General features: G+C 68.9%; 34 protein-coding genes and 3 pseudogenes (1 of these 37 running past the window's edge). 14 read left to right on the forward strand and 23 right to left on the reverse strand.

What is annotated here, in order from left to right:
• The 9 genes in view from ACYVO6_RS10915 to solA are tightly spaced (at most 47 nt apart) and all read right to left on the reverse strand, a layout consistent with a single transcriptional unit that may run on beyond the window.
• Window positions 1–778 carry the 5' portion of an aldehyde dehydrogenase family protein gene (locus ACYVO6_RS10915; protein ID WP_461059825.1) on the reverse strand. Its footprint begins 683 nt before the window's first position, so only the first 778 of its 1461 coding nucleotides appear in the window; it begins with the start codon at window positions 776–778; the stop codon falls past the left edge of the window.
• Window positions 775–1728 (reverse strand): succinylglutamate desuccinylase/aspartoacylase family protein, encoded by a 954-nt coding sequence (locus tag ACYVO6_RS10920; protein ID WP_461059827.1) that lies wholly within the window; start codon window positions 1726–1728, stop codon window positions 775–777. Before ACYVO6_RS10920 ends, ACYVO6_RS10915 begins: the two co-directional genes overlap by 4 nt.
• A 22-nt stretch (window positions 1729–1750) precedes the next feature.
• Window positions 1751–3142 (reverse strand): aminotransferase class III-fold pyridoxal phosphate-dependent enzyme, encoded by a 1392-nt coding sequence (locus ACYVO6_RS10925; protein ID WP_461059829.1) that lies wholly within the window; start codon window positions 3140–3142, stop codon window positions 1751–1753.
• The gene (locus ACYVO6_RS10930; protein ID WP_461059831.1) at window positions 3139–4008 is read right to left on the reverse strand and encodes an ABC transporter permease; all 870 of its coding nucleotides are present in this window, start codon (window positions 4006–4008) and stop codon (window positions 3139–3141) included. The genes ACYVO6_RS10925 and ACYVO6_RS10930 overlap by 4 nt, the downstream gene beginning before the upstream one ends.
• Window positions 4005–4934 (reverse strand): ABC transporter permease, encoded by a 930-nt coding sequence (locus ACYVO6_RS10935; protein ID WP_461059833.1) that lies wholly within the window; start codon window positions 4932–4934, stop codon window positions 4005–4007. The genes ACYVO6_RS10930 and ACYVO6_RS10935 overlap by 4 nt, the downstream gene beginning before the upstream one ends.
• Entirely contained in the window at window positions 4931–6070 is a 1140-nt protein-coding gene (locus ACYVO6_RS10940) for an ABC transporter ATP-binding protein (protein WP_461059835.1), read from the reverse strand. Before ACYVO6_RS10940 ends, ACYVO6_RS10935 begins: the two co-directional genes overlap by 4 nt.
• Window positions 6063–7169: an ABC transporter substrate-binding protein gene (locus ACYVO6_RS10945; protein ID WP_461059837.1), complete on the reverse strand. Its 1107-nt coding sequence runs from the start codon at window positions 7167–7169 to the stop codon at window positions 6063–6065. Before ACYVO6_RS10945 ends, ACYVO6_RS10940 begins: the two co-directional genes overlap by 8 nt.
• 47 nt (window positions 7170–7216) lie before the next feature.
• A complete protein-coding gene (locus tag ACYVO6_RS10950) occupies window positions 7217–8263 on the reverse strand; it encodes a succinylglutamate desuccinylase/aspartoacylase family protein (RefSeq protein WP_461059839.1) in 1047 nt (348 codons plus the stop codon).
• Window positions 8264–8268: 5 nt separating this feature from the next.
• The gene (solA, locus tag ACYVO6_RS10955) at window positions 8269–9402 is read right to left on the reverse strand and encodes an N-methyl-L-tryptophan oxidase (protein ID WP_461059841.1); all 1134 of its coding nucleotides are present in this window, start codon (window positions 9400–9402) and stop codon (window positions 8269–8271) included.
• A 258-nt stretch (window positions 9403–9660) separates the two neighbouring features.
• Here solA and ACYVO6_RS10960 point away from each other — a divergent pair, with 258 nt between their 5' ends.
• Window positions 9661–10407: an IclR family transcriptional regulator gene (locus tag ACYVO6_RS10960; RefSeq protein WP_461059843.1), complete on the forward strand. Its 747-nt coding sequence runs from the start codon at window positions 9661–9663 to the stop codon at window positions 10405–10407.
• 52 nt (window positions 10408–10459) lie between these two features.
• Here ACYVO6_RS10960 and ACYVO6_RS10965 read toward each other — a convergent pair whose 3' ends face one another.
• Window positions 10460–11650 (reverse strand): aminotransferase class V-fold PLP-dependent enzyme, encoded by a 1191-nt coding sequence (locus ACYVO6_RS10965; RefSeq protein ID WP_461059845.1) that lies wholly within the window; start codon window positions 11648–11650, stop codon window positions 10460–10462.
• 199 nt (window positions 11651–11849) lie between these two features.
• Here ACYVO6_RS10965 and ACYVO6_RS10970 point away from each other — a divergent pair, with 199 nt between their 5' ends.
• Window positions 11850–12593: an IclR family transcriptional regulator gene (locus ACYVO6_RS10970; protein ID WP_461059847.1), complete on the forward strand. Its 744-nt coding sequence runs from the start codon at window positions 11850–11852 to the stop codon at window positions 12591–12593.
• Here ACYVO6_RS10970 and ACYVO6_RS10975 read toward each other — a convergent pair.
• The 6 genes and pseudogenes from ACYVO6_RS10975 to ACYVO6_RS11000 form a co-directional block, all read right to left on the reverse strand.
• Window positions 12571–14118 (reverse strand): tyrosine-type recombinase/integrase, encoded by a 1548-nt coding sequence (locus tag ACYVO6_RS10975; RefSeq protein WP_461059849.1) that lies wholly within the window; start codon window positions 14116–14118, stop codon window positions 12571–12573. The genes ACYVO6_RS10970 and ACYVO6_RS10975 overlap by 23 nt on opposite strands.
• 510 nt (window positions 14119–14628) lie before the next feature.
• Window positions 14629–14700: pseudogene (locus ACYVO6_RS10980) on the reverse strand (helix-turn-helix domain-containing protein); the annotation flags it as partial.
• Window positions 14701–14726: 26 nt separating this feature from the next.
• Window positions 14727–14879: a hypothetical protein gene (locus tag ACYVO6_RS10985; RefSeq protein WP_165342416.1), complete on the reverse strand. Its 153-nt coding sequence runs from the start codon at window positions 14877–14879 to the stop codon at window positions 14727–14729.
• Window positions 14880–14966: 87 nt separating this feature from the next.
• A complete protein-coding gene (gene glpK / locus ACYVO6_RS10990; RefSeq protein WP_461059851.1) occupies window positions 14967–16481 on the reverse strand; it encodes a glycerol kinase GlpK in 1515 nt (504 codons plus the stop codon).
• A gap of 11 nt (window positions 16482–16492) precedes the next feature.
• Window positions 16493–17326: an MIP/aquaporin family protein gene (locus ACYVO6_RS10995; protein ID WP_461059853.1), complete on the reverse strand. Its 834-nt coding sequence runs from the start codon at window positions 17324–17326 to the stop codon at window positions 16493–16495.
• A 99-nt stretch (window positions 17327–17425) separates the two neighbouring features.
• A complete protein-coding gene (locus ACYVO6_RS11000) occupies window positions 17426–17605 on the reverse strand; it encodes a hypothetical protein (protein ID WP_461059855.1) in 180 nt (59 codons plus the stop codon).
• A 144-nt stretch (window positions 17606–17749) separates the two neighbouring features.
• On the opposite strand from ACYVO6_RS11000, the gene ACYVO6_RS11005 reads away from it, so the two are divergent.
• Together ACYVO6_RS11005 and ACYVO6_RS11010 are read left to right on the forward strand one after the other, a co-directional pair.
• Window positions 17750–18889: a glutathione-independent formaldehyde dehydrogenase gene (locus tag ACYVO6_RS11005; protein WP_461059857.1), complete on the forward strand. Its 1140-nt coding sequence runs from the start codon at window positions 17750–17752 to the stop codon at window positions 18887–18889.
• Between the two features lie 739 nt (window positions 18890–19628).
• On the forward strand, window positions 19629–19820 hold the full coding sequence (locus tag ACYVO6_RS11010) for a dihydrofolate reductase family protein (RefSeq protein ID WP_461059858.1): 192 nt from the start codon (window positions 19629–19631) through the stop codon (window positions 19818–19820).
• A 63-nt stretch (window positions 19821–19883) separates the two neighbouring features.
• Here ACYVO6_RS11010 and ACYVO6_RS11015 read toward each other — a convergent pair whose 3' ends face one another.
• From ACYVO6_RS11015 to ACYVO6_RS11035, 5 genes and pseudogenes are all read right to left on the reverse strand, one after another.
• A complete protein-coding gene (locus ACYVO6_RS11015) occupies window positions 19884–20030 on the reverse strand; it encodes a hypothetical protein (protein ID WP_461059860.1) in 147 nt (48 codons plus the stop codon).
• Window positions 20031–20061: 31 nt separating this feature from the next.
• Window positions 20062–20223 (reverse strand): annotated as a pseudogene (locus ACYVO6_RS11020) (peptidoglycan-binding protein); the annotation flags it as partial.
• 316 nt (window positions 20224–20539) lie between these two features.
• Window positions 20540–22003: a flavin-containing monooxygenase gene (locus tag ACYVO6_RS11025; protein WP_461059862.1), complete on the reverse strand. Its 1464-nt coding sequence runs from the start codon at window positions 22001–22003 to the stop codon at window positions 20540–20542.
• Window positions 22004–22455: 452 nt separating this feature from the next.
• On the reverse strand, window positions 22456–23565 hold the full coding sequence (locus tag ACYVO6_RS11030) for a LacI family DNA-binding transcriptional regulator (protein ID WP_461059864.1): 1110 nt from the start codon (window positions 23563–23565) through the stop codon (window positions 22456–22458).
• 143 nt (window positions 23566–23708) lie between these two features.
• The gene (locus ACYVO6_RS11035; protein ID WP_461059866.1) at window positions 23709–24722 is read right to left on the reverse strand and encodes a hydroxyacid dehydrogenase; all 1014 of its coding nucleotides are present in this window, start codon (window positions 24720–24722) and stop codon (window positions 23709–23711) included.
• Window positions 24723–25091: 369 nt separating this feature from the next.
• On the opposite strand from ACYVO6_RS11035, the gene ACYVO6_RS11040 reads away from it, so the two are divergent.
• The 7 genes from ACYVO6_RS11040 to ACYVO6_RS11070 all read left to right on the forward strand — a co-directional run bounded on the left by ACYVO6_RS11040 (window position 25092) and on the right by ACYVO6_RS11070 (window position 35512).
• Entirely contained in the window at window positions 25092–26420 is a 1329-nt protein-coding gene (locus ACYVO6_RS11040; RefSeq protein WP_461059868.1) for an ABC transporter substrate-binding protein, read from the forward strand.
• 45 nt (window positions 26421–26465) lie between these two features.
• Window positions 26466–27416 carry a carbohydrate ABC transporter permease gene (locus ACYVO6_RS11045; protein WP_461059870.1) on the forward strand — a complete coding sequence of 317 codons (951 nt, stop codon included), beginning with the start codon at window positions 26466–26468 and terminating at the stop codon, window positions 27414–27416.
• On the forward strand, window positions 27413–28279 hold the full coding sequence (locus ACYVO6_RS11050; protein WP_461059872.1) for a carbohydrate ABC transporter permease: 867 nt from the start codon (window positions 27413–27415) through the stop codon (window positions 28277–28279). The genes ACYVO6_RS11045 and ACYVO6_RS11050 overlap by 4 nt, the downstream gene beginning before the upstream one ends.
• A 13-nt stretch (window positions 28280–28292) precedes the next feature.
• The gene (locus tag ACYVO6_RS11055; protein ID WP_461059874.1) at window positions 28293–31718 is read left to right on the forward strand and encodes a Tat pathway signal sequence domain protein; all 3426 of its coding nucleotides are present in this window, start codon (window positions 28293–28295) and stop codon (window positions 31716–31718) included.
• Between the two features lie 164 nt (window positions 31719–31882).
• Window positions 31883–33070: an alginate lyase family protein gene (locus tag ACYVO6_RS11060; protein WP_461059876.1), complete on the forward strand. Its 1188-nt coding sequence runs from the start codon at window positions 31883–31885 to the stop codon at window positions 33068–33070.
• Window positions 33071–33092: 22 nt separating this feature from the next.
• Window positions 33093–34706 carry a glycoside hydrolase family 43 protein gene (locus ACYVO6_RS11065; protein WP_461059878.1) on the forward strand — a complete coding sequence of 538 codons (1614 nt, stop codon included), beginning with the start codon at window positions 33093–33095 and terminating at the stop codon, window positions 34704–34706.
• Window positions 34703–35512: an alpha/beta fold hydrolase gene (locus ACYVO6_RS11070; protein ID WP_461059880.1), complete on the forward strand. Its 810-nt coding sequence runs from the start codon at window positions 34703–34705 to the stop codon at window positions 35510–35512. The genes ACYVO6_RS11065 and ACYVO6_RS11070 overlap by 4 nt, the downstream gene beginning before the upstream one ends.
• 222 nt (window positions 35513–35734) lie before the next feature.
• Here ACYVO6_RS11070 and ACYVO6_RS11075 read toward each other — a convergent pair whose 3' ends face one another.
• Window positions 35735–36790 carry a LacI family DNA-binding transcriptional regulator gene (locus ACYVO6_RS11075; protein ID WP_461059882.1) on the reverse strand — a complete coding sequence of 352 codons (1056 nt, stop codon included), beginning with the start codon at window positions 36788–36790 and terminating at the stop codon, window positions 35735–35737.
• Between the two features lie 183 nt (window positions 36791–36973).
• Between ACYVO6_RS11075 and ACYVO6_RS11080 the strand changes: the two genes are divergently transcribed.
• The 3 genes and pseudogenes from ACYVO6_RS11080 to ACYVO6_RS11090 all read left to right on the forward strand — a co-directional run bounded on the left by ACYVO6_RS11080 (window position 36974) and on the right by ACYVO6_RS11090 (window position 42033).
• Window positions 36974–38011 (forward strand): pectate lyase family protein, encoded by a 1038-nt coding sequence (locus tag ACYVO6_RS11080; protein WP_461059884.1) that lies wholly within the window; start codon window positions 36974–36976, stop codon window positions 38009–38011.
• 127 nt (window positions 38012–38138) lie between these two features.
• Window positions 38139–38987: pseudogene (locus tag ACYVO6_RS11085) on the forward strand (ISAzo13 family transposase); the annotation flags it as partial.
• A 49-nt stretch (window positions 38988–39036) separates the two neighbouring features.
• Window positions 39037–42033, forward strand: coding sequence for a DNRLRE domain-containing protein (locus ACYVO6_RS11090; RefSeq protein WP_461059886.1), 2997 nt, complete (start codon window positions 39037–39039; stop codon window positions 42031–42033).
• Window positions 42034–42083: 50 nt separating this feature from the next.
• On the opposite strand, the gene ACYVO6_RS11095 is transcribed toward ACYVO6_RS11090, so the two are convergent.
• Complete coding sequence (locus tag ACYVO6_RS11095) at window positions 42084–42533, reverse strand: hypothetical protein (RefSeq protein WP_461059888.1); 450 nt, start codon at window positions 42531–42533, stop codon at window positions 42084–42086.
• Window positions 42534–42753: the final 220 nt, after the last annotated feature.

Below are 42753 nucleotides of genomic sequence, written 5' to 3' on the forward strand. Positions count from 1 at the left end.
CGACCGGCGACTTGCCGCCCAGCTCCGTGACCGAAGGCACCACGTTGGCGGCGGCCGCCTGGGCGACCTTGATGCCGGTCGGCACCGAGCCCGTGAAGGTGACCTGGTCGATGTCCGGGTGGCCGGCCAGGGCCGCGCCGGTCTCCCCGTCGCCGGGAACGACGTTCAGCACGCCCGGCGGCAGCCCGCACTCCAGGGCGATGCGGCCGATCTCCAGCGGGGTGAGCGGCGCCTCCGGGGAGGGCTTGAGCACCACCGTGCAGCCCGCGGCCAGCGCCGGGGCGGAACCCCGGGCGGTGTTCTGCAGCGGGTAGTTGAACGGGATGATCTGGCCGGAGACGCCGATCGGCTCGCGGACGGTGTAGTCGATCAGGCCGGGGCCGAGGGGGATCGTCGTGCCGCCGAGCTTGTCGGCGACGCCCGCGTAGAACTCGAAGTAGCGGGCGGCGGCCTCGACATCTGCCTTCGCCTGGCGCAGCGGCTTGCCCACGTCCTGGCTCTCCAGGCGGGCCAACCGCTCGCCCTGGTAGCGGATCGCCTCCGCGATGCGGTAGAGCACCCGCCCCCGGTCGGCGGCACGCATCCGCGCCCACTCGGGCGCCGTGAAGGCCGCCCTGGCCGCGGCCACCGCCTGGTCCACGTCCGCCTTGCCGGCCAGCGTCACGTGGGCGATGGCCGTGCCGTTCGACGGGTCCAGGGCCGTGAAACTGCGGCCGTCGGCGGCGGGGACCTCCTTGCCGTCGATCAGCAGCTGCGTCAGGGGCAGTTCGCCGGTCATGGCTGGATCTCCCCCTGCACCTCACCGAAGATGACGACCTCGTCGCCCGGACGGACCGTACGGATCCGGCGCACCCAGAGCACGATGCCGTCCTGCGGGGCGCTGACCTCCTCCAGCGTGTTGCCGTAGTGGTCGACGATGGTGGCGATCAGGTCGCCTTCCTTGCAGGTCTCCCCCGGCTCGGCGTGACCGACGAAGAAGCCGCCGGCGTCGGAGCGGGCGAAGGTGCCGGAGACGGTCGTGTAGGTGTCCCGCAGCTCCGCCGCGCCGTCGATCATGCCGAGTTGCCGCATGATGTTGCGGATCGAGTGCATGTGAAGGGCGACGTTCTGCTCGCGGTAGGTGCCGCCGCCGACCTCGATCGTGACGGCGGGCTTGCCCGCCGCGAGGGTGGGGTGGCGGACCGTGCCGCCCCACTTGCCGCCCTTCCAGACCAGCTCGTGCCCGGCAGCCAGGGCCAGGTCCGTCGCCAGTTCCTCGTAGCCCCCCTGGAGGATCACCAGCGGGGCGATCTCACCGAAGGTGCCGCCGGTGTGCAGGTCGACCAGGGCGTCGATGGCGGGGACGACCTGCTCGACGAAGGTGGCGGCCAGGCGCAGGGAGTACGAGCCGTCCGCGTCGCCCGGGAAGATCCGGTTGAGGTTCAGGTAGTCCAGGCCGCTCGTGCGGGCCGCCGCCTCGAAGGCCGGGGTGTTCATGCAGGGGATACCGACGAAGGTGCCGCGCAGGGTGGCCGGGTCGATCTCGGCGAGGACGCGGCGGACGGCCTCCTGGCCGTCGTACTCGTCGCCGTGCACGCCCGCGTCCACGCAGAGCACAGGGCCGTCCTGGGCACCGTTGACGACGACGAGCGGAATGCCGAGCTCCACGCCGTAGCTGCTGGTGCCGACCGGGATGAGGCCCTGGGCGCGCTCGCCGGGGGCGACGGTCAGCTGACCGATGGAGTACATGTCGTTCCTTTCAAAGCAGGGGTTACAGACGGGCGGACGCCTCGTCGAGGGTGTCCGCGAGGATGTCGGCGATACGGTCGAGGAGTTGGCGGTCGCTGATCAGCGGGGGCGCGATCTGCACCAGCGGGGCGGAACGGTTGTAGACGCGGGCCAGGAGTCCGGCCTCGCGCAGCCTGCGCGGGATCAGGTCGACGATCAGGTCGGCACGGGCGGTGTCGCTGAAGCCGCCGCCGTCGAGGTCGCCGACGAGTTCGCAGGCGTAGAAGAACCCGGCGCCGCGTACGTCACCGACGATCGGCAGCGCGCCCAGGGACGCCATGCGGTCGGCGAGATGGCCCTGCTGATCCCGCACGTTCTCCAGGATCCGGTCGCGCTCCATGATCTCCAGGCTGCGCAGGGCGATGGCCGCGCTCAGCGGGTGCCCGGCGAAGGTGTAGCCGTGGTTGAGGACCACGCCGGGCCGGTTGATGACGTCAACTACGCTATTGCTGACCAGAGTTGCTCCCATGGGGGCGTAGCCGGCGGTGATGCCCTTGGCGACGGTGACGATGTCCGGGCGGGCGCCGTAGCAGTCGCCGCCGAACCACTCCCCCAGCCTGCCGAAGGCGGTGATGACCTCGTCGGCGACGAGCAGGAAGCCGTACCGGTCGGCCAGGGCGCGCAGGCCGGGCCAGTAGCCCTGGGGCGGGGTGATGCAGCCGCCGCGGTTCTGCACCGGCTCGGCGATGAGCATGGCGATCGTCTCCGGGCCCTCGGCCAGGATCGCGGCCTCCAGCTCGGCGAGCAGCCGGGCGGTGAACGTCTCATCGTCGATGTACTCGGGGGCGAGACCGAAGCGGTTGGTGTTGGACACGAACCGGGTCTCGATCGCCCCGGGGCCGTACGGCTCACGCAGCCCGGGGTCGTCGGTGAACGACAGGGCGCCGATGGTCAGTCCGTGGTAGGCGCCGCGGCGGGAGATCGCCTTGGTTCGGCCCGCCTCGCCGCGCAGCGCGTGGTAGCGGCGGGCGATCTTCCAGGCGGTCTCGACGGCTTCGGCGCCACCGCCGGAGAAGAAGGTGTGCTCGATGTCGACGGGGGCGATACGGGACAGCCGTTCGGCGAGTTCGATGGCCGCGGGGTGCGCGGAGGTGGACCACAGCGGGCTGAAGCACAGGTCGCGCAGCTGATTGCCCGCCGCCTCGGCGAACTCGGGGGCGTAGGAGTAGCCGAGCTGGCAGCAGTACAGGCCGGAGAGGCCGTCGATGTAGCGGTTGCCGTCCGCGTCGTCGACGTAGGGGCCCTCGCCACGCCGTACGACGAAGAGGTTCTCGCCGTCCTGGCCCAGCGAGCCGTTGGGGGTCATGTTGAGCAGGAGGTGTCTGGCCGCGGTGGCGGACAGTTCCCCTGCGGGGGTGCGGGTGCTGGTGGTCATGATGCGGTCTCACTTCCGGCGGACAGGCCCACCGCGGGATCCGTGGGCAGCAGGCCGCCCTGCTTGCCGGAGCCGCTGAGCCGGCGGACCACACCGACCAGTGCGAGGGCCACGACGGCGACCGCGATGAGGATCGCGCTGACGGCGGTCACCGACGGGTCGACGTTGTACTGGAGGACGTTGAACACCTCGACCGGCAGGGTCACGGTGTCCACGGAGGACAGGAACTGGGAGATGAAGAACTCGTCGAAGCTGGTGATGAAGGAGAAGATCGCGGCGGCGACCACCCCGGGCATGGCCAGCGGGAAGGTGATGCGCCGGGCGACGGTCAGCCGGCTCGCGCCCATGCTGGCCGCCGCGTCCTCCAGGCGTTCGTCGATGCCTTTCAGCGTGGCCATGAGGATCATCACGGCGACCGGTGAGGCGAGCACGGTGTGGCCCAGCGCGATGGCGATCGGGCTGCCGAGCATCGCGGCCGGTTCGAAGAGCAGGAACAGGCCCAGCGCGATGACGACTTGGGGGATCACCAGCGGGGCGAGGACCAGTCCGTAGACCGCCGTGCGCAGCGGCAGGTTGCTGCGGACGAGCGCCGTGGCGGCCGTCATGCCCAGGATGAGGGAGAAGACGGTGGTCATGGAGGCGACCAGGGCGCTCACGGAGAGCGCGGCCGGCCACTTGCTGCCGTCGGCGAAGAGCTGCTCGTACCAGCCGAGCGTCCAGGCGTCGGGCGGGAAGGAGCCGAAGGCGTCGGCGCCGAAGGAGGTGACGACGATGACGACGATCGGCAGGGCGAGGAACAGCAGGATCAGGGTGGAGAGGACGGTCAGCGTGATCCGTCCGGTGAGAGTGGAGCGCAGCCCGATCATGACGTACCCCGATTCCGCGCCTTTTCGCTGACGGCCTTGGCCAGCCGCAGGAGCAGCAGTCCGGCGAAGGTGAGCAGCAGCAGGATGATGCCGAGCGCCGCGGCGCTGTTCCACTGGTTCTGCTTCATGACCTGCTCGTCGATGAGCGAGGCGACCATGGTCTGCTTCTCGCCGCCCATGAGGGCGGGGGTGAGGTAGTAGCCGAGGCAGAGGATGAAGCACAGGATTCCGGCGTTGACCAGGCCGGGGGCCACCAGGGGGAGGTAGACCCTTCGGAAGATCGTGATCCGTCCGGCGCCCATGCTGGCCGCGGCGGCGAGCAGCCGCCGGTCGATGCCGCGCATCACCGCGTACAGCAGCAGCACGGTGTACGGCAGCATCACGGCGGTGGTGCCGATGACGACCCCGATCTCGTTGTAGAGCATCTGGAAGGGGGCGCCCGGGAAGTGAAGGTCCGTCAGGGCGTTGTTCACCACGCCGTTGTCACCGAGCAGGATGATCCAGCCGTAGGTGCGCACAAGGGCGCTGATGAAGTGCGGCACGACCACGACCAGCATCACCAGGCCCGCCCACAGGGGCTTGAGCCGGGAGATCGCGGAGGCCAGCGCGAAGCCGATGACCAGGGCGAGCGCGGAGGTCTCGAGGGAGATGCGCAGGGTGGTGAGCAGGATCTCCAGGTTGGCGCCGCGGAAGGCGTCGGCGTACCAGTGGAGGGTGAAGCCGCCGTCCTCGCCCTCGAGGCTCAGCATCAGGGTGCTGAAGATCGGATAGACGAAGAGGATCAGGAGGTAGACGACGACGGGTGTGGCGTTGAGCAGTCCGAAGCGGGTGCGCCGGTCGGACAGCGAAACGCGCTTCGGTCGCTTCTTCTGGGGCACGGGAGCGGTGGGGCTCGGTGCCGGAGCCAGCACGGCCACGGTTCTCACCCCCCGTGTTCCGCGTCGGCGAAGACGCTGACGTTGGCGGGATCGGCGGTCAGGCCGACGCTCTCGCCGAGTGCGGGGGCGCGTCCGGCGGGCAGCTCGAGTCGTACGAGGTCGGTGTCCGCGCCGCCTTCAGCGCGGACCGTGACGCGTACGAGCGTGCCGACGTAGGTGACCGTCTCGACGGTCCCGCTGCAGAACCCGTCGCTGGGCGTACACAGGGCGAGCCGGCCGGGCTGGACCGCCGCACGGACCCGTGCACCGTCCGGAACTGACTGCGCGCGGGCTGTGAGCAGGCCGCCACTGTCGAGTCGTACGAGGGTGTGGTCCGCCGTCTGCTCCTCCAGACGGCCCGGGAGGAAGTTGGCGGCGCCGAGAAAGTCGGCGACGAACGGGGTGCAGGGGCGCTCGAAGAGCTCCTGCGGGGTGTCGAACTGGTCGATCAGCCCGTCCCGCATCACCGCGATCCGGTCGGAGAGGACAAGGGCCTCTTCCTGATCGTGCGTCACATAGATGACGGTCAGGCCGAGTTCCTGCTGGATGCGCTTGATCTCGGTCTGGAGCTGGTCGCGCAGCTTCTTGTCCAGGGCGCCGAGCGGTTCGTCCATCAGGATCACCGGTGGCCGGTAGACCAGGGCCCGGCACAGCGCGACCCGCTGCTGCTGACCGCCGGACAGCTCGCGCGGGCGGCGCCGGGCCATGCCGGACAGCCCGGCCATCTCCAGGGTCTCGCCGACCCGGCGGCGCAGCTCCGTCTTCGGCACACCGCGCAGTTGCAGCGGGAAGGCGACGTTCTCCCAGACCGTCATGTGCGGGAAGAGCAGGTACTGCTGGAAGACGAAGCCGAGGCCGCGCTTCTGCGGGGCGAGGCGGGTCACGTCCTTGCCGCCGACGACGATGCTGCCGGAGTCGGGCTCGGTGAACCCGGCGATCATCATCAGGGTGGTGGTCTTGCCGGAGCCGGAGGACCCCAGGAAGGTGACGAACTCCCCCGCCGCGATCTCCATGGAGACCTCGTCGACGGCGGTGACGCCGCTGTACGTCTTGCGAAGCCGGCTCACCGACAGGGGTTTTCCGGAACCGGTCAGGCTCGCCGGGGAGGCGAGGGGAAGCTCGGTCATGACGTCCGTCTCAGGCATGCGTCCACTCCTGCCAGCGCTTGGACACGGCGTCCTGGTTCTCGATCCACCACGCGACGTCCAGGTCGAAACCGGACTCCAGGTGCTCGGGAGAGCTGGCCAGGTTCGCGGCCGTGGCCTCCGAGAGCTTCTTGTAGGCGGCGGGCACGACCGGAGCCATGGGGTAGGTCTCGGCGTACGCGGCCTGCACCTCGGGCCGCATGGCGAAGTCGACGAGCTGGTAGGCGGCGTCGAGGTTCGCGGAGCCCTTGGGGATGGCGAAGCCGTTGCTCTGCCGACGCGCGCCGTTCCACTGGTACGCCATCGGCGAGCCACCCTTGATCAGGTCATCGAGGCGGCCGTGCCAGACACTGGTGGCGACGACCTCCTTGCGGCCGAGGAGTACGCCGGGCAGCGCGCCGGTGTCCCAGTACTTCCGGATGGATCCCTTGATCTCGTCGAGGGCCTTGAAGGCGCGGTCGACGTCGAGGGGGTACAGCTTGTCCAGCGGTACGCCGTCGGCGAGGAGAGCGAACTCCAGCTCCGGCAGGTCGGCGTCGAGGGCTTGCAGGGCGCGGTTTCCCGAGAACGCCTTGGTGTCCCAGAAATCCGCCCAAGACTCGGGCTTCTTTCCGTCGAAGGCGTCGGTGCGGTACGCCATGACGCTGGCCCAGTAGTTCTTGCCGACCGCGGTAGGTGTGAGCAGGGACTCGGCGATGCCGGCGTTCTTGGCGTGCTTCAACCGGTCGTAGTCCAGTGCCTCCAGGACGTCCTCCGGCTGCCACTCGACGTAATCGCTCATCGAGCCGTCGATGACGTCGAACTGCGGCCTGCCCTGCTTCATCTGGGCGAGCATCTGGGTGCCCGGAAAGTTGACCACCTTGACGGTGATGCCGGTCTTCTTGGTGAAGGCGTCGTAGACCGCCTTCTGGTTGGCCTCGCCATAGGTGCCACCGCTGTCGCGGACGACCAGCGTCTTGGAGCTCTTGGCGCCGCTGGCGGCGGCGGTCCGGCTGCTGCCGGTGCCGCAGGCGCTGAGGGCGGTCGCGGCGGCGAGACCCGCCGTGACTCCGCCGACTCCGCGCAGGAAGTGCCTGCGGTCCATCCGGGCGTCTCTCATCGTGTGCCTCCTGGTGGTGCTACTGGGCGTGAGAAGGGGGTGGGGGTCTACGGGCGGGGATTCGCCTGGTCGGGTGCGACGCCCGCGCCGGGGGTCCGGAGGGTGGCGGGTCGCTTGGTCGGGTCGGGGTCCCATGGGGTGGCGATGGCGGCCAGTTCGTCGCCGGGGGCGACGGTGAGGCCGTGCATGCCGTAGAAGATCCGCCCGCCGGCCGGGGCATGGATCTTGTACTCCTGGCTGTCGGCCGGGTCGATGATGCGGCCGATGACCTCGCCCTCCGCCACGTCGTCACCGGCGGAGAACTCCGGGTACCACAGGCCGGTGGCCTCTGCCGTGACCCCGGCGGCCCAAACCCACTCGCGGATGGGCGCCGGGGTGGAGTCGTCCGGGTCCAGCACGCCCAGGTGGCGCAGCGCCCGGTACAGGCCGTCGACGCGGCGGCGGGCCGTGGCCGCGTCGCGCTGGCCGAGTCCGCCGGCCTCGACGAGGACCGCCGCGATGCCCCGGCGGGCCGCGGCCGCGTGGCTGTTGCCGCCCTCGGCCGTCAGCCCGAGGATGACGTCCTCGGTGCCGAAGGACCCGGCCAGGCCGGCCGTCCTGTTGTCGAGGTCCGGGTCACCGGTGAGGCGGTACCCGACGAAGTCGCGCAGGACCTGGTCGATGCCGCCGCAGTGCAGGTCGATGTAGACGTCGGCGCCGTCGACCAGGTGGGCGAAGAGCCAGGCGGCCAGCCGCTCGGTGGGGCTGCCGTCGGGGTCGCCGGGGAAGACGCGGTTGATGTTCACGCCGTCGACCGGGGACACGTTGAGTCGGCCCTGGTAGACCGCAGGGGGGTTGGCGACCGGGCAGATGATCACCTGCCCGTGCACCTCGCCGGGTTCCAGCAACGTCGTGAGCCGTGCGGCGGCGTCGATGGGCGTGAACTCGCCGCCGTGCACACCGGCGGTGATGACGACGCGTGGGCCGGGGTGGGCGCCGTTGACCAGGGTCAGCGGGATGTCCACGGTGAGGGTGCCGAGGTCGGCGGGGACGGTGCCGCGGGTCTTGGAGCCGGGCTCGGCGCTCAGGGGGCCGATGTGGAGCTTGTCGGTCATGGTCGTCACGCCTCCGCGCGGTTCAGGGTGGAGATGAAGTCGATGGGCTGGGGCGAGGTGCCGTCCAGCGCCAGGTCCGCCGCGATGTCACCGAAGGCGGGCGAGAGCTTGAAGCCGTGGCCGGAGAAGCCGGCCAGCAGTACGACGTTGTCGTTGCCCGGGAGGGGGCCGACGAGCGGGCGGCTGCTCTCGGTGTAACCCTCCATGTAGACGGAGAGGCGGACCGGGTCGGGGTTCAGGTCCGGCATGTAGCGGCCGATGAGGTCGGTGAAGATCTCCAGCTCCTCCGGCTGCACGTTCCGGTCCAGCTGGTTGGGGTCGCCGGCCGGGCGGTGCAGGGCGCGGGAGAGGCCGAGCTTGACGGAGACGCCGTCCGGGGAGGGCAGGCCGTAGCAGTGGGTGGGGGCCGTACGGATGAACGCGGGGCGCTCCTCGCCGAACCAGGCATCGCCGGTGGGCACGTACCAGGCGCTGACGAGCCGGCGGATGTCCACCTCCCACGGCAGGCCGGGCAGCAGGTCGTTCACCCACGGGCCGGGGCTGACCACCGCCGCGTCGAACCGCTCGCTCCCGGCATCGGTGCGGACCTCCACACCGCTGCCGGCCGGCACGATCTCGCGGACGGTGGTGTAGCGGTGGATGCGGGCGCCCAGTTCCTCCGCGCGGCGGGCGGCGGTCTGGATCGTCAGCTCGGGCCGGATGAAGCCCGCCCGCCGGTCGAGCACGGCCGCGTCGCCGTCCTCGATACGGTATTGGGAGAAACGTTTCGCCAGAGACTCGGCATCCAGCACCTCGTGGTCGAGGCCGTGCTCGGCGATGGACTGCAGGACGGTCGCCATCTGATGGTGGTCGGTCGGCCCCATCAGCAGGCACCCGGTCAGGCGGCGCAGCTCGCGGCCCGTCTCCTGCTGCAGCCGCTCCCACAGGACGTCCGCGTGCTGGAGCAGCGGGACATACCGGGAGTCCTCGAAGTGCGCGCTGCGGAAGATCCGGGTCTCCCCGCCGGCGGCGCTGCGGTCGTGGCCCGGAGCGAACCGGTCGTAACCGACGACCTCGGCTCCGCGGGCCGCCAGCCGCCACGCGGCCTGGCTGCCCATCGTTCCGACGCCGACGACGGCGACACGCTTCCTGACAGACACAGGGGTTTCCTTTCGATCGCCGGGTACGCATGCTGGGCCCCGACACAAGAGGCTGGTGCGATTCACGTGGTGTGGGGTCGGCGGGGCTCAAGACCTTGCGGCCGACCGGGGTGGGATCCGGACCATCCTCTTGGATGTCCATGCCACATTGTGGAATGCCGTGCTAGAATCTGGCACGAGAATGACAGCCACTCCTGAGGGAGTCAAGAGGATGTCGGCCAGATATTTCGAGGATTAACAGGGGGAAACCGGATGGAAATGAAGAGCGTGACCAGGTCGCTGCGCATCCTCGAATCGGTAGCCCAGCACCAGCCCGTCACCGTGGGGGAACTGACGAAGATCTTCGGACTGCCCAAGTCGACCGTGCAACGCACCCTGGTCACCCTGGCCGAAGCCGGCTGGCTGCGCGCCAACCGCAAAGACACCACCCGCTGGGAAATCGGCGCCCGCGTCCTGGCTGTACGCCCCGCAGCCCTCCAGGGGTCCAGCCTCTTCGCCGCCGCCCGCGAACCCATGCTCCGCCTCCGCGACACGGTCAACGAGACCATCCATCTGTCCGTACCGGACGCGTTGCAGTGCATGGTGGTGGTCGACCGGGTGGACTCCGACCAGGCGGTACGGACCTTCCACAACATCGGCGACACCTCGCCGCTGCACGCCACCGCCACAGGCCGGGCGATTCTCGCGCACCTGCCGAAGGCGGACGTCGACGAGCTCGTCGAGCGCGGACTGGAACGGTTCAGCGACTCCACCCCCACCGGCCCCGCGCAGCTGCGGGCCGAGTTGGACCGCGTACGGGAGGACGGCTACTCGGTGAACATCAATCAGTACCGGTCGGGCGTGTGTGCGGTGGCCGCGGCCATCCTGGACGAAGACGGCATCCCGCTCGCGTCGGTGGCCGTTTCGATGCCCGACTCCCGGTACGACCCGGACCGGCTGCCCGAGTGGGGCCGCACCGTCGCCGACACGGCGGCGGAGATCTCCACGCGCCGACTGGGCGCCTGAGCAGGGGACGGGGGCGGCCCGTCGGGTTTCGGGCCGTCAGCCGGGATGAAGGTCAGAGGAGCCCGCGCTCCGAGTACTGCTTCTCGACCAGCTCGCGGAGCGCCGAGACGAAGCGGTCGAGCTCGTCCTTGCGCATGTAGATGCCCGGTGACACGCGAAGCCCGCTCAGGTGCCGTACCTCGCGGTACTTCGTGTGGACCCGGTAGGTCTCCCTCAACTCCCGCTCCACGGCCCTGTTGTCCAGGTGGTCGATCGAGAACAGGGTGACGGCGCCCAGGTTCTCGGTGTCCAGCGGGGTGTGCAGCCGGAAGCCGGGGATGTCCCGGGCGAGATCCACCCAGTGACGGGTCAGCTCCCGCAGTCGCGCGTGAATCTTCTCGACGCCGATCTCCCGGTGCAGCCGTGCGGCCGGGGCGATGCCCGCCTGGAGGGCCGAGTTGTACGTGCCGAGATTCCAGTGGTCGAACTTGTCGACGCGCAGTGGCGGCGGATCGAAGGGCGCCAGCAGGGGGAAGGTGCCGTCGATCCGGTCTTGCCGGACCACGAGCATGCCGTTGCCCACCGGTGCGCCCATCCACTTGTGGAGGCTGGTGACGTAGTAGTCGCAGCCGAGTTCGCGGAAGCTGACCGGCTGCTGCGCGAAGATCTGAGCGCCGTCTACGACGGTGAGGGTGCCGTTCTCCCTCGCCAGACGGCACAGCCGCGCAGCCGGCACGACCCGCCCCGTCCAGTGGTACATGTGGGTCAGCTGCAGCACCCGCGTACGCGGTGTGAGGGCCGCGGTGTACGCCGCCACGATGCCCTCGTCGCTGTCCATCAGGTCGAAGTCAGCCGTCACGACCTCGATCCCCTCGCGTTCCTGCCGCTGTCGCCAGGCCGCAAGCACGCTCGGGTAGTCCCACGCCGACACCACGACCTGGTCACCCGCCGACAGCGGGATCCCGAAGATCGCCGTACAGAGCCCCTCGGTGGAGTTGCGGTTGAGCGCGATCTCGTCGGGCTCGCAGTCGATCAGCTCCGCGAGCTGCGCCTTGACCTCCGGGAGCGCGGGGTCGAGCTTCTGCCACATGGTGACGTCGGGGTTCTGGCTGACCAAACGGTACGCGTCGATCGTCGCCTGCTCGGCGACGAGCGGCGGCGGGCTCACCGCCGCGTTGTTCAGGTTCAGCAACGGCCGCTGCTCCGGGTAGGCCGCACGTACGCGTTCCCAGAAGTCGTCCCCGGCGGGATCAGTGCTGCCCATGAGGGCACCTCCATTGTCTTGAAGCACATGGTGACGAGGAACGGCCGTCGAGGCGAGGGCGGCTGACGTTACAGGATCCTCGTGCCACATTGTGGAATGCCATGCTAGAATCCGGCACGAGAATGTCAGGCGCCCACAGGGGAGTCAAGAGGGTGTCTGCCGGATATTTCGCAGCCCAACAGGGGGAACCCGGATGGAAATGAAGAGCGTGACCAGGTCGCTGCGCATCCTGGAAGCAGTCGCCCAGCACCAGCCGGTGACCGTGGGCGAACTGACCAAGCTCTTCGGGCTGCCCAAGTCGACCGTGCAGCGCACGTTGGTCACGTTGAACGAGGCCGGGTGGCTGCGGGCGAACCGCAAGGACACCACCACCTGGGAAATCGGCGCCCGCGTCCTGGCCGTACGCCCCGCAGCTCTCCAGGGGTCCAGCCTCTTCGCCGCCGCCCGCGAACCCATGCTCCGCCTCCGCGACACGGTCAACGAGACCATCCACCTCTGCGTACCGGACGCGCCCCAGTGCATGGTGGTCGTCGACCGCGTGGACTGCGACCACGTCGTGCGGACCTACCACGCCATCGGCGACACCTCGCCGCTGCACGCCACCGCCACGGGGCACGCCGTCCTCGCGTATCTGCCGAAGGCCGACATCGACGAGATCGTCACTCGCGGGCTGGAGAGCTACAGCGACTCCACCCCCACCGACCCCGCGCAACTGCGTGCCGATCTACGGCGTGTCCGCACCGATGGCTACGCCGTGAACCGCAACCAGTACCTGCCCGGCGTGTGCGCCATCGCCGCGCCCGTCCTGGACGACGACGGCAGCCCGCTGGCCTCCGTGGTCGTTTCGATGCCCGACTCCCGGTACGACCCGGAACGGCTGCCGGAGCTGGGCCGGCTGGTTGCCGGCGCCGCGGCGGAGATCACGGCGCGGCGCCTCGGGTGACGGCGCCCTCGCCCCGGGCGGCTCGGCGCCGGGCGCTGCGCCGACTGCGCAGCGTGTGGGGCCTGAGGCTGCGTGGGGAACTGCGGGTCCGTTGTGGCTGGTCGCGCAGTTCCCCCGCGCCCCTAACGGGGCGCGGTACCGCACCGGACTTCGGCCAGTCCAAGCCACCGAGGGGCGTGCAGCGCACCGGCATCGCCAGGTACTGGTACTCCAGGAACTCGTCGATTCCGACCCGGCCGCCCTCCCGGCCGAGCCCCGACTGCTTGATGCCGCCAAAGGGTGCGGCCGGGTTGGACACGAGGCCGGTGTTGAGGCCGACCATGCCCACCTCCAGGCGTTCGCTGACGCGCAGGGCGCGGTCCAGGCCCTCGGTGAAGACGTAGCCGACGAGTCCCCAGGGGGTGTCGTTGGCGCGGCGTACGACCTCGTCCTCGTCGACCTTGCGTACGCCGAGTTTGCGCAGCAGGTCGCGCGGGCGGCGGCCGGTGAAGGTGGCGTATTCGTGGCAGTGGGTCTGAAGGACGACGTTGTCCGGCAGGTCGGGGGGCGTCCAGTCGGGAGCGGCGAGGTCGGTCAGGGCGCCGGTGAGGGTGTGGACGCGGGCCGCGACGCGCCGGGCGGCCTCGGTGCCGAGCAGTTCGGGCACGTCCCGCTTCAACGCGGCCGTACAGCTGGGCTCGGCCACGATGATGGGCCGGCCGTCGCCGTCGCCGAGGCGCGCCACCGTACGGGCCATGACGCGGCGCGCCACGGACAGTTCGCCGGTGCTGACCCAGGTCAGTCCGCAGCACAGCCCGTCCTGCGCCGCGTTGGGGATTCCGGCATCGGCGAGTACGCGGCTCGTGGCGCCCGCCACGTGGGGGTGGAAGGCGCGGGTGAAGCTGTGGAAGTGCACCGATTCCGTGGTCAGATCGATGTCGTCGAGCATCAGGTTGCCGACCTCGGACAGGCGCGAGCCCGTGTTGCAGTACAGCCGGATGATCACCTCGTCCCGCAGCTGGACAAAATCCCTGCCCCTGCAGGTGCCGAGGACCTTCGTGGTCTCCTCGTCCCGGATGACCGGGACCAGCCTCTGCGGCATCTTCGGCTGCCGCACCCGCTCCATCGGCGACCGGTCGATCTCGCCCTCGTCCAGCATCAGCCACTTGAAGAACCGCTGCAGCCCCTTGTGCTTGTTGAGCGCGGTCGATGCCGACCGCGTCTCGATGATCCACGCCTGGAACGCCTCCACGTGCGCCCGCGTGACCTCGACCGGATCCTCGGCCGCCGCGTCGGCGTCCGGATCCGGCGCATACTCCCCCAGGTAGCGGCCCAACTGGGCGGCCGCCAGCAGATAGTTGTACCGGGTGGTCTCCGGATAGTTCCCCGATCGCAGCGCGCGGTCCCAGTCCCGCAGGAACCCGGACCAGGTCGTCGACAGCCCCGCAGTGATCTTGTCCAGGTCCAGAGCGGCATCCTCGCCGGCCTCCGAGTAAAGGCGCCGATGAGCGGCGTGCTCAACCCCGAAGCCGGAAACGACCCACATGCAAGAAGGGCCCTCACAGGCTCCCGCCTGCGAAGACCCTTCACACCGTCGGGACGACAGGATTTGAACCTGCGACCCCTTGACCCCCAGCAATGTGGCCGATCATGGTTTGAAGACCTGAACAGCCACACTGCGCCGTACGGCGCAGTCAAAACTGCATACCACCGCCTACACGGCCGCCAAGGCGCCGTACGAGGACGTACTTCTCCTCGCGCTATCCGATCCGTGGCCAGACGCCTCTGACGCCGGCGAGCCTCGGCGCGCTGGACTGGCCCTCGTGGTCAAACCGGTCACGGGCACGGCCACGAGGGCCTCCGTCCGAGGACGGTACTCGCCGGCTGTTCCCTGGCTTCGAGCCGCGACGCGACGGCAATACCATCACCTGGGCCCGCATGTGCTCCCGGTGGGTGGAGGCGGCCTCATGCGTTCCGAGGAGGGGCCACCCCTGTCGTGCGGCGCGGTCCTCCTCGCGGTCGGCCCAGGTGTCCAGTTCGGCGTCCATGGTGGAGGCCAGGTCACCACCGAAACGGTGCCCCTGCGGATGATCCGCAGCAGTCGCCGCTCCTCGTCGTCATCGATCACGCACGCGTACTACGCGGCGCCCTGGTTCAGTTCGGCGGCCGTTTGCGCAGCCTGCCGAACAGCCGCTTGGCCTCACTCCTCGTCCTCGGGTCGGACGCCATCCGCTTGCCCTGAGCCACCAGCCGGCGTCCCTCCGGGCTGCGCCCGAACGCCCTGATCCGATTCATCAAACTGGCCATGCTTGTTCTCTCCCAAGACTCATACAACGAACCGGTACGGCCTCCTACCCATTGAAGTAGCGGAACACGCAAGAGCCCGCCGCCCTGCTATTCGACCTCCACCCAGTCGAGACTGCGTTCCACCGCCTTCTTCCATCCCGCGTAGCCCTTCTCCCGCTGCTCGTCACTCCATTGCGGCTCCCACCGCTTCGACTCGTGCCAGTGCAGGCGGAGCTCGTCGGTGCTCTCCCAGAAGCCGGTTGCGAGCCCCGCCGCGTAGGCGGCGCCGAGCGCGGTGGTCTCGGCGACGACCGGGCGGCTGACCGGTACGCCGAGGATGTCGGCCTGGATCTGCATGCACAGGTCGTTGGCGGTGACGCCGCCGTCGACCCGCAGCACGTCGAGTGCCACCCCGGAGTCCTGCTCCATCGCATCTGCCACGTCGCGGCTCTGGTAGCAGATGGCCTCCAGGGTCGCCCGGGCGAGGTGTGCGTTGGTGTGGAATCTGGCGAGACCGACGATCGCGCCCCGGGCGTCGGAACGCCAATACGGCGCGAACAGGCCGGAGAAGGCCGGTACGAAGTAGATGCCGCCGCTGTCCTCCACCTGCCGGGCCAGTGTCTCGACCTCGGAGGAGGAGGAGATGATCCGCATCTGGTCGCGGAGCCACTGCACGGCGGACCCGGTGACCGCCATGGACCCCTCCAGCGCGTACACCGCCGGGGCGTCCCCGAACTGGTACGCCAGCGTGGTCAGCAGGCCCTTGCTGGACCGGACGATCTCCGTGCCCGTGTTGAGGACCAGGAAGTTGCCGGTGCCGTAGGTGTTCTTCGCCTCGCCCGGGCGGAAGCAGACCTGGCCGACCGTGGCCGCCTGCTGGTCCCCGAGGACGCCCGTGATGGGTACGGCGGTGCGCAGCGGACGGGTGGTGCGGGTGGTCCCGAACGCCTCCGGGTGCGAGGACGGGTTGATGGCCGGGAGCATGGCGCGCGGGATGCCGAAGATGTCGAGGAGCTCGTCGTCCCAGTCGAGGGTCTCCAGGTTCATCAGCATGGTGCGGCTGGCGTTGGTGACGTCGGTGGCGTGGATGCCGCCGTTCGGGCCGCCGGTGAGGTTCCACAGCACCCAGGCGTCCGTGTTCCCGAAGACGGCCCGGCCCTTCTCGGCGGCCTCCCGGACCCCGTCGACGTTTTCCAGGATCCACTTGATCTTTCCGCCGGAGAAGTACGTCGCTGGCGGCAGCCCCGTCCTGCGCCGGATGAGGTCGCCGTGCTCCCGCTCCAGCGCCGCGGCGATCGAGTCGGTGCGGGTGTCCTGCCAGACGATCGCGTTGTAGTACGGCTGACCGGTGCTGGGGTCCCAGATGACCGTGGTCTCCCGCTGGTTGGTGATCCCGATGGCCGCCAGGTCTGCGGCGGACAGGTCGCTCTGGCGGACGGCGTTCTGCATCGTGGAGTTCGTACGTTCCCAGATCTCCACGGGGTCGTGCTCGACCCAGCCGGAGCGCGGGAAGATCTGCTCGTGTTCGAGCTGGTGGCGTGCGACCTCGTTGCCGTCGTGGTCGAAGATCATGAAGCGGGTGCTGGTGGTGCCTTGGTCCACCGCGCCAACGAATTCGGGCATGGTCGTACCTCTCACTTGTCCGGCGCGGGCACCCGGCCGGGCTCCTGCTCGGCCTCGGCGGCTGGCAGGAAGGGGGTGATCAACAGGCGGTAGAGCAGCGCACCGACCAGGCCGCCGATCAGGGGGCCGACGATCGGCACCCAGAAGTAGAGGTCGCCGTACTGATCACGCCAGGCGTCTCCGTAGCCCGTGAGGAACGCCGCCAGCCGGGGCCCGAGGTCACGGGCGGGGTTGATCGCGTAGCCGGCGTTGGTTCCCCATGCCATGCCGATGGCGACGACGATCAGGCCGATGATGAACGGGGCCATGTTCGCGCCCGGCGGGGTGTTCAGCAGGTCGGTGACCGCGAAGATCAGCAGCACAAGCAGGGCCGTGCCGATGATCTGGTCGCGGAAGGCCCCCAGCTGGCTGATCGGTAGCCCGCCGTTGCCCGGCAGGGTGGAGAAGACGATCTCCGTCTTGTCGGTGTGCCCGGGGTCGGCCCTCGCCAGCACCTCGCTGTAGTTCCAGCGCACCAGCAGGGCGGCGACGAAGGCGCCCGCCGTCTGGGCCAGCGCATACGGCAGGACCTTGCTCCACGGGAAGCCCTTGAAGGCCGCGAGCGCGAGGGTGACCGCGGGGTTGATGTGGGCGCCGCTGACCCGCGCCGCCACGTAGACGCCGAGGACGACGCCGAGGCCCCAGGCCCACGCGATGCTGTCGTGGTCACCCAGACCACCGTCGGTCAGCGCACCGCCGGCGACGACCTGCGCGACGACACCGCATCCGAACAGAATGAGGATCATGGTGCCGGCGAACTCGGCCGAGGGTTCACCGACGAGACGTGCCTTCGTAGGTGCCGGCATGTTCCGATCGTCGGGAGCGCGGGCGCGAGCGGCATCCGCCGACGTACCAATCGGGTGAGTCGGCGCCTGGCGCCCGGGGCCGGGAGGTGCAGCGGCCGCTCAGGCTTCGGGTGTGGCGTCCTCGGAGAACTCCCACCAGGCAAGGGGAAGCCAGTCCCCGTTGACAAAACCGTCGACCGCCGACCCCCGACCGCTGATCGACACGGTGGTGCCGGGCGGATAGGTGGTGCCGGACAGTCCGGACACGGAGACGAGCAGGGTCCCGAGGCGTCGTATCACTGTTCGCGCTCTCTCACTTCCACAGAGATATATATGTGACGACAGTAGTCAACTTGTCCGATGGCACACAACGGATGGATCATGAGATAGGGCACAAAAACACGAGGGCACGACAGCAGCACTACCGTGTGGAGGTGCGTAAGCATGAAGGCCGTCGTCTACAAGGGACCGTTCGAAGTCGCGGTCGAGCAAGTGGAGAAGCCTGGACTCCAGCACCCGAACGACGTGATCGTCCGAGTGACGTCCACCGCGATCTGCGGCTCCGACCTGCACATGTACGAGGGCCGCACCGCGGCCGAGCCGGGCATCGTCTTCGGCCACGAGAACCTCGGGATCATCGAGGAGACCGGGGACGGAGTGTCGTCGCTCAAGCGGGGCGACCGGGTGGTCATGCCCTTCAACGTCGCCTGCGGGTTCTGCAAGAACTGCACGGCCGGCTTCACGGGCTTCTGCGTGACCGTGAACCCCGGGTTCGCGGGCGGTGCGTACGGCTACGTCGCGATGGGGCCGTTCAGTGGAGGCCAGGCCGAGTACGTACGGGTGCCGTACGCCGACTTCAACTGTCTGAAGCTCCCGGAGGGCGATGCCAACGAGAGCGACTTCGTCCTGCTCGCCGACATCTTCCCGACGGGCTACCACGGCAACGAGCTGGCCGACGTCCGTCCCGGCGAGAGCGTCGCGGTGTACGGCGGCGGGCCGGTCGGCCTGATGGCCGCCTACTCCGCCCTGCTGCGCGGCGCCAGGAAGGTGTTCGTCGTCGACCGGGTGGCCGAGCGGCTGCAGAAGGCCGAGGAGATCGGCGCGATCCCGGTCAACTTCGCCGACGGCAATCCGGTGGAGCAGATCAAGGACCAGACAGAGGGAGAAGGCACCGACAAGGGCATCGACGCGGTGGGCTACCAGGCTCAGGCACGCGGCGAGGACCGTGAGGAGCCAGCAACCGTCCTGAACTCGCTCGTCGAGACGGTGCGGCCGACGGGAGCGCTCGGCATTCCGGGCCTGTACGTTCCGTCCGACCCCGGCGGGCCGGACGAGCAGGCCAAACAGGGCATGCTGCTGGTGGCCGTCGGCAGGCTCTTCGAAAAGGGACTGCGCCTGGGCACCGGCCAGTGCAACGTGAAGCGCTACAACCGGCAGCTGCGCGACATGATCATCGAGGGGCGCGCACGGCCCGGCTTCGTTGTCTCGCACGAGCTGTCGCTCGACGAGGCGCCATCGGCGTACGAGAAGTTCGACAAGCGCGTCGAGGGCTATACCAAGGTCGTCCTGCACCCGAACCGGTGACCTGAGCCGGACACCCGCACCCGGTCCGCAGGACGCGGTGCGCGCCGGCCCGCAGATGTCGATCAGCGGCCGGTGCCCTCCTCGTCGGTGGCGCAGTCGCCGACTGCCCGGTGGTCTCGGCCTGGCCCTGGGTGAGGGGCCCGCGGCAGTCGTCGCACCAGCCGTCGGGCCGGGTCGGGCGACGTTCCACAGCAGGTGGGTGACTCGTCGTAGACATCGTCACCGGAGACGTACCGGTCGGTGATGTTTCTCGGGCGCCGCGAGCGTGCGCCAGGACATCATCAGCTCGGAAGCAGCCGGGGTGACGACACCTTGTCCTAGAGGGCAATGGCGGCGCCGGTGGAGCGAAGGAGGCTCGCGTTGAGCAAGGTAGTGCTGGATGTGTCGATGTCCCTGGACGGGTTCACGGCCGGACCGAACGTCCGCGAGGAGGAGCCCATGGGGACGGCGGCGAACGGCTGCACGAGTGGATGGCCGGGAAGGGCCGGACGGCGGGGTCGACGTCGGCGTCCGCCAGGAGGTGGACGCGAGGGTGGGGGCCGCCGTCATCGGACGGCCACACCTTCGACCTCGGCCTGGGCTCGTGGGGCGGCACGCCGTGGCCTGGCGTCCCCAGCTTCGTGGTCACCCACCGGACCAGGGAGGACCTCCTCGGCGACAACGGCGGAACGTTCGCCTTCGATGGGCTGCAGACGCAGCCCGGCGTGCCAAGGAAGCCGCGGGAGACAAGGACGTCCTGGTGCTGGGTGCCGACGTCGCCCGACAGCTGCTCACAGCGGGCCTGCTCGACGAGGTGCGCATCCACCTCGTCCCCCTGCTGATGGGGCAGGGCACGCCGCTGTTCGCCGGGGAGCGGGCCGAGCTGATCCCGCAGAGGGAACCCATCGCGGGGTCCGTGACCCACCTGCGCTACCGCGTCCCGAATCCCTGACGCCCCCACTGGCTTCGGCTTGGCAGGGTGACGTTGGCGTGTCGAGGACGAGGCCGGTTGCGGCTATGAAGCCGTTGAGGACGTCGGGGCGGCACTGGAGGCGTTTGAGCCGGTGGTGTCGAGGTCGAGACCGTGGCGCAGGACCACCGCAACGAGCCATCCGGCCACGGCCGGGACGCCAGTTCGCAGCAGCGAGGCGTAGATGTTCATGGGAATGCGCTCCTTGGGCTGGTGAGAGGGATCAGGCAAAGAGACGGCGCCAGGTCTCCGGGCCGGGGTAGCCGTCGGCGTCGGAACCGGTCCACTTCGGGGCGCGCTGGAAGTCGGCGACGTTAAGGCGGTCTGCCTCACCCCAGTCGCGGGACGGGCCGACGCGGTAGTGCTTGCCGAAGCCCTTGCGCAGTCTCGACCTGGAGGCACACCTTTCCGGTGCGATTGGTACGAGTGCCGCCCGCGGCATCGACGACCGACTTGGACCGGCTGCTAGCCGGATAGAACTGAGCGGTCCTGCCTGTTGAAGGGGTCCCACAGCAGGTGCGGCGCAGCGCCGCTGCCACCGCCTGTGACGTACCTGAACGAGCTGGTCGAACGGTACGAGGTCGACGGGCTTGACGGCGGTGCCGTTCTTGTCCCAGGTGATGTGCCAAATCACGCGAGGTGCGTACTGGGTGTCGGTCGGTGCGGTGTCGCCGAGCGGGCGGGCCGCTCATGCTCTGCATTCATTTCGCCGAACTCGATCGACTCAGGCCTGCGTAGCGGTGTGCGACTCCGCCGGGAAGCAGGTATTCGGCCAGCAGGTTGCCGGCGCGGCGGGAGGGCAACCCCATGTCGTGCAGGAGTTCGTCCGCGCAGTGGATGTCGTAGGGGCCGAAGTCGTAGCCGCCGGAGCCTGGCAGCACCTGCTCCTGCCAGGCCAGGCGAGCGTCGATGGCCTCCCCCATCTCCTGCTCGCCCGGGGTCGTGCGCAGCGTCGCCCGGAAATAACGGGTCAGCCAGTGCGCGGTGAGTTCCACGCCCATGATGTTGTTGAAGACCTGCCGGAAACCGACGAACCCCAGCCGGTCGGCGCCGGGTGGCACGATGCCTCGGTAGAGCCGCAGCCGCCCGGCGGAATCGTGCACTCGCACTCTCGAATCCAGGAACGGGAAGACTTTGTGGTGCCCCGTGGCGAACACGATGACATCCGCCGCCACTTCCTCGCCGGTCGCCAGTCGCAGCCCCTTGTCGGTATACGCCTCGACGGCACTGACCTTGGGGGCGATCAGGCCGCGGCGGACGGCCCGCGCATAGCCGCGTGGCATTACTCCCGCGTGGGCCAGGTGGAAGGGGAGCGCGTGAGCGGGCCGCAGCTGCCTCGGCAGCCGGTACAGCCCGGTGGAAATCAGCATGTCGCGGGTGATGAGCCACCACAGAGCCCGCTTGACCCGCTCGTCGATGCGGTCGATCGGGCGGATGCAGGCCGGATCGTGGTAGCGGGGCAGGAGCGCCTCACCGAGCCGGGTGAACAGGATCCACTTGTAGCCGACCAGTCCGAGCAGAAACCGCTCGGGGACCATCCAGTTCACCTTGCGCTGCACGAGGGTGGCCGAGGTCGCCTCACCTGCGGCGCGGGTGATCAGGTCCAGTGCGGACTTGCCGCCGCCCACGACGACCACGCGCCGGCCGGCGAAAGTCCCGGCCCGCACCTCGTTGGAGTGCAGCACGGTCCCGCGGAACAACTCACGCCCGGGCAGCTCCGGCAGCTGGACATGATGATGAGCCCCACTGGCGACAACGACGTAGTCGAATGTTTCGCGATGAACCTCCGCCGACTTGTCCCCAGCGGGCCGAGAGTCGATCAACCAGCCGGCGGCGCCCACCCGCCCAGGCCCCTCCACCGGCCGGATGGAGATCACCTCGGTGCCGGGTCGGACGCGGTCCAGCACACCGAAGGTCTCGGCGTACTTCTCCAGGTAGCGTTGCGTGTCCACCGCGCCGGCGAAGTGCAAACGGTTGGGCAGGTCCGCGAACTCGAAGATGCGGAGCGCGGACTGGTTGGCCAGCCCGTCGTAGCAGCCCTCTGCTGACCAGATCCCGCCGACCTGCTGGTACTTGTCGAAGACCGTGACGTCGAAGCCGTTCTCCAGCAGCACCTTGGCGGTGACGATTCCCCCGGGGCCGGCCCCGACAACACACGCTCTCATCAGCTGCCACTCTCCTTGGGTGATCGCCGCAACCAGCTCGCTCATCATCCCGGTTGCGGACCCCCATGCCCAGCGCATGGCCACAGTGCCTGAGACATCAGAAGCCGAACGATCACGGCCACGCCCCAGGACACGACGTACGCGGTCAACGCCCGCAGACGGAGACGACCGCGCGTATCACGGTGCGTCAGAACCCGGGAAGCCATGTGGAGTTGCCCGAGCGGTGCGGGCGTCGGTGATGAGTCAACTCCCGCCACCGCGGCGTCATCCAGCACGATCCCGTGTCGTACCTCCGCCGCTATCGCCCTTGCGGAATGCGGATACGTGCAGGACCAGAGGTGAGTCCGGCGCGCCCGGCAGGAGCCGGTGGGAAGTTGCGGGCTCCTCATTGGGCATTTCCACTGTGGGTGGATCAGGCCGGCTCCGGAAAGCGAGGACGCCTTCCTCGACGGTCACCGAAGCGAGCCCACCGACTGACGGATCACCAGCTGGGTGCTCAGGACCACATGGTCGTCGGCGAGGCGCTCCTCGCGTTCCAGGGCCAGCCGGACCGCAGTGCGGCCCAGGTCCTCGTAGGGCACCCGCACCGTGGTGAGCGCGGGGGTGAGATCGGCGGCGAAGGGAACGTCGTCGAAGCCCACGAGCGAGATGTCCCCGGGGACGTCGAGTCCGGCTTCGCGCAGGGCGGCGAGCGCCCCTACGGCCACCATGTCGGTACCCGCGAGGATCGCCGTGAAGTCCAGGCTGGAGACCAGCGCCTCGCGGGTGCGCTGATAGCCCGAGACACGGGTGTACGGACCGGGAATGTCGAGTTCCTCCGCGTGCGGCACCCCGTGGGCCCGCAGGGCGTGCAGGTAGCCGCCCCTGCGCTGCTGTCCGGTACTCAGCTCGGGGATACTGCCCAGGCAGAGGATGCGTCGGTGCCCGGCGCTGAGTAGTTGGTCGGCGGCTTGGAAGGCGCCGCCGCGGTTGTCGTACTCCACTACCGTGACCGGCAGGTTGCCCGGCAGTGCCGGACGGCCCACTAGCACCAGCCGAGAGCCCGCCGCGTCCAGCGCCCTGGCGTACTCGGCCATGCGCTGGTGGTATCCCTCGTCCACCATCGCACCGCCTACGAGGAGCACCGCGGCCGCGTGCTGCTCGCGCATCAGCTGTACCAGGTCGTCCTCGCGCTTACGGTCGCCGTGGGTCGCGCAGACCAGGCTCAGCCGGCCTCGGGATGCCGCCTCCTGCTCCACTCCGGCGGCGACCTGGGCGAGGGAGGGGCCCGTGATGTCCTGGATCACCAGGGCGATGGGGCCTGCAACCTGTCCGGACAGCGCCTTGGCGTGCACGTTCACCACGTAGTGCAACGACTCCACCGCCGCCATGACCCGGGCCCGGGTGGCGGCGGAAACCGGATAGTTGCCTGCAAGGGCACGGGAAACGGTTGCTACGGACACCCCGGCTTTCGCGGCGACATCGCGAATCGTGCTCGGCCTTTCTCCGCCTTCAGTGCTCTTGCGCCCGCGCCTGGGGCGACCGGGTTCATCACCTTGGAGTCCGTTTCCCTTGACAGTCACAGCTTTGACGTTACTGCATGGGGCGCCTCCTGCAGGGAGTGCGGGACGGATACCAGCGGCCGGAATGAGAAAACGTTTTCTTTCTGGCATGCCCACGGAAGCTCCCGAGCTGGGGACGGGGCGTCGTTGCCGTTTCGGACGGCTCAGGCACTGGTGGCGAGATCGGCCCGGTGGACCCTGTATGCGGGCGGGAACCCGGCGGCGGACCGCTCCAGCTCCTCCACGACGGTGGCGCCGAGCCGTGCCAGCTCATTGCCGAGCGAGCCGGCGATGTGCGGGGTGAGGAAGACGTTGGGCAGCCCGTAGAGCGGGGAGTTCGCGGGCAGCGGCTCCGGTTCGGTGACGTCCAGCACCGCACTGATCCGCCCGCTGACCAGTTCCTCGGCGAGTGCCCGGGGGTCGACCAGGGCACCCCGTGAGGTGTTGATCAGTACGCTTCCGTCCTGGATCAGCGCCAGCCGTTCACGGTTGAGCATGCGGTAGGTCTCCGGGGTGTCAGGGGCGTGCACGCTGACGATGTCGCTGGTGCGCAGCAGCTCGTCCAGGGGCAGCGCCGCGGCACCGAGTCGCGCCGCCTCGGCGTCGTCCACGTACGGGTCGTACAGGCCGACCGAGAGATCGAAGGGACGCAGCAGCTCCAGCAACCGGCGACCGACGCGCGAGGCGCCGATCACCCCGACCCGTCGGCCGAGATTGCCGACCTCGGTGTACTCGTCCGGGCCCGGGTAGACCCGCTCGGCCCGGAAGCGTTCCCGGAGCCCGAAGGCATCCTTGCCCGCGAAGAGGATCGCGGCGAGCGTGTACTCGGCGACGGGCAGCGCGTTGGCGCGGACGGCGCTGGAGATACTGAGCCCGCGGGCCCAGAACGCGTCACCGACGATGCTGCGCACGCTGCCGGCCGCGTGCAGGACGGTACGCAGCCGGGGGGCGGCGTCCAGCAACTCGGCACCGAGGTGCGGACAGCCCCAGCCAGTGATCAGGACCTCGGTCTGCGACAGCGCGAGGGCGGCCGCCGGGTCGGTGAAGTCCTGGACGACGAGGGCCGGGTCGATGCGCACGAGCGTCCGCAGCCGCGTCATCAGGTGCGGCGGGAAGAGCTCGGGCAGATGCATCGGGTTCATCGCGAACAGGGCGGAGGGCAGCGACGGCGTGGACATGGTGCTCCTGCTGGGCGCGAGGGAGTCGGGTGGAGTGAGCGAGGCAAGGCAGTAAACGTATTCCACGCTAGGAGCCCGACCCATGGCGGGTCAATGCTCAATCAGACACTCACCCTGCCCTTGGTTTCAGTAACGGTGGGTAATCGCCACCCCTAACTGTGCAGGTCACCTCAGCCTCGGTGCAATGTCCTGGAAAGTTTGGCGAAACAATCTCATCGCCTCTCTTGCGGCTCCGCGCCTTCGCGCTTTACGGTCCACAGCAAACGGTTACTAACCGGGAGAGCGGTGACCGCCTCACGTCGCCGACTCACCGCCTGACCGCGCCGGTTCCCCACCCCCGCGCGCCCTGATCCCTTTCGTGGAGGACCGATGTCCAAGTTCCGCAAGCGACCCCTGGCCTCAGTCGCCGCTGCTGCTTCGCTCTCCCTGGTGCTGGCCGCCTGTTCCGGCGGCGACGACACCGACACCTCGGCCGCCCCGAACACCAAGGGCGAGGTCACCCTGGAGTTCTGGAGCTGGACCGACGGCATCGAGGCCCAGACGAAGGTGTGGAACGAGGAGCACCCCGAGACCCGGATCAAGTTCGTCAACGCGGCCGGCGAGACGGCGTACCAGAAGCTGCGCGCCGCGGTGAACGCCGGCACCGCCCCCTGCCTGTCCAAGATGGACGGGATGAACCTGGCGAACTTCGCCGCGGACGGCCTGCTCACCGACATCACCAAGGTCGCAGAGCCGTACAAGGGCAAGTACACGTCGGCGGCGTGGAACGCGGTCAGCCCCGGCGGAACCACCTTCGGCATCCCCATGGGCTCCTCACCGCTGTTCACCGCCTACCGCGCGGACCTGTTCACGAAGTACGGCCTCGAGGCACCGACGACCTGGGACGACCTGATCGCGGCAGGCAAGAAGGCGCAGAAGGAGAACAAGAAGGTCAAGATCTACAACATGGCCGGCGAGGACCCGAGCACCCTGGTCGACCTCTCCTGGGAGGCGGGCGCCCAGTGGTACAAGGTGGAGGGCGACCACTGGGTGGTCGACTTCACCTCGCCCGAGGCACTGCAGGCAGGTGACATCGTCCAGCAGCTGGTCGACAACGACCTCACTTCCAACGCCTCCTACGCCGACCCGGGCGTCTTCAAGACCTGGGACGGCGGCACGACCATCGCGATGACGACGTCCACCTGGCAGCTGCCGATCTACGACACCAACTTCCCCAAGTCGCGCGGCAAGTGGCAGCTCGCGGATTCGCCGGTCTTCGACACGGCCAAGCCGCGGACCTCCAGCAACTTCGACACCCTCGGAGTGCTCAAGGGCTGCAAGTACCCGGACCGCGCCGCCGAGTTCGCCGCATGGCTGAGCAGCAGCAAGGAGTCGCTGGCCACGCTCACCGACCCGGCCTCCAAGTCCGGCCTCTTCCCTGCGGTCACCGACGTCTCCCCGTATGTCGACAAGATCATCCCTGCCGAGATGTTCAACGGCGAGTCCGACAGCGCGAAGGTGATCACGACCGCCGCCTCGCGGGTCGGTGACCAGTGGCAGTACGGCCCGAACTACGCGGCCATGTACTCCGAGATGCAGAAGCAGTGGGGCAAGGTCATGAAGAAGGAGCTCACGGTCAAGGAGATGCTGACCAGCATCGAGAAGTGGACCGTCGACGACCTCACGGGCAAGGGCATCAAGGCTGTCGCGGGCAGCTGAGCCCCTCGCGGAGACAGCCGACTCACCTCTACTTGGAGACACCCCGTGTCCACTCTGACGCGACCTCGTGTCGCGACCGACTCCCCGGTCCGGCGGCCCTCCCCCCGCCGGGCCGGGAGGCGGGGAGCCTACAAAGGGCTGCTGTTCACACTGCCCTTTCTGCTGGGCTTCCTCGCCACCTACGTCCTGCCGATCGGTTACGCCTTCAGCCAGAGCCTGCACGAGAAGAAGAGCACCGGTCTCGGCTTCGGCCCGACACGGGCCGTCTACACCGGCTTCTCCAACTTCGCTTCCGTCCTGGGCGACGACGCCTTCTGGGTGAGCATGGGGCGCACCCTGCTTTTCGGCGCCGTGCAGATCACTGTGATGCTGGGCATCGCCCTGCTGCTGGCCCTGCTGCTGGACGGGATCGCCGCCCGGGCCGTCCGCTTCTTCCGCGCGGCGCTGCTCATCCCGTACGTCATCCCCGCCGTGGTCTCCACCCTGATGTGGCTGTTCCTCTACAGCCCCACAGGCAGCCCGCTGCTGGACATCGCCGAACGCGCGGGCATGCACATCGAGTTCTTCGGCGGCCTCAACACCTACCTCTCGCTGGGCAATCTGCTCACCTGGCAGGGGATCGGCTTCAACATGATCCTGATCTCCGCCTCGTTGCAGGCCCTGCCCCGTGAGCTGTACGAGGCCGCCCGGCTCGACGGTGCCCGCGAGTGGCGGATCGCTTGGTCGATCAAGGTGCCCAACATCACCGGGATCCTTGTCCTGACCGGCATGTTCTCGCTGATCGGACGGCTCCAGTTGTTCGGCGAGCCGCTGATCATGCGGCAGATCGCACCGGAGTCCATCAACACCGACTTCACGCCGATGATGGAGATCTACGACAAGGCCTTCAAGATCGGCGACTATCAGTACGCCGCCGCCGAGTCCCTGGTCCTGGCCGTCGCCACGGGCATCCTCGCCTACGTCTTCTACCGCGTCACGAACAGGAAGATGTCATGAGCAGTGTTGCCTCCGGGGGCGGCGCGCGCCCCACCCGCCGCGCGATGGTGCTCACCACCGGTCTGCTGGTGATCTTCCTGCTCTACTCGCTCGCCCCCACCTGGTTCCTGATCGTCTCCGCCACCAAGGACCAGACCGACCTCTACTCCACGTTCGGCCTGTGGTTCTCCTCCAACCACCTCGGCGACAACCTCCAGGACATCTGGACCTACCACGACGGGGTGTTCGTCCGCTGGATCGGCAACTCGGTCCTCTACGCCACCCTCGGGGCGGCGGGCGCCACCCTTGTCTCGCTCGCCGCCGGATACGGCCTGTCGAAGTTCGGCTTCCGCGGCCGCGGTGCGATCTTCGCCGTCATCGTCGGTGCCTCCCTGCTGCCCAGCACCCTGCTGGCCTTCCCGCTCTACCTGGTCTTCGCCGAGGCGGGCATCACCAACACCATCTGGTCGGTGCTCATCCCGTACTTCATCAACCCGTTCGGGGTCTACCTCGGCAAGGTCTACGCCGACAGCTCCGTGCCCACCGAGCTGATGGAGGCGGCCCGCATCGACGGCGCCGGTGAGCTGCGGATCTTCTACGCGGTCGCGTTGCGGCTGATGAGGACCGGCGGCATCACCATCTTCATGCTCGAGTTCATCAACATCTGGAACAACTTCTTCCTCCCCCTGTTCATGCTCAATGGCGAGCGCAGTTTCCCCGTCACCCTGGGTCTCTACTCGTGGCTCCAGCAGGCACAGACCGCCCGCGACATGAACACCCTCGTCCTCACCGGGTCCCTGCTGTCGATCGTTCCGCTCGCGATCTTCATGTTCGCGCTCCAGAAGTACTGGCGCAGCGGAATTCTCATGGGCAGCCTCAAGTAAAGGAACACCAGCCGTGTCCAACACCCCCAGACGCCGTGAAGTGCTCAAGTACGCCGGGACGACCGGCGCCGCCGCGGCTGGCCTCGGCTGGCTGACCACGCAGTCCGCGGCCGCCTCTCCGGTCACCGAGTCCGAGCTGCCCGAGGCGTTCCAGCCGGCCGTGAGTAAGCCGTTGGACAGCGTCGTCTTCGGCGACGCGAAGTCCGAGGCCGCGCACCACCTCACCGCCACCCTCTCCGACACCGTCACCGGTGGCCTCGGCCAGAGCGCCCGAGTCCTCAACCCGACGCAGCCGGCGAGCTACTGGGGCGGCACGCTGAAGTTCGACGTCTCCGTCAGCCCGACCGGCACCACCTACGTCACGGTGCGGCTGTGGGGCGACGACTACGACGACACCTCCGAGCAGGCGGGCTCCGGCACGAACATGTGGCGGCTCCAGCTCTTCTGCGACGGCCTCCAGGTCGGCTACCAGGACGAGGGAGCGGTCGACAGCCTCGACATCCTGGACACCGCGCCCCGCACACCCGGCCGTTTCTTCTTCCACACACTGCCGCTGCCGGAGAGGATGACGGCCGGCAAGAAGAAGGTGACGCTGGAGATCCGCTCCATGGGGCGCATCTGGTCGTACGGCCAGAACCCCGACCAGCTGTACCGCACGATGACCACGCCCTCGCGCGGCATCTACCGCATCTACACCCACACCGAGCCGTACTTCATCCCGCCCAAGGGTGAACCCCAGGGCCCGGCCCCGGAGTTCAAGCCGCGCACCGTCGAGGGCCCCGAGGTGCTGGAGGCCGTGCGCAAGCGCGTCCTGAAGGACCAGCAGCACTACCTCGTCACCGCGAACCCGGCCGGCATGGACGCGTTCGCGTTCCAGTCCCTCGCCGAGGGCTACCTGTGGTCCGGCAGCCCCGCGTACAGGAACCCGGCGGCCCTGGACCGCGTCCTGCGGGCCGTCGACGGCCGCTACATGGCCTGGAAGTCCGACAAGGCGGTGCTCACCGGGTCCGACCAGCAGTGGCAGGGCTTCGGTCGGGTCGGCCTAGTGCTCGCCCTGCTGTGGGAGCACCTGGGCGACCGCCTGGACGAGAAGGTGACCGGTTCCCCCTTCGAGATCTCCAACGCGGGCTTCGAGGAGGGCGGCGACACCCCCATGGGCTGGCTGGCGCCCAGCTGGGGACAGACGTCCGGCGCGACCTGGTCGCGGGACACCGCCGTCTCGCGCACCGGCTCCGCCTCGCTGAAGCTCCAGGTGCCCGCGTCCGGCGGCAACATGTTCACCTACTCGAACCCCAAGACGCGGGTCGGGAAGGGCACGTACACCTACGGGGCGTGGATCAGGACGGACGGCGTCACCGGGACCGGTGCGTACATCGACCCGCTGTTCTTCGACGCGAGCGGCAAACTCGTCGGCAGCGACCACAAGAAGTTCGCCGCCGGCGGCACCCACGGCTGGGAGTACGTCTCCATCGATCTGGAGACCCCGGAGGGTGTCACCCAGGTGGAGATGCACCTGCGGCTGTCCGGCCCCGGCATCGCCTGGTTCGACTCCGTGGACCTGATTAAGCCGACCGAGATACGCAACCCTGGCTTCGAGCAGGGTTCCACCGCTCCCACGGGCTGGACGGTGCCCAGCTGGGGTCGGACCGCCGATGCCACCTGGTCCCGGGACACCACCGCCTCCCACTCCGGCTCCGCCTCCCTGAAGGTCGCGGCGACCGCGGACACCGGTTTCATCACCGCCTCCAACACGGCGAGGTTCCAGGTCGGCGACGGCACGTACTCCTACAGCGCGTGGATCAGGACGGACGGCGTCACCGGGACCGGCGCCCACATCGACCCGCTGTTCTTCGACGCGGACGGCAAGCTCGTCGGCAGCGACCACCGGAAGTTCGCCGCCACCGGCACCCACGACTGGGAACAGGTCTCCCTCGACCTCCAGACCCCGGCCGGCGCCACCCAGGTCGAGTTCCACCTGCGGCTGTCCGGCCCCGGCGCGGCGTGGTTCGACGACCTGGCCGTCACCCCGCCGAAGAGCGCCGCCACCGTCGAACAGCCGGTGCGCCGCGCGGCGTACCGCGACATGCTCAAGTCCAGCCGCGACTACTGGCGGCAGCACTTCCCTCACTACACCAACCAGTCGCAGATCTGCGCCATCGGCATCTACCAGGCCAACCGGGGCCTCAGGCTCCTCGACCCCGACCTCGCCCTGCCGGAGGAGAAGGCCCGCGACTACATGTACCAGTCGCTCGGCATGAAGCCCTACCTCGGCAGGGAGGACGCGGACGGCAACCCGACCAGGCCGCTCGGCGAGAGCTATCACCAGGTCAGCAAGGCGGGCCTGACCCGCGAGTTGGGGTACGTGGGCAGCTACGGCGAGGTCATCGACTGGCTGGTCATGATGTACGAGTCCGTCACGCGCGGCCACGACGCCCGGGAAGCGCCCGAACTGCGCGAAGAGATGATCAAGATCTGCAAGGCGCGCGGCCGCTTCCGGGTCGTGGACATCGACGAGACGGGCGGCCGGGTCTCCCGCATCGAGACCGTCATCGGCTGGCGCAACGAGGTCTACCCCGGCGAGATCGCCTACGCCTCCCGCACCGCCTGGGACTCCCACCCGCTGATGGCGGCGGTGGTCTTCAAGGACCCCGACATCGTCGGCTGGACCCAGGAGATGGTGGACGACGGGCAGTTCTACCGGCAGCTGGACCTGCTCGTGAAGAACGCCTGGACCCGGGTCGGCCTCGCCGGACTGCGCCTGGTGTCCCGCGACTGGGAGGCCTTCCAGGCCCTCGCGTCCCGCCCGGCCCGGATCCCGACGGCCTGGGACCGGCCCGACTTCGTCTTCGCCGACGAGGAGAACGGCTGCCTCGCCGTCAAGAACGGCAAGGAACTGCTGTTCGCCTCCCTCTACTGGCGGTCCCGCCAGGGCGTCAACAACTACGCCCGCGTCCACCACCTCACCCCCGTCAACCAGCGCTCCGCGACGGTCCGTCAGCGCTCCACCGGCACCACCGACGAGTCCTTCACGGCACGCGACTGGATCCTGTGGGACTACGCCATCAACGACCCCGGGGCCGGCCACCTCCCGCCCGGTGGGTTCCCGCCGCCGGGCGAGACCCTCCACCAGTCGCAGGAGGGAGACGTCTACCGCCTCGCCCCGATCCCGGACGACATCCCGGACCCCACGTTGGGCGTCCACTTCGACGGTGTGGAGACCATGCTCGTCGGACGCGCGCCGTTCTACCTCTGCGAGTACGGCAACTACCTGATCGCCATGAACACCACCACCGACGAGACGTTCACCCTGCCCTCACGCAAGGACTTCGGCCCGGCCCGCGACCTCGCCACCGGAAAGGTGATCGGCTCGGGCGAACGGCCCAAGCTCGGCCCGCTCAGCACGCTGGTGCTCTACCGGGGTGGCCTGCCGGGCAACTGACACGCCGGTGGGGCCGGTGCGGCACAGGGACCGCACCGGCTCCACCCGTGCCCTGCGGGCCCCCGCCGGGCCCTCCCGCTCCCTTACTTGCTGTTCCTTCGCGCCCCCTTGCTGTTGCCCCCCACTCCTTCTCCGCACTCAGCGTCGAGTGAAAGAGGAAGACCATGACAGAGCCGCAGTCCCCCGTATCTCCCGAGCCGGCGTCTCGTCCCCCCAACCGGCGCCGCTTCCTCAAGATCACCGCCGTCGGCGCCGGCGCGGCAGGCCTCGCCGGCGCCTCACTGGCCGGAGCCGGCCAGGCCGCCGCCGTCACCTCGGGCCTGACCGCCCTGACCCACCCCGGCGTGCTGCACAGCCGTGCCGACCTCGACCGCATGCGCAGCAAGGTCGCGGCAGGCGCCGAACCGTGGCTGAGCGGCTACAACACCTTCAAGGCCGACTTCTTCTCCCGCTCCACGTACACCATGGCGGGCGGCCGGGCCACGGTCACCCGCGGCAGCGACTCCGAGGCCGGCAACACGGAGCTCTGGTACGACTGCAACGCCGCGTACCAGAACGCCCTCATGTGGTACATCACCCGCGACACCGCCCACGCCACCAAGGCCCTGCAGATCATCAAGTCCTGGACAGGCGCTCTGCGGGAGATCAACGGCAAGGACGCCGAACTGGCCGCCGGGATCTACGGCGCCAAACTGGCCGCCGCCGTCGAGATCATGCACTACTCCGGCCCGGCGGGCAGCTGGTCGTCCTCCGAACTCGCCGCCACGGTCGCGATGTTCGAGAACATCTTCGTCCCGCTCATCAACGTCTACGGCGACGGCGCGTACGGCCTGATGGGCCTCAAGGGCATGATGCAGATCGCGGTGGCCTGCAACAACCTCACGCTGTTCGACGACGCGTACAACGCCTTCTCCACGCACGGCTGCTGCGGGCTGACCAAGCTCATCCAGTCCGGCACCGGCCAGTGCTGCGAGTCCGGCCGCACCCAGGGGTATGCCCAGCTGATCCTCGGTTCGCTGGCCGAGATCTGCCAGACCGGCTGGGTGCAGGGCCTCGACATGTTCGGGGCGTCGGGCTCCCTTCTGCTGTCCGGCTACGAGTACACAGCGAAGTACAACCTCGGCAACACCGTCCCGTACGACGCCACGTTCGGGCGGTGCAACTGGCACTGGTCGAGTGTCTCCGCCCGCGGCTCGTTCCGGAACATCTACGAGATCGCCTACAACCACTACGTGAAACGCGCCGGCAAGTCCGCCCCGTACACGACCCAGGTGGCGAGCCAACTGCGGCCCGAGGGCGCTCCGAACCAATGCGACCACCCGGGCTTCGGCACCCTGCTGTTCACCCTCTGACGCCCCTCCGAGCGGAGCCTTCGTGATCCACAACCCCGTCCTGCGCGGTTTCGAACCCGACCCGGTGATCCTCAGGGTCGGCGACGACTTCTACATCGCCACCTCCACCTTCGAGTGGTATCCGGGTGTACGCATCCACCACTCCCGGGACCTGGTGAACTGGCGGGCGCTGGGCGGGGTTCTGGACAGCCGACAGCTGCTCGACCTGACCGGTGTCCCCGACTCCGGCGGGATCTGGGCGCCCGGTCTGTCGTACGCCGACGGCCTGTTCCACCTCGTCTTCACCGTGGTCGACACCTACGCCGAGGGCTGGAAGGACCTCCCCAACTACGTGACCACCGCGCCGTCGATCGAGGGTCCGTGGTCCGACCCGGTGCCGCTGCACGGCCGGGGCTTCGACGTGTCCCTGTTCCACGATGATGCCGATGACCATGACGGTGCCGGGCGCAGCTGGCTGGTCAACATGCGCTTCGACTGGCGGCCGGAGCGGGAGTCGTTCGCCGGGATCGAGATCCAGGAATACGACCGTGCCTCGGGGAAGCTGCTCGGCGAGCCCCGGACGATCTCCGTGGGCACCGCCGCCGGGGTCGCCGAGGGCCCGCACCTCTACCGCAGGGACGGCTGGTACTACCTGGTGCACGCCGAGGGCGGCACCGGTTACGAGCACGGGGCGGCCGTCGCCCGCTCGCGCGAACTGCTCGGCCCGTACGAGCCCGATCCGGCCGGACCGCTGCTCACCTCCCGGCACGACCCGTCCCTGGAGCTCCAGAAGGCCGGGCACTGCTCGCTCGTCGAGACGGCGACGGGCCAGTGGTACGCGGCCCACATCACGGCCCGCCCGTACACCGAGCGCGGCCGGTGCGTACTGGGCCGCGAGACCGCCCTGCAACCCGTGACCTGGACCGAGGACGGCTGGCCACGCATCGCGGGCGCCGTCCCGGCCGTCACCGTCCCGGCGCCCGGTCTGCCTCCCGCGCCCGTACCCGAGCCGCCCGCCACGGACCACTTCGACGGCCCGGCGCTCGGCCCCGACTGGTCCACCCTGCGTCGCCCGGCCGGCCCCGACTGGGTGGAGCCGGCGCCCGGGCGGCTGCGCATCCGCGGCGGCCAGTCCCCCGTGGGCCGTCGGACACCCAGTCTGGTCGCCCGGCGGATCACGGCGCGGTGCTGCTCCTTCGAGACCCGGCTGACCTTCGAGCCCCGCACCACCGACCAGCTGGCCGGGCTCACCGCCTACTACAACACCCGCAACTGGCACTACCTGTACGTCACGGCAGACGACGACGGACCCCCGGTGCTGCGGGCGCTGAGCTGCGAGGCCGGGAGACTCACCGCGCATCCGCCCAGGATCCCTCTCGAACCTGGGCGCCCCGTCGTACTGCACGCCGAACTCGACGGCCCCTTCCTGCGCTTCTCGTACGGCACCGACGGGAACGGTCTGCAAGCGCTGCCGCTCCACCTCGACACCACCGTGCTGTCGGACGAACACGCCGACGAGTTCCACGACGGACAGCTGAGGGTCCTCGGCTTCACCGGCGCGATGCTGGGACTGTGGGTCCAGGACCTCGACGGCTCGGGCGTGTACGCGGACTTCGGCCACGCCACCTACCACACCACCCCGGACGGCCACCGATGACGATCGTCCGCCTCAACCGCATCGGTCTGTTCTGCACCTGCCTGGGCCCGGACGACGCCCCGGCGTTGCTGCTGGTGCACGGCTGGGGCGGCGACGGGCGGGAGTGGTCGCCGCACGCCGAGGCGCTGGCCGACCGATTTCGCGTCCTCGTCCCCGACCTGCGCGGCCACGGCCGCTCCGAGGTACCGGCGAAGGGCAACACCCCCGCGGAGATGGCCGACGACCTGGCCGAGCTGATCGACGCCCTGGCCACCGGGCCCGTGACCGCCGTCGGTCACTCCATGGGCGGCCAGGTCGTCAACCTGCTCGCCGTCCACCACCCGCACACCGTCCGCTCGGTCGTCGCCCTCGACCCCGCCCACGGCGCCCACGCCGCCGAGGTCGAGCAGATCCCCGCCCGGCTGGCCGAGTACGAGGCACACGGCGCCCTCGCCGCCGCCTCCTTCGTGGCCGGCGCATTCTCCCCCCAGGCCCCGCCCGGCCTGCGCACCGCGCACATACGGACCATGCTCGGCACACCGGACCACGTCATCGCCCAGGCGTACGCCGGCATGTACACAGGTCCTGGCGCGGTGGGCGTCCGCCCGCACAGCGAGGCGTATCTGCGCCGCCGCCCACAGCCCGTACTGACGGTGTGGACGTCCGCCGAGGCCGCCGAGTGGGAGCGCGGCACGCTGCGGGTGCCCGGCTCGCGCGTCGACCACTGGGCCGGCACCGGCCACTATCTGCACGAGGAGCGTGTCGAGCGCACGATCCGGCTCATCCGGGACCGGGCGGCCGTGGAGACGGCCGGTGGGGGTTCGTGAGCGAGAGTTCGCGCCTACGCGGCCCCGGCGGGTCCTGAGGGCGATCAGCGAGGTTTGGTCTCGGTGACGTAGCGTCATTTGACGATTTCGGCGAAGGTGCGGACGTGCCCGTGGAGGGCGGTCAGTTCCGGGCACTTGGCGAGAACGGCGGCGTCACGCGAATTCGAGGCAGCGGCAGCGATCGCCCCCAGGCGTCGGCACAGCCTGGCGCATGATCCATCGTCAGGACACGCCCTCACGACGAGGGGGAGCGGTGCTGTCGCGGATGACGAGTTCGGTGGCGAGTTCCACGCGGGTCTGGGCCAGTGACTGACCCTGGGACAGCTTGACCACCATGGTCGCGGCGGTGGCGGCCATCTCGGCGAGCGGCTGATGGACCGTCGTGAGCGGCGGGACGGTCCACTGCGCCGGACGCAGGTCGTCGAAGCCGACGACACTCAGGTCCTGCGGGATGCGCAACCCGGCCTCGGCGGCCGCCCGGTACACGCCGAGTGCCAGCGCGTCATTGCAGGTGAAGACGGCGGTCGGTGGATCCGGCAGGCGCAGCAACTCCCGGGCGCGCCTGAGGCCCTCCTCGGCCCGGTAGTCGCCGAGACGGACGAGCGCCGGATCCACGGAAACCCCCGCGGTCTCCATCGCGGTCCGATAGCCGTCCACCCGGGCCCGGCTGGCGAGGGCCTGTTCGGGCCCGGTGATGACGGCAATGCGTCGGTGCCCCAACTGGAGGAGGTGCCTCGTGGCCGAGAGTCCGCCGTTCCAGTTGCTCGCGCCGACCGACGGGGACGCGTGGGCCGGTTCCCCGTTGGGGTCGACCAGGACGAAGGGGATGCCGCGGCTGCGCAGTTGACCGCTCTGCGTGTCGGTGAGGACGGAGTACACCTCGATGATGCCGGTCGGGCGGCGGTAGAGGACGTCCTCGACCCAGCCCTGTCCGGGCGTTGGGCGGCCCTGCAGTTCGGACAGCACCACGGCCAGCCGATGTTCACGGGCCACGCTCTGTACGCCCTTGATGATCTCGATGTGGTACGAGTCCCGGATCTGGCGGAAGACAAGTTCCAGCACGGCCGCCGGGCGGGCGGCCCGCTTCTGCCGCTGATGCCCGTACCTGCGGATGATGTCCTCGACGAGGGCGCGAGTCTGGGCGGAAACGTCCTCTCGCCCGTTGATCACCTTGGACACCGTCGCAACGGAGACCTTCGCATATGCGGCGATCTGTGCCGTGGTCAGAGGGCCGACGCATTGGTCGTCGGCAGGGACGCTCCGGTCTGCTGAGGACATGCCGAGAGTCTAGCCGCTCCGAATTTTTCGAACCCTGGAAGCTTACGTACAGAAGCCTTGACGGCTTAGCAAGCTCTTTCTACAGTCCCGGGGCACGCCGATTCATCGAGGAAAAGAGCGAAATTTTCGAAGCGCGGTGGGGCTTGGTTCCTCATCTCGCACCCCCACAAACCGGAGAAGATCATGACCACGAGAGCCGTGAAGCACCGCTGGTCATTACTGGCTGCGTCAGCCGCCGCTCTGTGCGGCATCCTGCTGGGCCTCGCAGCGCCCCCCGGAAGCGCCGCCGGCACGGCGACATCCCCGGCCGAGATCGGCACAACCCAGGCCTGGCCGAACACCCCGGACGGCTTCGCGTCCACCGACGGCGGCACCACGGGTGGCGCCGCGGGCAAAACGGTCACCGTCACCACCTACGAGCAGTTGAAGCAGTACGCCACCGCGGCGGAGCCGTACGTCATCAAGGTGGCAGGGGAGATCAAGGTCACCCCGTTCGGCACCGAGCTCCGCGTCGCCTCGAACAAGACCATCGTCGGAGTCGGCACCAAGGGTCACATCGTGAACGGCGGCTTCTTCCTCAAGGCGGGAGTCAGCAACGTCATCATCCGCAACCTCACGATCCGGGACACCCGGATGCCCGAGGACGACCCGGGTGACGACTCGTTCGACTATGACGCCATCCAGATGGACACCGCGGACCACATCTGGATCGACCACAACAGGCTCGAGCGGATGAACGACGGCCTGATCGACAGCCGTAAGGACACCACCAACCTCACCGTGTCCTGGAACGTCCTCCGCGAGGGCAACAAGACCTTCGGGATCGGCTGGACCGACAACGTCACCGCCCAGATGACGATCCATCACAACTGGATCAGCGGCACCAACTCCCGCAACCCCAGCATCGACAACGTGGCCAACGCCCACATGTACAACAACTACCTGCACAACGTGGCGGGTTACGGCAGCTGGTCCCGGGGCGCGTCCGACACCGTCATCGAGAACAGCTACTTCGAGAACGTCAAGGATCCCTACTACCGGGACCCGGACGCCTCGCTCGTCGAGCGCGGCAACATCCTCGTCGGCTGCAAGGGCAAGCAGCAGACCGGCGGCACCGCGTTCGACCCGAGGGATTTCTACGACTACACCCTCGACGCCGCCAAGGATGTCCCCGCCCTGCTGAAGGCGGGCGCCGGCCCTCAGGCGGACATCGGCGCCTGACTCCTGCGGGACACGTCAGTCTGTACGACGGGCGCCGGGTTCTGCACCCCCCCGGCGCCACCCCCGGCCGATGGGGCCGTCGATGAATTAGTGGGTTGCTTGCGGGAGTTGGGCTCGTTGATGCGGTATGGGGCGCTTCGACGAGTTGATCGGTTCGCTGGAGGAGAAGCTGGAGGCGGTGACGCCGTACCTGGACGAGCGTCAGCGGCGGATCCTGTACGGCGCGGAGGCGAGGCAGCTCGGACACGGCGGGATCGCCGCGGTGGCACGGGCCGCGGGCGTCTCCAAGGGCTGTGTCCGCCGGGGCCTGGCCGAGCTCGGGGCGGGCCGTGTCCCGGACGGCCGGGTGCGGCGTCCGGGGGCCGGCCGCCCGGCACTCGCGGCGAAGGACCCCGGCCTTGTGCCCGCTCTGCTGGCGCTGGTCGAGGACAGTACGCAGGGTGATCCGATGGGGCCGCTGACCTGGACGACGAAGTCGCTGCGCCGCCTCGCGGACGAACTCGCCGCCCAGGGGCGGAAGGTGGGGCGCGACACCGTCGCCGCGCTGTTGAAGACGGCGGGATTCAGTCTGCGCGGCAATGCGCGGGTGTTGGCCGGCAGCCACCACCCCGACCGGGATGCCCAGTTCCGGCACCTCAACACCACCGTGCAGGGCTTCCTCGACGCGGGCGACCCGGTCATCAGCGTGGACACCAAGAAGAAGGAGCAGATCGGCCTCTTCGCCCAGGCCGGGCGCGAGTGGACCCCGCCGGGGCAGCCGGTCAAGGTCCTCGACCACGACTTCCCCACCCACGCCTGCGGCACTGCGATCCCGTACGGCATCTACGACGTGGGCCGCAACACCGGCTACGTCGTCCTGGGCACCGACCACGACACCGCCGCTTTCGCGGTGGCCTGCCTGCGCCGCTGGTGGACCGAGGAAGGACGGGCCGCCTACCCGGACGCGAAGCGGCTGCTGATCACCGCGGACGAAGGACGGCTCGGTCACCTTCACCGACGCCAAGACCGGTGCCCAGCGCGCCACCATGCCCGCCCCGGTGATGTGGGACGCCGCCGTCGACAAGACCTCCGGCGAGCACACCAACCGGGCACGCGTCGACATGAAGGTCGTCGACAAGGGCGCGGGCGAGGTCGACCTGGTGGTCACCCCCTCGGCGAAGTTCCTCGCCGACCCGGACACGAAGTTCCCGGTCACCGTCGACCCCTCCACCTCCGCACTGTCGAACACCTTCGACACCTACGTGCAGCAGGGCGAGACCGTCGACTGGTCCACCGACACCGAACTCGACCTCGGCAACCCCGGCACCAAGAACGCCGACGGCACCCCGCGCACCGCACGCTCGTTCATCACCTGGAACACCACGCCGATCCAGGACGCGCTGATCGTCGACACCAACCTGGCGCTGTGGAACTTCCACTCCGGCAACACGGACTGCAGCGCCCAGTCCTGGACCATCTGGGACACCGCCGCCCCGTCGACGTCCTCGCGGTGGACGTCCCAGCCCGCGTGGAACCAGCAGTACCACTCCTCCACGCAGACCAAGGGCAACCCGGACTGCGCCGCCACCCAGCCGGACGGCTGGATCAACGCCGACGTCGACACCCTCGTTCAGACCTGGGCCTCCGCCAAGGCGACCCGCGGCCACATGGGCCTGCGCGCGGCCACCGACGACGTCAAGGCGTGGAAGCGGGTCAACTCCGCCAACGCTACGGCGAATCAGCCCAAGCTGTCCGTCACCTACAACTACCGGCCCTCGGACGGCACGAACCGGCAGGCCGGCGCACCGTTCAAGTCGTACGCGGGGGTGTGGGCGGTCAACACCACCACCCCGACCCTGCGGGATACGTTCACCGACCCGGACGGCGACACCGTCAACGGCACCTTCCAGGTCTACGACGCCGCCACCAACACCCCCATCACCACCCCGGCCGGCGAGGGCCTGCTCGTCTCCGACTTCGTCGCCTCGGGCAAGCCGGCCTCCGTCACCGTCCCGGCCGGCCAGCTCCAGGACGGCAAGACCTACAAGTTCCGCACCAACGCCTACGACGGCACCCACTACAACCTCAGCTGGTCCGGCTGGACCCAGTTCGTCGTCGACACCACCGCCCCCGGCGAGCCGCAGACCATCACCTCCCAGACCTATCCGGAGAACTGGGGCGGCGCCTCCGGCGTCGCGGGCATCTTCGACGTCACTACTGGTGTCTCGGACGCCAACCAGGTCCAGTTCCGCCTCGACCCGTACGAGGACGACGCGGCCGACTACGGCTGGCAATCGGTGCCCACCACCACCGGAACGGCGAGGGCCGCGGCTCCGGATGCCACGTACACCTTGACCCCGGCGGCAGACGGCAACCACGCAGTGCAGACCCGCACGGTCGACCGGGCAGGCAATGTGGGGCCGATCAAGGACTATGGATTCACCTCCGGGAGCCGGGACTACAACCGCAAGCAGAAGATCGACATTGCGATCCCGAAACTGGATCCGAACGCCGCACAGCCGGTCCAGACCGACGCACCGCAGGCGCCGCCGAAGCCCGGCGCCGATGCTCCCGGCTGGAAGGGCTGGGAGCCCCGCACCTTCGCCGAGGGCGGCACGAAGGTCACCGTCACGCCCAAGATGGAACGGTCCCTGGAGGGCACCCGTAAGGCGGCTCAGGCCATGCGCACCAGGGCGCCGTCCTACCCCGACCCGATCATCAAGGGCTCATGGTGCCAGCCATCGCTGTACGGTGAGGCACAGAAGTCGCTGATCACCCGTAACGAGGCGTGCCTGTTCTACGACATGGGCTATCAGGTGACGTACACCTACCAGGGGCTCCCGGTCGCCACATACCGCGCTGACTTCGAGTTCGCCTTCCAGGTCAAAACCGACCCGAAGACGGCTGAGATCAAAACCTGGATCGAGATCAACCCGGTCTATAACGACTTCCCTCCGGACGATCGGGCCGTGCTGCTCGGTGACGGCGGCGAGGACGCCTTCATCGACTCCATGTGCTACAGCGACGGTTGTGAAGGCGGATCGGGAGCGAAGAACTTCGACTTCTTCAATGACCTGAGCTGGAAGGGCGGCGGTGAGCACGATCCGACAGACGGGCACATGGCCACCGGCACCGCCGACCACAAGTGGAATGGCAGCGTCAATAGCGCCACGGGTGCACGTGACATCGATCTGTCGAAGAAGCTCCCGGTGTGGTTCGTGGGCCACTTCGTCACCGAGTCGGGCCCGCCGGACGGCAAGGGCGACAAGGACCAGGACAGCGGACCGTGGCGATCCCCCGCCATCGATGTGCGGTGCGACAAGGTCGCGGCGAACGGTGCGGATGCCGGCTGTGTACTGCCGCAGTACTTCCCCGAGTACAAGTTCAACACCGCCAAGTACCCGTCGGCTGCGGCGCATGCCTGGCTGATCCAGAACAAGTCGAAGGTCAAGGGGAGCGGTAAGACCCGCTCTGATGCGCTGCAGTACCTTCCGAGGAAGGAGCGCAACGAGTCGTTGTATGAGCGAAAAGACAACCGGGACAAGGTGATGTGCCCCAAGTCGCGCTCCAAGCGGACTGACGGCTGGGTCCCGAACAAGCCGTTCCTCAAGCACCCGTGGACGGCTCTGCACCCGGAGATCACCGAAGGGGCCTCCGAGTCGGTGTCCTGTGACGAGTTCCCGTTCTCCTCCACCTACCAGTCCCCGGGAGTTCCGGCGGCGAACGACGGACAGAACCCAGCCGGTGCAAACGGCGGCGGCGAGTGTATCCAGACCGTTGCGGCCAAGACCGACGACGGCAGCGAACACCTTCTGGACGACACTCGATACGACGCACCGACGTTCAACGAGAACTGCGGCCGGTCTTCCATGTCGCTGAAGGTCAACTCCGGTTCGATGAGCCTGGACAACTTCTACGAAGCGTTCCTGAAGAAGTTCCGGATCATCGACAAGGACAGGTACACCCTCGACCCGGGCGATGCCTGGTTCAAGGGCTGCGACACCACCAAGGCTGACCTCGTCTGCACGATGGCCAAGCCCTAAGCACTACGTTGGTCGGCACCGGGCCCGGGCGCGGTGCCGACCAGTTGCATTCAGTGAAGCGGCGTCCAGTCTTCGGCGGCATCCGTCAGCCACGAGCTCTGCGGGTCATCCCAGATCAGGCAGCGATAGACGATGCCTGGCACGCCGGACGAGCCCATCAAATCAGCGGGCCCGGCCGTCAGGGTGCGGTGAACGGCCTCCAGGTAGGCGGCGATCGACGGATACCGCGGATCGTCGATCCCCTCAGGGAGCTCCCAGGAGCCAACACCGTCAGGGCCTGCGTAGTGGCCGGACTCAGGCCCGGCTTCGTCCCGTGTGAGCCAGGGAACAACCGGTGCGCCCCACCCGCTGCTGCCGCCGAGAAGCACCGCGGACATGGCCTGCTCCGGAGTGAAAATGATTCCGCCGGGCAGGAAGGCCCCCGAGCCGACCTCCCCCTCCTCGTCGCCTTCGATCTCCTGGTGCTCCACCCCACCGCAAAGCCGCCACAGCGCCTTCAACTCGGCAGGCAGCCCGTACCCGAGGTGTTGCCTTAGCTGATCATCCGCCGCGGCGATGTCCTCCTCCGGCGCCGGCGGTAGCAGGGAGGCATACGACGTAGGAGCATGTTCCGCCAACCAACGGGTGAGAGCCTCCCATGCCTCAGCAAGGGCTTCTGAGCTGTACTGAGATTTGTGGAGTCCCTGATGCCAGGGTTACGGTCCTGGCGAAGGAGAACCA

The sequence above is a fragment of the Streptomyces pseudoechinosporeus genome, assembly GCF_054783935.1.

Coding starts and splice junctions, on each gene's coding strand:
- ACYVO6_RS10920 (WP_461059827.1), bottom strand. CDS start 1,728: ATGTACTCCATCGGTCAGCTGACCGTCGCCCCCGGCGAGCGCGCCCAG.
- ACYVO6_RS10925 (WP_461059829.1), bottom strand. CDS start 3,142: ATGACCACCAGCACCCGCACCCCCGCAGGGGAACTGTCCGCCACCGCG.
- ACYVO6_RS10930 (WP_461059831.1), bottom strand. CDS start 4,008: ATGATCGGGCTGCGCTCCACTCTCACCGGACGGATCACGCTGACCGTC.
- ACYVO6_RS10940 (WP_461059835.1), bottom strand. CDS start 6,070: ATGCCTGAGACGGACGTCATGACCGAGCTTCCCCTCGCCTCCCCGGCG.
- ACYVO6_RS10945 (WP_461059837.1), bottom strand. CDS start 7,169: ATGAGAGACGCCCGGATGGACCGCAGGCACTTCCTGCGCGGAGTCGGC.
- ACYVO6_RS10950 (WP_461059839.1), bottom strand. CDS start 8,263: ATGACCGACAAGCTCCACATCGGCCCCCTGAGCGCCGAGCCCGGCTCC.
- ACYVO6_RS10960 (WP_461059843.1), top strand. CDS start 9,661: ATGAAGAGCGTGACCAGGTCGCTGCGCATCCTCGAATCGGTAGCCCAG.
- ACYVO6_RS10965 (WP_461059845.1), bottom strand. CDS start 11,650: ATGGGCAGCACTGATCCCGCCGGGGACGACTTCTGGGAACGCGTACGT.
- ACYVO6_RS10970 (WP_461059847.1), top strand. CDS start 11,850: ATGAAGAGCGTGACCAGGTCGCTGCGCATCCTGGAAGCAGTCGCCCAG.
- ACYVO6_RS10975 (WP_461059849.1), bottom strand. CDS start 14,118: ATGTGGGTCGTTTCCGGCTTCGGGGTTGAGCACGCCGCTCATCGGCGC.
- ACYVO6_RS10985 (WP_165342416.1), bottom strand. CDS start 14,879: ATGGCCAGTTTGATGAATCGGATCAGGGCGTTCGGGCGCAGCCCGGAG.
- glpK (WP_461059851.1), bottom strand. CDS start 16,481: ATGCCCGAATTCGTTGGCGCGGTGGACCAAGGCACCACCAGCACCCGC.
- ACYVO6_RS10995 (WP_461059853.1), bottom strand. CDS start 17,326: ATGCCGGCACCTACGAAGGCACGTCTCGTCGGTGAACCCTCGGCCGAG.
- ACYVO6_RS11005 (WP_461059857.1), top strand. CDS start 17,750: ATGAAGGCCGTCGTCTACAAGGGACCGTTCGAAGTCGCGGTCGAGCAA.
- ACYVO6_RS11015 (WP_461059860.1), bottom strand. CDS start 20,030: ATGAACATCTACGCCTCGCTGCTGCGAACTGGCGTCCCGGCCGTGGCC.
- ACYVO6_RS11025 (WP_461059862.1), bottom strand. CDS start 22,003: ATGAGAGCGTGTGTTGTCGGGGCCGGCCCCGGGGGAATCGTCACCGCC.
- ACYVO6_RS11035 (WP_461059866.1), bottom strand. CDS start 24,722: ATGTCCACGCCGTCGCTGCCCTCCGCCCTGTTCGCGATGAACCCGATG.
- ACYVO6_RS11040 (WP_461059868.1), top strand. CDS start 25,092: ATGTCCAAGTTCCGCAAGCGACCCCTGGCCTCAGTCGCCGCTGCTGCT.
- ACYVO6_RS11050 (WP_461059872.1), top strand. CDS start 27,413: ATGAGCAGTGTTGCCTCCGGGGGCGGCGCGCGCCCCACCCGCCGCGCG.
- ACYVO6_RS11060 (WP_461059876.1), top strand. CDS start 31,883: ATGACAGAGCCGCAGTCCCCCGTATCTCCCGAGCCGGCGTCTCGTCCC.
- ACYVO6_RS11070 (WP_461059880.1), top strand. CDS start 34,703: ATGACGATCGTCCGCCTCAACCGCATCGGTCTGTTCTGCACCTGCCTG.
- ACYVO6_RS11075 (WP_461059882.1), bottom strand. CDS start 36,790: ATGTCCTCAGCAGACCGGAGCGTCCCTGCCGACGACCAATGCGTCGGC.
- ACYVO6_RS11080 (WP_461059884.1), top strand. CDS start 36,974: ATGACCACGAGAGCCGTGAAGCACCGCTGGTCATTACTGGCTGCGTCA.
- ACYVO6_RS11090 (WP_461059886.1), top strand. CDS start 39,037: ATGCCCGCCCCGGTGATGTGGGACGCCGCCGTCGACAAGACCTCCGGC.